The organism is Blastococcus sp. TML/C7B (assembly GCF_016612845.1).
Classification (GTDB): domain Bacteria; phylum Actinomycetota; class Actinomycetes; order Mycobacteriales; family Geodermatophilaceae; genus Blastococcus.
In genome coordinates, this window is sequence record NZ_JAEOAA010000001.1 from 1,923,196 (window position 1) to 1,980,139 (window position 56,944).

A 56,944-nucleotide genomic window follows, 5' to 3' on the forward strand; every position below is an offset into this window, starting at 1 on the left:
ACCGCCTACGACGTGCTCGACGCGCTGCACGCGGTCTCGGGCAAGCGGCTGCACGCGCCCAGCCCGGTCCTCAAGCAGATGCGCACCGCCGGCCTGCTCGGCCGGAAGTCCGGCCGCGGCTTCTACACCTACGCCGAGGCCGGCTCCGGCGAGGTCGTCGCCGACGCCGCCACCCCGACCCCCGGCGGGGCCGCCGAGGGCGCCCGCCCCGTGCAGACCGTCGGCGTCGTCGGCTCGGGCACGATGGCCACCGGCATCATCGAGGTCGTCGCCAAGGCCGGGTACGACGTCACCTTCATCGCGCGCTCGGACGAGAAGGTCGCCGGCGTCGAGAAGGCGCTGGCCAAGTCGGCTGGACAAGCAGGTCGAGCGCGGCCGCCTCGAGCAGTCCGTGCGCGACGAGGTGCTCGGCCGCGTCACCGGCGCCAGCTCGGTCGAGGCGCTGGGCGACGTCGACCTGGTCATCGAGGCGGTCATCGAGTCGCTGCCGGTCAAGGAGGCGCTCTTCGCCGACCTGGGCCGGATCGCCAAGCCGGGCGCGGTGCTCGCCACCACGACCTCCAGCCTGCCGGTCATCAAGTGCGCGCTGGCCAGCGGCCGCCCGGCCGACGTCGTCGGCATGCACTTCTTCAACCCCGCCACGGTCATGAAGCTGGTCGAGGTGGTCTCCACCGTCTCCACCGCTCCCGACGTCGCCGCCACGGTGCACGCGGTCACGGCGAAGCTCAAGAAGGTCGCCGTCTCCTGCAACGACCGGGCCGGCTTCATCGTGAACGCGCTGCTCTTCCCGTACCTGAACGACGCGGTGAGCATGCTGGCGGCGCACTACGCCTCGAAGACCGACATCGACACCGCGGTCAAGGCGGGTCTGGGCTACCCGATGGGGCCCTTCGAGCTCCTCGACGTCGTCGGCAACGACGTGTCGCTGGCCATCGAGCAGGAGCTGCACACCGAGTTCCGCGACCCGGCGCTCGCGCCGGCCCCGCTGCTCGAGCAGCTCGTGACCGCCGGCTACCTGGGCCGCAAGACCGGTCGTGGCTTCCACGACTACGCCCGCCGCTGACAGTTGCCCCGCAGGCGCCCACGGCCCGCCCCCCGGTCCTCGGACCGGGGGGCGGGCCGTCGCGCTGAGCCGGTCGAGGAGGCCGGCGACGGCGACTGGGTGGTCCGGCCCCTGACCGGGTCGAGCACCGGCAAGACCTACCGCTGCCCCAGCTGCGACCAGGAGATCCGCCCGGGGACGCCGCACGTGGTCACCTGGCCCGCCTACGCCCGCGACTCCGACCTGGAGCCGTGGGACACCGACTCGGCGGCGGACCTGCGGCGGCACTGGCACACCGCCTGCTGGCGGGCCCGCGACCGGCGCCGCTAGCCGACCAGCCGGGCGAACACCACCACGTTGTCGGCGTAGCTGCCCGTGGCGCGGTCGAACGCGCCGCCGCAGGTGATCAGCCGGAGCTCGGCGCCGGAGGTCGGCCCGTGGACGACGGCCGTCGGGAAGGCTTTCTTCGGCGCCCGGAGCACGCGGTCGACGGCGAACCGCGCGCTGGTGCCGTCGGCGCGGTCGACGACGACCTCGTCGCCGGGCGCGAGCCGGTGCAACCCCGCGAAGACGGCGGGCCGCCCGGCCCAGTCCACGTGCCCCGCGAGCACCGCCGGACCGGGGAGGCCCGGCGCGGGTCCCGCGGCGTACCAGCCGGCGAGGGCCGGGTCCGCCGGCACAGCGAGCGCGCCGGCGCGGTCCAGGCCGGTGCCGGCCACGGCGGCGTCGAGGCCGGCCGCGTCGGCCCGGATGCGCACCGGCGCGGCCGCCTGCGGCGCCGGTGGCGGGCGCGCCCGCCGCGAGCGCCGCGGGGAGCCGCGGCAGGCGGGCCGGCCAGCTGCCGGAGCCACCGGCCTCGACACCGCCGGTCGGCACCACCGCGGCGGCGGTCGCGTCGACGACCGGCCGGACGGCGAGCCCGCCGGCGGGGGTGTCGAGCACGAGCAGCGTCACCACCGTGCCCGGGACGACGTCGACCGGCACGCGGGTCTCCGTCCCGGCGGTGCGCAACCGCAGCGTGCCCGGGCCGCCGGGGACGCTCGTCCAGCCGGAGGCGGCGGGGAAGCGCAGCCCGACGGCGAGCTCCGGCCCGCCGTCCACCGCGACGTCCAGCTCCGGTGCCCCCGCGGCCGCCGTGACGACCCGCACGCGGGCCGCCCCGTTCCCGGGCGCGGCGAGGTCGTCGGTCAGCGGGGCCAGCGAGAGATCGGCGAACCGGCCCCAGAGCGCGAGCGTCGTGGCACCGCCGGCGGGCAGGTCGACGCGGGTGGAGAGCGCCGGTGGCGCGGTCGCCGGGGAGCCCGCGGCCCGCACGCTGACCGCGTAGCTGCCTGGCGGCAGGTCCGCGTAGCCGCCGACGTCGCCGTAGGTCAGGCCGCCGGCGACGTCCGTGCCGGGATCGACGGCGGGGCCTTCGCCGTCCACCGGCGTCAGGGCGACGTCGACGGCGGGCGAGTCGGGGGAGAGGTGCGCGATCCTCAGCCGGCCGTCGTCACCGGCCGCTCGGGCGTGCGGCGCCCCGGCGAGCAGCAGCACGGCCCCCAGCAGGCCGGCGAGCAGCGCCGCCGGCAGCCGCCCCGCAGCCGTCAGGGACGGCCCTGGGTGACGGGTGCGTCGATGGACTGCGTGGCCGGGGCGGCGGTGGCGCCGGACGGGCGCGGCGGCAGCGGCAGCTGACGGGTGGCCGGCTGCGGCGCGGCCTGCGCGGGCTGGGCCGGCGCGGTCTGCTCGGCGGCCGGGGCCGGCGTCGTCCGCGGGGTCGGCTGGGGGCGCGGGGCGGCCTGGGGGCGCTGCGCGTCCTGCGCCCGCGTGGCCTCCTCGGCCGGGGCCTGCTCGGCCGAGGTCTCGGGGGCGCCGGTCGCCGGGGTGTCGGTCTCCGTGACGTCGGTCTCCGCAGCAGCCGGAGCCGGCGCCTCGGCGCGCGCGGCCGCAGCAGCGGGAGCGGACGACGAGGGCGCCGCCGGCTGCTCGGGGCGGTCGCCGAGGTCGGGCAGGTTGTCCAGCAGCTTGCGGGCGTGGACCAGCCGGCTGGTGAGCTCGTCGCGGACGCCCCGGATGGACTCGGCCTTCGCCTCGGCGTCGGCGACCAGCGCGGCGGCGTGCTGCTCGGCCGCGGCGACCCGCTGGCGGGCGGCCTGGGTGGAGACGCGCTCGCGCTCCTCCTCGACCCGGGCGGCCTCGGCGCGACGGGCGCGCTGGGCGATGTCGAAGTCCTCCTCGACCTTCGCCCGGCGGGCCTGGGACTCGGCGTCGAGGCGGGCGACCCGCTCCTGGGCCTTGGCGACCAGCTCGTCGGCGCGCAGCTGGGCCTTCTGCATGATCTGCTCGGCGCCCTGGCGGGCCTCGGCGATCATCCGCTCGACCTCGGCCTGACCGGCGGCGTGCCGCTCGAGCAGCGCGCGCTCCTCGGCGTCGGTCTGCTCGCGGACGGCCTGCGCGTCGAGCTGGGCGGCCCGGCGGATCTCCCCGGCCTCCTCCTCGGCGAGCTGCAGCATGTGCTGGATGCGCTCGCTGATGTTCTCGAAGGTCGGCGCCGAGGCGGTGGCGGCCTTGCGGCGCAGCGCCTCGATCTCGTTGTGCATCGCCGCGAGCTGGCCGGCCATGTCCGTGGAGCGGGCGACGGCGGCGTCGCGGTCGGCGAGGGCGATCCGGAAGTCCGCCTCGAGGCGCTCGATGGTGTCGGCGACCTGGCGGCGGTCGTACCCCCGCATGACCAGGTCGAACGAGTGCTGCACCTCGTGCACGGGCAGATCGTGGCGGGGGTCGCTCATGTCGTCATCCTCGCAGACGGGGGGACGTCGGGTCACCGGTGTCGGGCGCACCGGTCGCAATCGACCCGGACGCACCTGCCGACACCGTAGGCCGGGTGGACGCGCCGAGGGCCCGGCCCCCTGGTGGGGGAGCCGGGCCCTCGGGCTGCGGGCAGGGATCAGACGCCGCGGAAGCGGTTGATCGCCTCGAGGTGCTTCTCGCGCTTCTCGGCGTCCTTGACGCCCAGGCCCTCCTCGGGGGCGAGGGTCAGCACGCCGACCTTGCCCTGGTGGGCGTTGCGGTGGACGTCGAGCGCGGCCTGGCCGACCTCGTCCATCGGGTACACCTTCGACAGGGTCGGGTGGATGAGGCCCTTGTCGATGAGGCGGTTGGCCTCCCACGCCTCCTTGTAGTTGGCGAAGTGGGAGCTCAGGATCTTCTTGAGGTTCATCCACAGGTAGCGGTTGTCGTACTCGTGCATGTAGCCGCTGGTGGAGGCGCAGGTGATGATCGTGCCGCCCTTCTTGGCGACGTAGACGCTGGCGCCGAAGGTCTCGCGGCCCGGGTGCTCGAAGACGATGTCGACGTCCTCGCCACCGGTCAGCTCACGGATCTTCTTGCCGAAGCGCTGCCACTCCTTGGGGTCCTGGGTGCGCTCGTCCTTCCAGAACTTGTAGCCCTCGGCGGAGCGGTCGATGACCAGCTCGGCACCCATCTTGCGGACGATCTCGGCCTTCTCGGGGCTCGAGACGACGCAGACCGGGATCGCGCCACCGTTGAGCGCCATCTGCGTGGCGTAGGAGCCCAGGCCGCCGGAGGCGCCCCAGATCAGGACGACGTCGCCCTGCTTCATGTTGGCGCCGTTCTTGCTGACCAGCTGCCGGTAGGCGGTGGAGTTCACCAGGCCGGGGCTGGCGGCCTCCTCCCACGAGAGGTGGGCGGGCTTGGGCATGAGCTGGTTGCTCTTGACCAGGGCCAGCTCGGCGAGACCGCCGAAGTTGGTCTCGAAGCCCCAGATCCGCTGCTGCGGGTCCATCATCGTGTCGTCGTGACCGGCCGGGTCCTCGAGCTCCACCGAGAGGCAGTGCGCGACGACCTCGTCGCCCGGCTTCCACTTGTTGACGCCGGGGCCCACGCGCAGCACGACGCCGGCGAGGTCGGAGCCCACCACGTGGTAGGGCAGGTCGTGGCGCTTGGTCAGCTCGGAGAGGCGGCCGTAGCGCTCGAGGAAGCCGAAGGTCGAGACGGGCTCGAAGATCGACGTCCACACGGTGTTGTAGTTCACCGAGGAGGCCATGACGGCGACGATCGCCTCGCCGGGGCCGAGCTCGGGCGTGGCGACCTCGTCGATGTGCAGGGACTTGCGGGGGTCCTTCTCCTTGGTCGGCACCCCCTCGAACATGTTCTGCTCGTCCTTGCGCACCACCACGGCGCGGTAGGACTCCGGCACGGCGAGGCCGCCCAGCGCGTCCAGCTGGCCGGCGAGGATGGCGTCCTTGATCTCGTTCACGCGTTCTCCTGGGTCGTGGTCGGCCGTCGTCGGCCAGGCTCGGAGGGCAGTGCGGTGGCGGGGGACGTTACCCAGGGGTAACGGCCCCGCCCTGACGGAGGTGCGCTCAGTGCGCGGCAGCGGCCGGCTGGACGAGCTCGACGAGCACGCCCCCGGCGTCCTTCGGGTGGATGAAGTTGACCCGGCTGTCGGACGTACCGCGCTTCGGGACGTCGTAGAGCAGGCGCAGGCCCCGCTCGCGCAGGGTGGCGCTGACCGCCTCGACGTCCTCGACCCGGAAGGCCAGCTGCTGCAGGCCCGGGCCGGAGCGGCCGATGAACTTGGCGATTGTCGACTCCGGGGTCAGCGGCGCCAGCAGCTGGATGCGGGTGTCGCCGTCGCCGACGGCGAGCATCGCCTCGCGGACGCCCTGCTCCTCGTTGGTCTCCTCGTGCACCGAGCGCACGCCGAAGGCCTGCGCGTAGAACGCGATGGCCTCGTCGAGGTCCGGCACGGCGATGCCCACGTGGTCGATGGTGGTGAACAGCCCCTCGGGCAGACCCGTGGCCGCGGCGTCGTTGGTCGTCACGCCCGGCATCCTGCCGCGCCCTGCCCTGACGCGACACTCCGGGGGCGGACGGGCAGCCCCGGTCGGGTGACGCGCGGGCCGGGAAGTGGGCCGGGACGTGGCCCAGGCCACGTCCGCCGGGGGTGGGGCTCTACCATCATGTGCAGCCCGACGCCGCGCGAACAGCGCGGTCCGCTCCGTCTTTTCACGGTCGCCCGCACCGGCGGCCCGGCACTGGAGGCCTCCCCATGAGTGAGAACACCCGAGCCCGCTCGGTCATCGTCAGCGGTGCCCGCACCCCGATGGGCCGGCTCCTCGGCGGGCTCAAGGACTTCTCGGCCGCCGACCTCGGAGGCGTCGCGATCAAGGCCGCCCTCGAGCGCGCCGGCATCAGCGGCGACCAGGTCGAGTACGTGATCATGGGCCAGGTCATCCAGGCCGGCGCCGGGCAGAACCCGGCCCGCCCCGCCGCGGTGAAGGCCGGCATCCCGATGTCGGTCCCCGCCCTCACCATCAACAAGGTCTGCCTCTCCGGCCTGAGCGCCATCGCGATGGCCGACCAGCTCATCCGCGCCGGCGAGTTCGACATCGTCGTGGCCGGCGGCCAGGAGTCGATGACCCAGGCGCCGCACCTCCTCGCCAACTCGCGCACCGGCACGAAGTACGGCGACACCAAGCTGATCGACTCCATGGCCCACGACGGCCTGTCCGACACCTTCGACCAGGTCGCCATGGGCGAGCTGACCGAGAAGGCCAACTCGCGCTACAACCTCACCCGCGAGGAGCAGGACGAGTTCGCCGCGGCCAGCCACCAGAAGGCGGCCCGCTCGCACAAGGACGGCGTCTTCGCCGAGGCGCTCACCCCGGTGCTCATCCCGCAGCGCAAGGGCGACCCCATCGAGTTCACCGAGGACGAGGGCATCCGCCCCGACACGACCGCGGAGAGCCTGAGCAAGCTGCGGCCGGCCTTCGCCAAGGACGGCACGATCACCGCCGGCACCGCCTCGCAGATCTCCGACGGCGCCTGCGCCGTGGTGGTCATGAGCGCGGCCAAGGCCAAGGAGCTCGGCCTCACCCCGATCGCCGAGATCGGCGCCCACGGCGTCGTCGCCGGTCCGGACGCCACGCTGCAGAGCCAGCCGTCGGCCGCGATCAAGAAGGCCTGCGCCCGCGAGGGCATCGACCCCAAGGACCTCGACGTCGTCGAGCTCAACGAGGCCTTCGCCGCCGTCGGCATCGTTTCCACCCGCGAGCTGGGCATCGACCCCGAGAAGGTCAACCCCAACGGCGGCGCCATCGCCCTGGGCCACCCGATCGGCATGAGCGGCGCGCGGCTGGTCCTCGACGTGGCGCTGGAGCTGCGCCGCCGGGGCGCCAAGGTCGGCGCTGCCGCGCTGTGCGGTGGCGGTGGCCAGGGCGACGCCCTGATCCTGCACGCGCCCAGCAACGCGTGACCGAGGTCCCTGCGGGGACCGCGGTCCAGACGTCCGCCCCTGCCGCCCCCGGGCGGCGGGGGCGGCGTGCTGTCGACGTCCCCGCGCTGGTCGAGCGGGCCCGCGAGGGCGACGCGCGCTCGGTGGCCCGGCTGATCTCGCTGGTCGAGGACGCCAGCCCGGCGCTGCGGGAGGTCGCGGCCGCGCTGGCGCCGCACACCGGCCACGCGCAGGTGCTCGGCCTCACCGGCTCGCCGGGCGTGGGCAAGTCGACGACGACGACGGCGCTGGTGCGGGCGCTGCGCCAGGCCGGCAAGCGGGTCGGGGTGCTGGCGGTCGACCCGTCGTCCCCGTTCTCCGGCGGCGCTCTGCTCGGCGACCGCGTGCGCATGCAGGACCACGCCGGTGACGGCGGGGTGTTCATCCGCTCGATGGCCTCGCGCGGGCACCTGGGCGGGCTGTCGTGGGCGACCCCGCAGGCGCTGCGGGTGCTCGACGCGGCCGGCTGCGACGTGGTGCTCATCGAGACCGTCGGCGTGGGGCAGTCCGAGCTCGAGATCGCCTCGCTCGCCGACACCACCCTCGTGCTGGTCGCGCCCGGCATGGGCGACGGCATCCAGGCCGCCAAGGCCGGCATCCTCGAGGTGGCGGACCTGTTCGTGGTCAACAAGGCCGACCGGGACGGCGCCCAGCAGGCGGTGCGCGACCTGCGCTACATGCAGTCCCTCGGCGGTCGGTACGCCGAGCCCGGTGGCTGGCGCCCGCCGATCTGCCGCACCGTCGCCGCCCGCGACACCGACAACGGCATCGACGAGGTCCTCGCGAAGGTCGAGGAGCACCGGCTGTGGCTGGAGTCCTCGGGCGAGGGCGAGCGGCGCCGGACCGAGCGGGCCGCCCGCGAGATCGAGGCGATCGCCCTGGCGGCCCTGCGCGCGCGGATCGGCGACCTGCGCGGCAGCGCGGCGCTGGGTGCGCTGGCCGGGCGCGTGGTGGCGGGGGAGACCGACCCCTACCGGGCCGCCGACGAGCTGGTCGCCCAGCTCTGAGCCGGCTGCCGCCCGGACCGGGCGGTCAGCCGCTCCCACGGGAGGATCGACAGGATCGCCACGCAGTGCGGCAGGAAGATGATCTGCACGCCGGCGTAGGTCATGACGTGGAAGCCGATGAGGAAGACCGTCAGCGCGATCCGCGCCCGGTCGGTGCGCACCAGCAGCACCAGCGGGGCGAGGAACTCGAGGACCAGCATCACCCACTGCGCGGCCGGCAGGAGCCCCGGGACGTCGACGGTCCAGTCCGACAGCGGGGTGCCGCGGCGCAGCACGGCGCGGGTGAGCGTGGAGCCGGTCGGCCAGTCCCAGCCGCCGAAGCGCACCTTGGCCCAGGCGGCGAGGAAGTAGGTGAGCATGACCGCGACGAGGACCGCGGCCATCGCCCAGCCCGCGGACTCCGACAGCCGGCGGTCGCGGAACCGCGCCCGGCCGACGGTCGGCAGCACGGCCAGCGCCACGAGGAACGCGATGCGGTCGTGGTCGACCTTGCCGTAGCTCATCGCGATGACCATCCACTCCGCGTACAGGAGGAAGACGGCGGCGCCGAGCAGCCGGGGGGCCCGCCCGGTGGCGGCGGCGACGGCGGCCAGCACGAGCGCCCACTGGACGACGAGCACGAGGGTGTGCGTCGGCGTGGGCAGGTGCAGCAGCCGGCCGACCAGCAGCGGGGCGTACCACTCGGTCGGGACGTCGGCGTGCGCCCGCACCCACGCGGTGGTGAGGAAGACGTCGACCGGGATGAACAGGTAGGCGATCGTCCGGAAGACCGCGATCCGCGCCAGCGGGACGGGGGAGAACCACCAGCGGCCCGTCATCGGGGCGGGGGTGGTCGGCGGGGTGCTCACGAGCCGTCGTCCTCCAGGTCGAGGTGGACGACGACGGTGTCGGTGTAGTCGCCGGTGGGCCGTCCGTCGGAGAGCCCGAACTTCCGGTGCACCACCTGGACCGCCACGAGCTCCGGTGCGTCCGGGTGGTCCTCGGTCCAGGCGTCGGCCAGCAGCCCCAGCAGCTCGGGGTGCGCGCGCAGCCGCTGGATCTGGCCCTCGAACTCGGCGCGGCGCAGCCCGACCTGGCCGCCGGAGAGCTTGATCTCCTCACCGGCCGCCGTCACGCCCACCGCCCGGGTGGAGATGACGGGTGCGTTCGGGTCGTTGCGCGTCGAGTACATGCGGAACGGTCCGAACGGGAACGCGTCGTCGTCCCCCCAGACGGTGCCGGCGAGCAGCAGGCCCAGGACGATCAGCACCGCGGAGAGCCGGCGCCGGCGGCCCGACGGGCTCAGCCGCAGCACCTCCGGTTCGGCCGCGGACGGCGGGAGGGGGGAGGACGGCACCGGCGCAGGCTAGATCCGGCGCGGGGTCGGCCGCCACGAGCGCGCGCCCGACGCGCCCCAGGCGTACGGGCCGACTCACGGGCCCCGGAACTTGCGGAGAACCGGCGCCGTCGTGAGGATCAGCGGGTGAGCGGGCGTGCTGGACGACCGGATGCCGTCGTCGTCGGGGCAGGGCCCAACGGGCTGGGCCGCGGCGCTGCGCCTGTCGGCCGCGGGGCTGCGGGTGCAGGTCGTCGAGGCGGCCGAGCGCCCCGGTGGCGGGATGCGCACCGAGGAGCTGATCCGCCCCGGCTTCCACCACGACGTCTGCTCGACCGTGCAGCCGATGGCCGCGGCGGCGCCGTTCTTCCGCGAGTTCGACCTGGAGAGCCGCGGCGTCCGGCTGGTGCACCCGGAGATCAACTTCGCACACCCGCTGGACGGCGGCCGGGCCGCGGTGTCGCTGACCTCGCTGGAGGAGACCGCCGCGCGGCTGGGTGCCGACGGCGACGCCTACCGCCGGCTGTTCGGCCCGCTGGTCGAGCACGGCACCGACGTCGTCGACTTCTTCCTGACCAGCCGGCTGCGGCGGCTGCCCACCCGCAGCCCGGCGCAGATCGCCCGCTTCGGGCTGCAGGGCCTGCCCAACGTGCGCTGGCTGGCGCGCCGGTACTTCGACACCGAGGGTGGTCAGGCCCTGCTGGCCGGTGCCGCCGCGCACGGGATGCTCGACCTGAGCCAGCCGCTCACCTCGGCGCTCGGGATGCTGCTGTCGATGCTGTCCCACCACGCGGGCTGGCCGCTGATCGAGGGCGGGTCGCAGAAGCTGGCCGATGCCATGGTCACCGCGCTCGAGGAGCAGGGCGGCGAGGTCGTCACCGGGCACGAGGTCACCGACCTGCGCGAGTTCGAGGGCGTGCCGGCGGTGCTGCTGGACACCACGCCCGAGGCGTTCGTGTCGATGGCCGGGGACCGGCTGAACGAGGGGTACCGCCGCTGGGTGCGCCGCTACAAGCACGGTGCCGGCGTGTTCAAGATCGACTGGATCCTCTCCGAGCCGGTGCCGTGGGCGAACCCGGACGTGCGCCGGGCCGGGACGATCCACGTCGCCGGGAACCTCGAGGAGACCCTCGCGGGGGAGCGCGCACCGAACCAGGGCCGGCTGACCGACAAGCCGTACGTGCTCGCCGTGCAGCCGACGGTGGCGGACCCGACCCGGGCGCCCGAGGGCGGGCACATCTTCTGGGCCTACGTGCACGTGCCGCACGGCGCCGACGTCGACATGACCGGGGCGATCGAGAACCAGGTCGAGCGGTTCGCCCCGGGCTTCAAGGACACGATCGTGGAGCGGCGCACGAAGACCGCCGTCCAGATGGAGCAGTGGAACATCAGCTACCTGGGCGGCGACATCTCCAACGGCCAGGCGACGCTCCGTCAGATGCTGGCCCGGCCGGTGCCGCGCTGGAACACCTACCGGACCCCGGTCGAGGGCGTCTACCTCGCCTCGGCGGCGACGCCGCCCGGTCCTGCCGTGCACGGCGCCTGCGGCGACAACGCGGCGCAGGTGGCGCTGCGGGACGTGTTCGGCGTCCGCAGCGTGCCGCCGCTGCGCCCGGCTCGGGGCTGAGCCGGGCGCAGCGGCCGCGGATCAGGCGATGCGGGTGGCGTAGTTGTAGCCGTCCATGCTGACCGTGGTGATCTCCACGCCGGTCGCCTCGGTGCCGGCGTGCACGATCTGCCCGTCGCCGATGTAGATGCCCACGTGGCTCACCGGCGAGTAGTAGAAGACGAGGTCGCCGGGCTGCAGGTCCAGCGGCGCGATCGGCACGCCGATCTGCGACTGGCCCTTGCTGGAGTGCGGCAGCGAGATGCCGGCGGCCGCGTAGGCGAACTGGGTCAGCCCGGAGCAGTCGAAGGAGTCCGGGCCGCCGCCGCCGTAGACGTAGGGCTTGCCGACCTGGGCCAGCGCGGTGTCGACGGCGACCTGCGCGGCCGACGGGGCGGGCGCCGGGGCCTCGGCGGCCGGCGCGGGAGCCGGCTCGGCGGCGACGGCGGTCGCGGGGGTGAGGAGGAGACCCAGCGAGGCGGCGGCCCCGGTGAGCAGGCCGGCGCCGGTGCGGCGGAGGGTGCGGTTCTGGAGGTTCGGGCGAGTGGTCACCATGCGGTGGCTCTCCTTCCGTTCGCCCGCCGCGAGCCGATCGCGGGCACGGCACGGCACACCGGAGGAACGGAGGAGGTGTGGATCGTGGCGGCTCGCGCTCCGGGGCGCGCCCTCGTCGGGGCGCACCGCACCGGGCTGCGGCGGTACCGGACCCGGGGCCACCTCGACGGGCGACGACCACCCGGCCGGCTCCTCCACCGTAGGAACGACGCACCCGGTCCTCAACCCGGGAGTCGACGAATCGCCAGGTCAGCGAGTCGACATGCCGCGTCATCACTGGGAATACGGGGGTGGACGTGGCCTCGGTCACCCGTGGCGCCCGCATGCTCAGACGTACCGGCGCGAGCCCAGGGCGGCCGCGATCCGGGCGATGAGCGCAACCGGGTCCCGCAGGTCCGCCGCGGTCGCGATCACGACGGTCCAGCCGGCCGCGGTCAGCTCGTTCAGCCGCCGCCGGTCGCGGGCCACCTGCTGCGGCGCCCCGTGCCAGACGCCCTCGTACTCGAGGGCGACCCTCGCGTCCGGCCAGGCGACCGGAGGAGGCAGCAGCGAGGCGTGCAGCACCAGCCGGAGCCGGGTCTCCTGCGGTGACCCCGCCAGGCCGTCCGCCAGCGCCGCGGCCCGTCGGGCGGAGCGGCAGCCGGGGCCGCTGAGCGCTACGGCCGCCGCGCGCACGTCGTCGAGCGTCGCGAGCCCGCCGGTGATGAGACGGTCGAGAGCGACGACGGCGTCCTCGAGCGGCTCGGCCCGCGCGATGTCGACGGCCGCGCGCACCGCGGTGGTCACGCGGACACCCCCGCGGACGACGACGGCGTCGGCCGGCAGATGCCGCCGCGAGACCCGGATGCCGCGGACCGCCCCGGCTCGGCAGCCGGGTGGCACGGTGAGCTCGACGTCGTCCCCGGGCTCGGCCAGCGGTGATCCCCAGAGCGTCGCCGCGCTCCGCCCGCTGACCACCGCCCCCGGGACGACGAGCGCGGCCGCAGCGCGGGCCCGGCGCGCGTGGTCGACGGGGAGCGAGGCGCAGGCGTAGACGTCGGGGAAGAGCCGCCGCCACGCGGAGCTGCGGAGCTGGTTCTTCGTCAGCACGCCGAGGCGCACCTGCTCGGAGCCGCGGAACATCCTCCCGCGCAACGGGGCCGGGCGGGTGGGCGCGGAAGGCATCCGCGCACTCTGCCGGGATCCGGGGGGCCGCTGCGGCGGCCGTCCACAGGCCTGGTCGCCCGCATACGCCCCGGCGTGGTCACCGGGCACGTGGAGACCACGCGCGTACGCACACGGGTGAGAAGCGGCTCGACCGGCCGACGTTCCAGCAGGTGGTGAGCTTCACCCACGACCGCGACCGCTGAGCGACCCGCGGCCGACACGCCCGGGCGAGCGGTGGGAGGATCGGGGTCATGCAGCCGACCCGCCCCGGACGCCCCGACCCGCGCGCGCAGGCCTCGATGGCCGCCACCATGGCCGGGGCCGTTGACCTCGCCGCCGTCAAGGCGCGGTCGGAGGCCGCCGCCCGCGCCGCGTCCGCCCCGCCGCCGAGTGCTGCGGCACCGGCCGGGGCACCCGGTAGCGCCGTCGTCGACGTCACCGAGGCCACGTTCCAGGCCGAGGTGCTCGACCGCTCCTTCCAGGTGCCGGTCGTGCTGGACCTGTGGGCCGAGTGGTGCGGGCCGTGCAAGCAGCTCTCCCCGGTGCTCGAGCGGCTGGCCGCCGAGGGCGGCGGCTCGTGGGTGCTGGCCAAGGTCGACGTCGACGCGAACCCGGCGCTCGCGCAGGGGCTGCGGGTGCAGGGCATCCCGGCGGTCAAGGCCGTCTGGCAGGGGCAGCTGATCGCCGAGTTCAACGGCGCCATCCCCGAGGAGCAGGCCCGCGAGTTCGTCGCCGAGCTGGTGCGCGCCACGACCGGTGGGGCGGTGCCGGGCGGCGGGGCGGAGGCGCCCGAGGTCGAGGACCCGCGCCTGGACGCCGCCGAGGACGCGCTCGAGCGCGGTGACCTCGCCGCCGCGGAGGCCGCCTACGAGGCGATCCTCGCCGAGGAGCCGAACCACCCGGACGCCGGCATCGCGCTCCAGCAGGTCCGGCTGTTCCGCCGCGCGGAGGAGGCCGGGCCTGACGCCCTGGCCGCGGCCGACGCCGCTCCGGACGACATCGCCGCGCAGACCCGGGCCGCGGACTTCCTGCTCGGCACCGGCGACGTCGAGGGCGCCTTCGAGCGGCTGCTGGCCGTCGTCCGCCGCACCGCGGGGGAGGAGCGCGACCAGGCCCGCAAGCACCTGGTCGAGCTGTTCACCGTCGTCGGCGACCAGGACCCCCGCGTCGGACCCGCCCGGCGGGCCCTCACCACCGCGCTCTTCTAGCCTTCCAGCCCGCAGGCGTCGAGGCCCTCGAAGAAGCCGCTGCGGAACAGGTCGACCAGCTGGAAGCCGGTGAGGTCGGCCCCCGGGACGACCTCCGGCTCGCCGCCGAAGGCCAGCAGGAACTGCACGCTCTCGTCGACGTCGCCGGGGGAGATGGAGTACTCCCCGCCGGCACCGGCGCGGACCTGCGCGGTGTAGAAGCCGCTCATGCAGACCGTCGAGCGGACGGCGTCCTCGCCCTCGGTGGAGAGCCCCAGCTGGTCGCGCACCGCCAGCCCGTAGGGCAGCGACACCGCGGTGGCGAGGGCGAAGTCGCCGAGCTCCTCGTACGCGGGCGCGGCGAGGTCGGTCTCGTCGAAGCCGACCAGGTTCTCATCCGCGCAGTACACGAGGTCGAGCTCGGCGTCGGGCGCGCAGCGCGGCGGGTCCTCGTCGAAGGCCTCGATCGCCGGCGGGTCGAAGTCCCTGCCCACCACCTGCTCCCAGACCGCGGGGAGGGTGGCGTCGATGATGGTGCGCAGCAGGCTGTAGGACGCGTTGCCACCGGTGGCGACGTCCTCGTCGCTGAGGAACGGCTGCTGGGTGAACACCCGCCCCCGCCCGAAGTTGTCCCGGCAGGCCTCGGCCCCGCTGTCGAAGCCTTCCTGGAAGGCGGCGACGCGGTCGAAGTACGAGCCGTGCGCCTGCTGCTCGCCCTGCCCGGTGCCGACCGGGTCGCGCAGCAGGAGGTACCCGCGCAGCAGGTCGTCGAGCTCGGGGGTGCGCAGCACCGAGTGCTGCGCCTCCCCGTCGGCGACCCAGCGGGTCCAGGTGCCGGCGAGGCAGTCGGCCTCGGTCTCGGCCGCGATGGAGGTGCTCGGCGCGCCCACCCGGGCCTGCACCGCGTGCCCGAACTCGTGCGCCATGACCAGCGCGGGGATGAACCGGCCGAACTCCGAGCCCAGCTCGGCGAGGAACGCGCGGTCGTAGCTGATCGAGTCGGAGTTGGGGGCGTCCGGGGCGACGCAGTAGAAGGCGTTGTTCTCGACGTCGCGCGGATCGCTCCCGCAGCCGATGCCGTTCGGGTACTCGGAGGGGTCGACGTTCTCCGGGTCGACGCTGAAGTAGCCGCCCTGCAGCGGCTCGAAGGGTGTGCCGAAGACCTCCGGGAACTGCTCGCCCCAGTAGACCTCCAGGTCGGTCAGCGCATTGCGTGCGCCAGGACGTCGACCTCCTCGCCGGTCGCACCCACGACGTCCGTGTCACCGGCGCCGACGTCGGTGACCGGCGGGCGGGCGGGGCTGCCCCGCCCCACCACGACCACCGAGCACCCGGTGAGGGCGACCAGGCCCGAGACGACGGCGGCGAGCAGTGCCCACCGCCGTCGTCCGCGCGCCGCGCTCACCGGGGACCGGTCAGGCCTCGTGCTGGAACCAGACGGTCCCGAGCGGGGGAGCGGAGATCGTGGCCGAGTACGGCTGCCCGTGCCACGGCTCCGCGACGGCCTCGACGCCGCCGTAGTTGCCGACCCCGGACCCGCCGTAGCCCTCGCCGTCGGTGTTGAGCACCTCGCGCCAGTACCCCGGCCGGGGCAGGCCGATCCGGTACTCGTGGTGCGGGGAGCCGGCGAAGTTGACGACGCAGGCCAGCGCGGAGCGGGTGTCGTCGTCGCCCTCAGCGGTGGTACCCGCCTCCTGCCCGTCCGCGGCGGGCACGGCCTTGCCGTACCGCAGGAACGACAGGGTGTTGCCCGACGCGTCGTTGGCGTCGATCCAGCTGAAGCCCGACGGGTCGACGTCGTGCGCCCACAGCGCGTCCAGCTCGCGGTAGCGCGCGTTGAGGTCGGTGACCAGCTGCAGGATCCCCCGGTGCGCCGGGTCATCCAGGTGCCACCAGTCCAGCGAGCGGCTCTCGGCCCACTCGGAGTCCTGCGCGAACTCCGAGCCCATGAACAGCAGCTGCTTGCCGGGGTGGGCCCACATGTAGGCGTAGTAGGCGCGCAGGTTGGCAAGCTGCTGCCAGCGGTCGCCGGGCATCTTCCGCAGCATCGAGCCCTTGCCGTACACGACCTCGTCGTGGCTGATCGGCAGCACGAAGTTCTCGGAGTAGGCGTAGTGCATCGAGAACGTGAGCTGCCCGTGGTGGTAGCTGCGGTGCACCGGCTCGCGCTCCACGTAGGCCAGCGAGTCGTGCATCCAGCCCATGTTCCACTTGAAGCCGAAGCCCAGGCCGCCCAGGTGGGTGGGGCGGGTGACGCCCGGCCAGGCGGTCGACTCCTCGGCGATCGTCACGACCCCCGGGACCTCGCGGTAGACGGTGGCGTTGAACTCCTGGAGGAAGGCCACCGCCTCGAGGTTCTCGCGGCCGCCGTACTTGTTCGGCAGCCACTCGGAGCGCGAGTAGTCGAGGTAGAGCATCGAGGCGACGGCGTCGACGCGGATGCCGTCGACGTGGAACTCCTTGCACCAGAACAGCGCGTTGGCGACGAGGAAGTTGCGGACCTCGGAGCGGCCGAAGTCGAAGACCAGCGTGCCCCAGTCCAGCTGCTCGCCGCGGCGCGGGTCGCCGTGCTCGTACAGCGGGGTGCCGTCGAAGCGGGTCAGCGCCCACTCGTCCTTCGGGAAGTGCGCCGGCACCCAGTCGACGATGACGCCGATGCCGGCCTGGTGGGCGCGGTCGATGAGGTAGCGCAGGTCGTCCGGGCTGCCGAACCGCGAGGTGGGCGCGTAGTAGGAGGTGACCTGGTAGCCCCACGAGCCGCCGAAGGGGTGCTCGGCCAGCGGCATGAACTCCAGGTGGGTGAAGCCGGCCGCGACGACGTACTCGACCAGCTCGTCGGCCATCTCCCGGTAGGACAGGCCCTGCCGCCAGGAGCCGGCGTGCACCTCGTAGACGCTCATCGGCTTCTCGTGCCAGCCGGCGGAGGCGCGCTCGGCCAGCCAGGCGTCGTCGTTCCACTCGTGGGTGCTCTCGGTGACCACCGAGGCGTTCAGCGGCGGCACCTCGGTGGCGAAGGCCAGCGGGTCGGACTTCTCCCGCCAGACGCCGTCGGCGCCCAGCACGTGGTACCGGTAGCGGCTGCCGACCGGGACGCCGGGCACGAAGATCTCCCACACGCCCGAGGAGCCCAGGGAGCGCATCGGGTAGGCCCGCGCCTCCCAGTAGTCGAAGTCGCCGGTCACCTTGACGCCGCGGGCGGCGGGCGCCCAGACGGCGAAGGAGACGCCCTCGACCGCACCGCGCGGGGTCTCGTAGCGCCGGACGTGCGCGCCCAGCACCTCCCACAGCCGCTCGTGCCGGCCCTCGCGGATCAGGTGCTCGTCCAGGGGGCCCAGGGTGGGCAGCCAGCGGTAGGGGTCGTCGACGGTGTGCCGCGAGGTGCCGCCCTGGCCGTCGGGGTACTCGACCTCGATCCGGTAGTCGCCGGGCTGCTGGGGGAGCGCGGCCTCGAAGATGCCGCCGTCGTGCAGGCGCTGCGCGTCGTAGCGGCCGCCGTCCTCGTCGAGCACGGCCACCGAGACCGCGTCGGGGCGCAGCGTGCGCACGACCCAGCCCGCACCGGACTCGTGCGCGCCGAGCACGCCGTGCGGGTCGTGCGACCAGCCCTCGACGATCGCCCGCAGGTGCTCCTCGGACACCTCGCCCACCGACTGCTCGCCGGGAGCCGCGGGCCCGCCCGCGGGTGAGTCGCCGTGCGCATCGGTGGGCGCGGCGTCCTCGGGCGCCTGCGGCGTGCTCGGCTCCGCCGGGTCCGGGTCGGGTGCCTCGGGCGGCCCGGCCGGGCTGCCGGCCGGGTCGCCGGGCTCGGCGATGGGGGCCGGCGCGACCACCGGCGGCACCGTGGTGGGGCCGCCCTCGGGCGCGGTCGAGGCGGTGCTCGGCCGCTCGTCGGTCGTCGTCTCCCCGGGGGGAGCGACGTTGCCGGTGGCGGCGGCCTTCTTCGCTGGGGCACGCTTGGTGGTCGTGCGGGCCGGGGTTTTCGTGGCCGCGGTGGCCTTCGACGGGGTCGCCTTCTTCGCGGGCGCCTTCTTGGCGGCGGCCTTGCGGGCGGGAGCCTTCTTCGCGGGGGCCTTCTTCGCCGGGGCGTTGATCACCGGCTCGCTGCCGGCGACCGCCTCGACCTCGGCGACCCGCTCCTCGACGGCACGCTGCAGGTCGTCCTTGCCGGCCACCGGGTCCTTCCGGTCATCGCTGCTCATCGTCGTGTTCCTCCGGTGCCGTGCTCGTAGATGTGATGGCCTCGGGTCCGTCGTGCCCGCGTCACGCGCGGGCGGTGAGCCGGGACAGGGAGTCGAGCGGGATCATCAGCCAGTGCGGTCGGTTGCGTGCCTCGTAGACGCACTCGTAAACCGCCTTGTCGGCCTCGAACGCCCGAAGGAGTGGTGACCCTCCGCACGGGTCGAGGCCGCTGGCCTCGGAGTAGCCGGCGCAGAACGCCGCCCGGTTCCGCTCGGCCCACTCCTGCGCGCGGTAGGCGCGCTGGGCGTCGTCGGGCTGCTCGACCAGCATGTGCCGCGCGGCGTAGTCGAAGCTGCGCAGCATCCCGGCGACGTCGCGCAGGGGGCTGTCGAGCTCGCGGCGCGAGGCCAGCGGGCGGGCCGGCTCGCCCTCGAAGTCCAGGACGATCCAGCCGGTCGCCGTCCGCAGCACCTGGCCGAGGTGCAGGTCGCCGTGCACCCGCTGGCGGACGACGGGCTCGGTGCTCTCGGCGACGGCGGCGTAGACCTGCCGCAGGCCGTCCACGTGCTCGGCGAGCTGGGGGACGATCTCGACGGCGGCGTCCAGCCGCTCGCCCATCTGCCGCGCCACGGCGGCGTACCAGTCGCGGTCGGCCGGCGCCGTGGGCAGCACGGCGGCCATGTCCCGGTGGACCGACGCCGTCGCCGCCCCCAGCCGCTCGCTGTCGGCGGCGAAGTCGCCGCCCACCTCGTCGGCGTGCAGGTCGCCCTCGGCGTAGAGGTCGCGCACGCTCGCGGTGGCCAGCCGCCAGCCGTCGCTGGCGTTGGGGACGAAGGTCTGCAGCATCGCGACCGTCGCCGGCTCGACGGCCGGGTCGGGGTCGTCGATCTGGATGTGCCCGAGCAGCGGGGCGATGTGCGGGTTCTCGGCACGGCGCAGCGCGTCGTGCACCTCGACGTCCGGGTTGAGCCCGGGCTCCAACCGCCGGAAGAGCTTGAAGATCGCCTCCGACCCGTAGACCAGCGAGGTGTTGCTCTGCTCGGTGGAGACGATGTCGCCGGGCAGACCCTCGGGGATGTAGGCCACGCCCGCGGGGTGGAAGTGCATCGGCCCGACGGTCGAGGCGTTGACCAGGTGGATCAGCCACGGGGTGGTGGCGTCCCGGTCGCGCATCGCGTCGTAGGCGTGCGACTCCCGGCCGTCCGAGCTCACCGCGCCGATGTAGGCGGTGCTCAGCTCCTCGACCTCGGAGTCGCGCCAGGAGATCGGCACGAGGTAGGTGTCCGCGCCGCCGTCGGCGTAGGTCACCCGCACCCGGTGCACCGAGAGCACCGGCTCGCTGCGGTCGAGGAAGAACCCGTCCTCGGTGATCCCGGCCCACTCGCGGCCCTTGCTCCCGAACCAGCGCTGGGTGGGCATCCACTCGCGGAGCAGGTCGGCCAGGGCGCTCATCGGGTGCCTCCAGCGGCGTCGTCGGGAGCGGGGAGGTTGTCGCCGGGCGTCTCCTCCGCGGCGCTGACCACCCCGGCGGCGAGCAGGGAGTCGGCGATCGCGCTGCTGCCGGTGGTCTCCCAGTCCTCGGTCTCGTCCGGAGCGGGCTCGGCCGGCTTGGACAGCTCGAACCAGTAGAAGCCGTGCCCGGCGAGCGTGAGCATGTAGGGGAGGACGCCGATCTGCGGGAACTCCACCCGCCCGGTGAGCTCGACGGGGGTGTAGCCCTCGAACTCGCGCAGGTCGAGCTCCACCGGCTGCGGGAACCGGGACAGGTTGTTCACGCACAGCACGACGTCGTCGCCGAACCGGCGGACGAAGGAGAGCACCGTGGGGTTGCGCGAGCCGATCTCCTCGAACGTGCCCAGGCCGAAGGTCGGGTGCTGGGCGCGGACCTGGAGCATCCGGCGCAGCCACTGCAGCAGCGAGTTGGTGTTGCGCAGCTGGGACTCGACGTTGGTGACCTGGTAGCCGTAGACCGGGTCGGCGTTGAGCGGCAGGTACATCCGCTGCGGGTCCGCGGTGGAGAACCCGCCGTTGCGGTCCGGCGTCCACTGCATCGGGGTGCGGACGCCGTCGCGGTCACCGAGCCAGATGTTGTCGCCCATGCCGATCTCGTCCCCGTAGTAGAGGACCGGCGAGCCCGGCAGCGAGAGCAGCAGGGCGTTGAACAGCTCGAGGGTGTTGGCGTCGTTGTCCAGCAGCGGCGCCAGCCGCCGGCGGATGCCGATGTTGGCCTTCATGCGGGGGTCCTTGGCGTACTCGTCCCACATGTAGTCGCGTTCCTCGTCGGAGACCATCTCGAGGGTCAGCTCGTCGTGGTTCCGCAGGAAGACGCCCCACTGGCAGTTGTCGGGGATGTCCGGCGTCTGCGCCATGATCTCCGAGATCGGGAAGCGCTGCTCCCGCCGCACCGCCATGAACAGGCGCGGCATGACGGGGAAGTGGAAGGCCATCTGGCACTCGTCGCCGTTCTCGCCGAAGTACTCGACGACGTCGGCCGGCCACTGGTTGGCCTCGCAGAGCAGCACCACGTCGGGGTAGTTCGCGTCGACGACCTTGCGCACCTGCTTGAGGAACTCGTGGGTGCGCGGCAGGTTCTCGCAGTTGGTGCCCTCCTCCTCGAACAGGTAGGGCACGGCGTCGAGCCGGAAGCCGTCGATGCCGAGGTCGAGCCAGAAGCGCAGGGCGTCGATGATCGCCTCCTGCACCTTCGGGTTCTCGAAGTTGAGGTCCGGCTGGTGGGAGAAGAAGCGGTGCCAGAAGTACTGCTTGCGCACCGGGTCGAACGTCCAGTTCGAGCTCTCGGTGTCGACGAAGATGATCCGGGCGTCGGCGTACCCGGTGTCGTCGTCGGCCCAGACGTAGAAGTCGCCGTAGGGGCCGTCCGGGTCGTTCCGGCTGGCCTGGAACCAGGGGTGCTGGTCCGAGGTGTGGTTCATGACGAAGTCGATGATCACGCGCATGCCGCGCGAGTGGGCGGCGTCGAGGAACTCCTTGAAGTCCTCGATGTCGCCGAACTCGGGCAGGACGGCGGTGTAGTCGGCGACGTCGTACCCGCCGTCGCGCAGCGGGGAGGCGAAGAACGGCGGCAGCCACAGGCAGTCGACGCCGAGCCACTGGAGGTAGTCCAGCTTGTCGATCATGCCGCGGAGGTCGCCGACGCCGTCGGCGTTGCTGTCGGCGAAGCCGCGGACCAGCACCTCGTAGAAGACGGCGCGCTTGTACCACTCGGGGTCGGTGCCGGGAGGGGGCAGTGCGGAGTGCTTGGGGGCGGACTCGGGCACGGGAACGGTCATCGCTGGTGAGCCCTCGGGAAGTCGCGGGTGGTCGGTCGGACGGCCCCGGTCAGGAGACCGGGGGCGGGAACTGCACGGGGCGCGGGAAGGTGACCGCGAAGACGTGCGCGGGCTCCCGGAAGGGGTCGAGCTCCACGTAGTTGAACTGGCCCCAGTCGTACCGGGCGCCGCTGAGCTCGTCGGTGACCGCGAAGCGCTCGTGCCAGTCCAGGCCGAGGGCGGACATGTCCAGCGCCGTCGTCCCGATCTGGGTGTCGCGGCTGGACAGGTTCACCACCACGATCACGGCGTCGGCCGAGCCGGGGTCGGTCTTGGAGAAGCACAGCAGATTCGGGTTGTCGACCGGGTGGAAGCGCAGCGTGCGCAGCTGCTGCAGCGCCGGGTGCGCGCGCCGGGCCTCGTTGAGCCGCTTCAGGTAGGGCGCCAGGCTGCGGCCGGCCGCCTCGGCACCGGCCCAGTCGCGCGGCCGCAGGGAGTACTTCTCGCTGTCCAGGTACTCCTCGCTGCCGGGCTTGACGGCCACGTGCTCGAAGAGCTCGAACCCCGAGTAGACGCCCCAGGTCGGGCTCATCATCGCCGCGAGCACGGCCCGGATCTTGAACATCGGCGGGCCGCCGAACTGCAGCGACTCGTGGAGGATGTCCGGGGTGTTCACGAAGAAGTTCGGCCGCATGTAGTGCGCGTTGGACGCGAGCTCGCGGCCGTACTCCTCGAGCTCGCCGCGCTCGGTCCGCCAGGTGAAGTACGTGTAGGACTGGGTGAAACCGATCCGCGCCAGCTGGTGCATCATCGGCGGCCGCGTGAACGCCTCGGCCAGGAAGAGCACGTCGGGGTGGCTCTGCTTGACGTCCCAGATCAGCCAGTGCCAGAAGTTCAGCGGCTTGGTGTGCGGGTTGTCGACGCGGAAGATCTTGACGCCGGCGTCGATCCACACCTGGATCACCCGGCGGCACTCGGCGTAGATGCCGTCGGGGTCGTTGTCGAAGTTGATCGGGTAGATGTCCTGGTACTTCTTCGGCGGGTTCTCCGCGTAGGCGATGGTCCCGTCGGGCTTGGTGGTGAACCACTCGGGGTGCTCGGCCACCCACGGGTGGTCGGGCGCGGCCTGCAGCGCGAAGTCGAGGGCGATCTCCATGCCGAGCTCGCCGGCGCGCGCGACGAAGGCCCTGAAGTCCTCCATCGTGCCCAGCTGCGGGTGCACCGCGTCGTGGCCGCCCTCGGCGCTGCCGATCGCCCACGGGGAGCCGACGTCGTCCGGCGCGATCTCGTGCGGGTTGCCGCCGGGGAACTGGGCGGTGTTCGGGCCCTTGCGGTTCACCGTGCCGATCGGGTGGATCGGCGGCAGGTAGACGACGTCGAAGCCCATGTCGGCGACCGCCGGGAGCCGGTCGGCGGCGGTGGTGAAGGTGCCGTGCGTCGGGGTGCCGCCGACGACGGGGCCCTCCGAGCGCGGGAAGAACTCGTACCAGGAGCCGTAGAGGGCGCGCGGCCGGTCGACGAACACCTCGTAGGGCTCGGTGGTGGTGACCAGCTCGCGGACCGGGTGCTCGTGCAGGTAGCGCTGCAGGCCCGAGGCCAGCGCCGGGGCGACGCGGACGGTGAGCTCCTGCGAGGAGTCGCGCAGCGCCGCGGCCGCGGCGGTGACCCGGTCGCGCCAGTCGCCCTCGGCCCCGGCGGCGACGCGGTCGAGCAGCCGGGCACCTTCCTCGAGGTCGTTGGCCAGCTCGTCGGCGCCCTGGCCGGCCTCGATCTTCACCTCGACGGCGTGCCGCCAGGTGGCCAGCGGGTCGCTCCAGGCCTCGACGCGGAACGTCCAGGCGCCCGCGCGGTCGGGGACGACGGTCGCCAGCCAGCGGTCGGGCTCCTCGCCGAAGCGGGCCATGCGGGTCAGCGGGCCCGGGGTGCCGTCGGGGCCGGTCCACACGACGTTGGCGGCGACGGCGTCGTGCCCCTCGCGGAACACGGTCGCGGTGATCGGGAGGTGTTCTCCCACCACCGCGCGGGCGGAGAAGGACCCGCAGGAGACGACGGGGGCGACATCGGTGATGCCGAGGCGGAGGTCAGCGCGGCCATTCATCCCCGTCACGCTATCGAGGTAGCGGGGTCCGGGCACTTCGGCGAGCACTCGTCCGGGTGGAGGGCAGGAGACGGCGGGGCGTGGGGCGGGTGGGGCAGGAGGTGCTGCCGATGTCGCCGGACCCCTGGCGGTGGCGTGCTCGCTGGCTACCCTCGTCCGGGTGAGAGCCCCTCCGCCGTTTCACCGTCCGCGCCGCCCTCCCGGAGCCGCTGCTCCCGCTCTCCCAGCTGGTGATGAACCTCCGCTGGTCGTGGCACCCCGAGACGCGGGACCTGTTCGAGGCGCTCGACCCGGCGCTGTGGCAGCGCTGCGGGGGTGACCCCGTCAAGGCGCTCGGGGAGGTCTCGGCCGAGCGGCTGGCCGCCCTGGCCGCCGACCGCAGGTTCGTGCGCCGGCTGCAGGACGCCGTCGACGACCTGGAGGAGTACCTGGCGACCCCGCGCTGGTACCAGTCCCTGGGGGCCGAGGCGCCGGCGAGCATCGCCTACTTCTCCGCGGAGTTCGGCATCACCGAGGTGCTGCCGCAGTACTCCGGTGGCCTGGGCATCCTGGCCGGCGACCACCTGAAGGCCGCCTCCGACCTCGGCGTCCCGCTGATCGGGGTCGGGCTGCTCTACCGGGCCGGCTATTTCGAGCAGGGGTTGTCGGCCGACGGCTGGCAGCTCGAGCACTACCCGTCCCTCGACCCGCACGGCCTGCCGGTCAAGCTGCTGCGCGAGCCCGACGGGTCCGCCGTCGTCATCTCCGTGCCGCTGCCCGAGGGGCGCACGCTCTACGCGCACGTCTGGCGGGCCCAGGTCGGCCGCGTCTCGCTGCTGCTGCTCGACAGCGACATCGAGGAGAACGCGCCGGCCGAGCGCGGCGTCACCGACCGCCTGTACGGCGGCGACGAGGACCACCGCCTGCGGCAGGAGATGCTCCTCGGCATCGGTGGCGTGCGGGCGCTGCGCGCCTACTGCCAGCGCACCGGCACCCCGCTGCCCGAGGTGTTCCACGCCAACGAGGGCCACGCCGGCTTCCAGGGCCTCGAGCGCATCCGCGAGCTCATCGAGTCGCACGGGCTGACCTTCGCCGAGGCGCTGCAGGCGGTGCGGGCGGGCACGGTGTTCACCACGCACACCCCGGTGCCGGCCGGCATCGACCGCTTCCCGAAGGCGCTCATCGAGCGGTACTTCGCCGGGTTCGGCGTCCCGCTGCACGACCTGCTCGCGCTGGGCGCCGAGGAGGACCCGTCGAAGTACAACATGGCGCACATGGGCCTGCGGCTGGGCCAGCGCGCCAACGGTGTGAGCGAGCTGCACGGCCACGTCAGCCGCGGGATGTTCAGCAACCTGTGGCCGGGTTTCGACGAGGGCGACGTGCCGATCGGCTCGATCACCAACGGCGTGCACGCCCCCACGTGGACCGCGCGCGAGCTGGTCGAGATGGGCACCCAGAGCTCGAGCCAGGGCGACCCGGTCGAGGTCCAGGGGGCGGCGCACTTCGACGGCGTCGACCGCATCCCCGCCGGTGACCTGTGGGCGGTCCGCCGCACGCTGCGCGGCCGCCTGGTGGAGGAGGTGCGCCGCCGCCTGCGCGAGACCGCGCTCTCCCGCGGCGCCACCGAGGCCGAGGTGGGCTGGACCGACACCGCCTTCGACCCCGACGTCCTCACCATCGGGTTCGCCCGCCGCGTGCCCAGCTACAAGCGCCTGACGCTGATGCTGCGCGACCCGGCCAAGCTCAAGGCGATGCTGCTGGACCCGGAGCGGCCCCTGCAGCTGGTCATCGCCGGCAAGAGCCACCCGGCCGACGACGGCGGCAAGAAGCTGATCCAGCAGATGGTCGAGTTCGCCGACGACCCGGAGATCCGGCACCGGATCGCGTTCCTGCCCGGCTATGACATCGGCATGGCCCGCTACCTGTACTGGGGCTGCGACGTCTGGCTGAACAACCCGCTGCGGCCGCTGGAGGCCTGCGGCACCTCGGGCATGAAGTCCGCGCTCAACGGCGGGCTGAACCTCTCCATCCGCGACGGCTGGTGGGACGAGTGGTTCGACGGCCAGAACGGCTGGGCGATCCCGACCGCCGACGGCGTCGCCGACGCCGACCGCCGCGACGAGGTGGAGGCGCGGGCGATCTACGACCTGCTCGGCACCCAGGTGCTGCCGCGGTTCTACGAGCGCGACCGCGAGGGCGTGCCGGCGCGCTGGGTCGAGATGGTGCGGCACACGCTCCGCGAGACCGGCCCGAAGGTGTTGGCCACCCGCATGGTGCGCGACTACGTGCAGGCGCTCTACGTGCCGGCCGCGCAGTCCTCCCGCGTCATGGCGGCGGAGGGGTACGCCCCGGCGCGCGCCGAGTCGCAGTGGCGGGCGCACCTGCTGCACAACTGGTCCACCGTGCGGGTCGCGCACGTCGAGGCCACCGGTGCCGGGGACACCCCGGAGATCGGCTCGACGCTGGCGCTGCGGGCCGAGGTGGAGCTGCCCGGGCTCGAGCCCGGCGACGTCGAGGTGCAGGCGGCCTACGGGCGTGTGGACGACGCCGACGGGCTGCACGAGGTCACCGCGGTGCCGATGGCGCACGAGCAGACCGAGGGCTCCCGGCACTGGTTCACCGCCACCGTCCCGCTGGAGCGCACCGGCGCCTTCGGCTACACCGTGCGGGTCCTGCCGCACTCCGAGCACCTGGCCGATCCGGCCGAGCTCGGGGTCGTCACGACCGCCTGAGTGACCCGTCGCGACGCTCCCGTCACGCTCGTCCCACCCGTTGGGCGTGACGTGGAGCGGTCACGGCGTGGCGGGGGCGGCCGGGCGCCGAACCCCGGACGGCATCACTAGGCTGGCCGCCATGCCCGACCGCTGTGAAGTCCTCCCCGGAGACGCCGTCGTCGCCCGCCGCGACGGCGGGCTGCTGTGGGTCGACGCCCCCGGTTCCCCCGCCCTCGTGGCTGCCCTGCACGCGTGCCTCGGGGTCTCCGGCCCCGGCGCCGAGCAGGTGCTGACCGCCGTCGCCGCGCAGGCCGGGTCGCTCGGCTCCGGCAGCGCCTCCTTCGCGCTCGTGCTGACCGACGCCGGCGCCGGCACGGGCACCGCGCTCTGGTCCGGCAAGGGCCAGCTCTCCGTGGACGGGGTGCCGGTCTCCGGCTCCTCGGTCGACGGCGGCACCGTGGCCAGCGGGTTCGCGCTGGGCCGCACGCTCTACGTCGGCCCCGGCTCCGCCGCCGCGCAGGCCGCCTCCGGCGTCGCCTTCGATCTGGTCGAGGGCACCGTGCCCGGCTCCGGCGCCACGCTGCACGTGACCGCCCCGGCTGCCGCGCCCGCGGCCGCCGGCCCGTCGTCGCAGCCGGCCGCCTCGTCGTTCCTCGCGGGGTCCGACGCCGGTTTCGGCGCGGGGGCCGCCAGCGGCTCCAGCCGGGCCGCGGCGCCCGCCGCCGAGTCCGGTGAGCAGACCGCGTTCTGGCGGCCGGACTCCGACTCCGACGCCCCCGCTGCCGGTGTGCCGCTGCTGCGGTTCGACGACGGCCTGGTCGTCACCGTCGACGAGGACCTCGTGCTGGGGCGGCGTCCCGACAACCACGAGATGGTGACCGCCGGCACTGCCCGCCCGGTCCCGATCGCCGACACCCAGAACGTGCTCTCCTCGGCCCACGCGGCCCTGACCCGCTCGGGCACCGAGGTCTCGCTGGTCGACCTCGGCTCGCTCAACGGCACGCACGTCGCCGGCCCCGAGGCCACCGAGTGGACCCAGCTCGAGCCCGGTCAGCCGCACCCGCTCTCCGACGGCGACCGCCTGCTCCTCGGCTGGACCGTCATCACCTTCGAGCAGCCCGAGTAACCCACCCGCTGAACGCCAGAGGCCCAGAACCGACCAGGTTCTGGGCCTCTCGCGTTCGCGGGCCGGCGCCGGCGCGCCGATCTGGCGCGCGGATGCGTCATCTCGGAGCCCGCGATGACGCATCGGTGCGCCCGGTCGGCCGATGCGGCGGGCTCACCCAGCCTGCAGCGAGCCGATCTCGGCGACGTCGTGGTAGGTCTCTCCCGAGCAGTACCACCAGCCGGTGCACGAGCCCATGACCTGCCGGTGCTCGGGACACACCGGCCAGTGCAGGCCCAGGTCGGTCAGCGCCTCGGACACCTCGTAGGCGACGACTTCGTCCGCGTCCGCATCCAGATCGGCCTCGAGATCACGCGGCTCGACGGGCGGAGCGACGAAGGCCTCCTCCACCTCGTGCTCCAGCTCCACGCGCCGCGTCAGGACGCCGTCGGTGACCGTGAGGGCGAAGTCTTCGACCGAGCAGGTCCACGGCCGGCCCGTCGTCCGCCGCAGGTCCGCCTCGACCCGGACCGCGGCGGCCGTCAGCCGATCGGCATCCCTCTGCATCGCGGCAGGTTATGCCGGTCAACCTTCAGGGGCGACGGACATACCGGGGGCGCGATGCTCACAGATCGGGGCGGGCGGGTCCCGCGGGCTCACGGCTCCGATGGCGGGAGCGCCCCGGCCCAGTCGAGCAGCCAGTCGGTGAACCCGCGCGTGTCCTGCGGGCGGTGGCCAGCGCCCTCGATGCGTACGTGGCTAGCGCCGGTCGACTCCGCGAGCGCGGCACCCACGGTCTCGTACAGCGGGCTCCACGCACCCGTGACGACCGCGAGCGGAACCCCGAGGTCGTGGAGCGACTCGTGCGTCAGCGTGGACTCCCACGGCGGGCGGTGCCGGCGGAGGAGCTCCAGCGCCCGCCCGTCGTCCGCCGTCCGCGGGACGGGCAGGTCGAAGCCCATCCCGGCTGAGAAGCGACGGCGGAACTCCTCGCGAGACAGGTCGGGCTCGAACGCGGGGGAGACGGCCCGGACGTGCTCGCGGACCACGGCGTCATCGGGTGCTGCGACCGCGGCCATCGGCTCGATGAGGACCACCCCGCGCACCGCGGGCGCCCGCACCGCTGCCGCGAGGGCCGCGACGGCGGACCACGAGTGCCCGACGAGCACGGTGGCCGGCGTCAGCCCGGGGACGAGCCAGGAGGCCTCGCCGTCCACGGTGTACTCCCGGAGGAGGTCGCCGCCGTCGAAGCCGCGCCGCGTCACGAACCGCCCACCCGGGACGCCGGCCTGCCCCGGCCACGCGTCGGATCCGGCACGCGGACCGATGGCGTGCACGAACAGCAGTCCGACCACGGCGTCGACTCCTCCGATCCGGGTGAACAGTGTGCGCTGATGCGCCGCTCCAGGGCCCGGAACTGCGCACCAGCGCACACTGTCGGGTCCCGCGGGCCGGCTCAGGGGCGGCGGAGCACCTTGAGCACCCACACGCTGCGGCCGGGCAGCTCGACCGGGCCGGGCGCGATCATCGCGGCCGCGGGCGGCGCGCCGGTGGCGTACTCGGTGGAGACGACCAACTCGTAGCCGTCCGCCCAGGGCGCGGCGGGCAGCTGCACGGTCAGCGGCTCGGCGCCGGCGTGCAGCCAGAGCAGGTACGAGTCGCCGACGACGGGGCGCCCGAGGGCGTCGCGGGCGCGGATGCCGCGGCCGTCGAGGTACATGCCGAGGGTCTGCAGGTCGGCGTCGAACCAGTCCGCGGTGGTGAGCTGGCCGCCGTCGGGGGCGAACCAGGCGAGGTCGCGGGTGCCGCCGGTGCCGGGCAGCTCGTGGCCCTCGAAGAACGCCTCCTGCCGGAGCACCGGCGCCGACCGCCGCAGCGCCAGCACGTGCGCGACGAAGGCCCGCAGCTCGTCGTCGACCTGCGTCCAGTCCAGCCAGGAGAGCTCGCCGTCCTGGCAGTAGGCGTTGTTGTTGCCGTGCTGGGTGCGGCCCAGCTCGTCGCCGGCGGTGAGCATCGGCACCCCGGTGGACAGCAGCAGCGTGGCCAGCAGGTTGCGCACCTGCCGCCGGCGCAGCGCGGTCACCTGCGGGTCGTCGGTCTCGCCCTCGACCCCGCAGTTCCAGCCGCGGTTGTGGCTCTCGCCGTCCCGGTTCTCCTCGCCGTTGGCCTCGTTGCGCTTGTGCTCGTAGGTGACCAGGTCGCGCAGGGTGAACCCGTCGTGCGCGGTCACGAAGTTGACCGACGCGAACGGGCGGCGGCCGTCGGAGCGGTACAGGTCCGAGGAGCCGGTCAGCCGGTAGGCCAGGTCGCGGACGCCGACGTGTCCGCCGGCCCACACGTCGCGCACGGTGTCCCGGTAGGCCGCGTTCCACTCCGCCCACGGCGGCGGGAAGTTGCCCACCTGGTACCCGCCGGGGCCGACGTCCCACGGCTCGGCGATCAGCTTCACCTGGCTGACCACCGGGTCCTGGTGGACGACGTCGAAGAAGCCCGAGAACCGGTCGAAGTCCTCGGTGCCGCGGGCCAGGGCCGGGGCCAGGTCGAACCGGAAGCCGTCGACGTGCATCTCGGTGACCCAGTAGCGCAGCGAGTCCATGAGCAGGGCCAGTACCGGCGACCGGCGCACGTCGAGGGTGTTCCCGCACCCGGTGACGTCGGTGTAGCGGGCGGGGTCCGCGCCGTCGAGGCGGTAGTAGCCGGCGTTGTCGATGCCCTTGAACGCCAGCGTCGGGCCGGTGTGGTCACCCTCGGCGGTGTGGTTGTAGACGACGTCGAGGATCACCTCGATGCCGGCGGCGTGCAGCGCCTTGACCATCGTCTTGAACTCGGTGACCTGGCCGCCGTCGCTCCCCGACGCGCTGTACCCGGCGTGCGGGGCGAAGAAGCCGAGGGTGTTGTAGCCCCAGTAGTTGGTCAGCCCGCGGCGCAGCAGGTGCGGCTCGCTGACGAAGGCGTGCACCGGCAGCAGCTCGACGGCGGTCACGCCGAGGGTCTGCAGGTGCTCGACGAACGCCGGGTGCGCGAGCCCGGCGTAGGTGCCGCGCAGGTGGGCGGGGACGCCGGGGTGCCGCATGGTGGCGCCCCTGACGTGCACCTCGTAGACGACGGTGTCCGACCACGACGTGCGCGGCGCGCGGTCGCCGTCCCACGGGAAGGTGTCGTGGACGACGACGCCGCGCGGCACGAACGGCGCCGAGTCCTGCCCGTCGGGCTCGTGGCCGTCCACCGCGTCGCCCGGGTGGCCGAACACCGCCGGGTGCAGCGTGAGGCCGCCGTCGACGGCACGGGCGTAGGGGTCCAGCAGCAGTTTCGCCGGGTTGAAGCGGTGCCCGCTGGAGGGCTCGTAGGGCCCGTGCACCCGGTAGCCGTAGCGCTGACCGGGCCCGATGCCGCCGACCCGGCCGTGCCAGACCTGGTGGGTGCTCTCGGTGAGCGGGTACCGGTGCTCCCTGCCGTCGGGGTCGAACAGGCACAGCTCCACCGCGTGCGCCCCGGCCGACCGCAGGGCGAAGTTCGTGCCCGTGCCGTCCCAGTGCGCGCCGAGCGGCGCGGGGGAGCCGGGCAGGACCTCGACGGCGGGGGATGCGGTCACCGGGCGATCGTGCCAAGTGCGGCGGGGTGTGCGTGTGCAGGTGGTGCGCGCCGGGTTGGTTGGATGGGCAGCGTGTCGACATCGGACGCCTCGGACGGGGCCGTCGTGCGGATGACCGGGGTCGGGGTCGTGCGCGGGGAGAACACCCTGCTGCGCGATGTCGACTGGCGCGTGGAAGCCGATCACCGCTGGGTGGTGCTCGGGCCCAACGGGGCGGGGAAGACGACGCTGCTCCAGCTGGCCGGGGCGCTGCTGCAGCCGAGCCGCGGCGAGGTGCGGCTGCTGGGGGAGACCCTCGGCGCGGTGGACGTCTTCGAGCTGCGGCCGCGGATCGGGCTGACCAGCGCGGCGCTCACCCAACGCATCGGGGCGGCGGAGAGGACCGGCGACGTCGTCGTCTCCGCCGGGTACGCCGTCGTCGGCCGCTGGCGGGAGCGCTACGACGTCCACGACCTCACCCGCGCCGGGATGCTCATGGAGCAGTGGGGCGTGGCACAGTTCGCGCACCGGCCGTTCGGGACGCTCAGCGAGGGCGAGCGCAAGCGCGCGCAGATCGCCCGCGCGCTCATGCCCGACCCCGAGCTGCTGCTGCTCGACGAGCCCGGCGCAGGCCTGGACCTGGGCGGCCGCGAGGACCTCGTCTCCCGGCTCTCGGACCTCGCGCGCTACCTGTACGCCCCCGCGCAGGTGCTGGTCACCCACCACGTCGAGGAGATCCCGCCCGGCTACACGCACGCCCTGCTGCTGCGCGGCGGCGAGGTCGTGGCGGCCGGTGCGGTGGACGACGTCCTGACCGCCGGCGCCCTGTCGGACACCTTCGGGCTGCCGCTGGAGCTCACCCGCACCGAGGGGCGGTTCGCCGCCCGCCGCGCTCGCTAGGGTTCGGTCCATGGCGCAGACCCCGGAGTTCGTGACCCTGCAGGTGGAGGACGGGGTGGGCACGATCCGCCTCGACCGCCCGAAGATGAACGCCATCGACGAGCAGCTGCACCACGAGGTGCGGGCCGCCGCGATGGAGGCGGAGGAGCGCGACGACGTGCGCGCCGTCGTGATCTACGGCGGCGAGCGGGTGTTCGCGGCCGGCGCCGACATCAAGGCCATGTCCCAGCTCGACGGCCGGGGCATGGTCGCCTGGGGCCGCGAGCTGCAGAACTCCTTCCGGACGGTGGCGCGGCTGCCCAAGCCGGTCATCGCCGCGGTCACCGGCTACGCCCTGGGCGGCGGCTACGAGCTGGCGCTGTGCGCCGACTTCCGCGTGCTGGGCAGCCGGGCGAAGATCGGCCAGCCCGAGATCCAGCTCGGCGTCATCCCCGGCGCCGGCGGCACGCAGCGGCTGGCCCGCCTGGTCGGCCCGGCCAAGGCCAAGGACCTGATCTTCACCGGCCGGCACGTCGGTGCGGAGGAGGCCCTCGAGATCGGCCTGGCCGACGCCGTCGTCCCCGACGCCGAGGTGTACGAGACCGCCCTGGCCATGGCCCGCAAGTTCGCCGCCGGGCCGCCGCTGGCCCTCGCCGCCGCCAAGCGCGCGATCGACGAGGGGCTCGAGCTGCCCCTCGACGAGGGCCTGGCGCTGGAGAGCCGGCTGTTCGCCGAGCTGTTCGACACCGAGGACCAGGCGGCCGGCATGCGCTCCTTCCTGGAGAGCGGCCCGGGCAAGGCCACCTTCACCGGACGCTGAACCCGCCGGTCCGCCGCCCGGAGCTCACCGGATCGCCACCCGACCGCACCGGGCGCGGCCATGTCCGGTCGGTCACAATGCGCGAGGTCGATCACCGGCGTCATCCGGCTCCGGGCGCGACCCCACACCAGGAGGACACGTGCGACGAAGCACCCTGCGGACCGCCGTCGCGGTCGTGACGGCGGGACTCACCCTGACCGCCTGCGGCTCGGACGACGGCGACTCGGGTGGCGGCAGCGGCTCGGACTGGGCCACCGCCACCTCCGTCGAGGACGGCGGCGGCATGGACGCCCTCGTCGAGGCCGCGCAGGCCGAGGGCGAGCTCAACGTCATCGCCCTCCCACCGGACTGGGCGAACTACGGCGAGATGCTCGACACCTTCAGCGAGAAGTACGACATCGAGATCAACAGCGCCAGCCCCGACGGCTCCAGCCAGGACGAGCTGAACGCGGTCACCAGCCAGCGCGGCCAGGACCGGGCCCCCGACGTCCTCGACCTCGGGCTGTCCTTCGCCCGCCAGGCCAAGGCGCAGGACCTCACCGCCCCCTACAAGGTCCAGACCTGGGACGACATCCCCGAGGACCAGAGGGACCCCGACGGCCACTGGTACAACGACTACGGCGGCTACCTGTCGATCGGCTGCAACGCCACGATCGTCGGCGTCTGCCCGACCACGCTGGCCGAGCTCGCCGACCCGCGGTACGCCGGGCAGGTCGCGCTCAACGGCAACCCGACGCAGGCGCAGGCCGCCTTCGCCGGCGTGTGGGCCGCGGCGCTGGCCAACGGCGGCGACCTCGACGACATCGGCCCGGGGATCGACTTCTTCGTCGACCTCAAGGCCAGCGGCAACTTCAACCCCGTCGAGTCGACGCCGGCCACGGTGCTGTCGGGCGAGACCCCCATCTCGCTGGACTGGGACTACGTGAACGCTGCGCAGACCGAGCCGATGGCGGCCGCCGGGTCGACGTGGGAGGTCAACGTGCCGACCGACGGCCTGATGGGCGGCTACTACAGCCAGGCGATCAGCAAGTTCGCCCCGCACCCGGCCGCGGCCCGGCTCTGGCAGGAGTTCCTCTACAGCGACGAGGGCCAGAACATCTGGCTGAAGGGCGGGGCGCGCCCGGTCCGCCTCCCGGTGATGGAGGACGCCGGCACCGCCGACGAGGAGGCGCGCAGCGCACTCCCCGAGATCGAGGGCTCCGCGGAGTTCCCGACCGAGGAGCAGGAGGCCGCCGCCAAGCAGGTCGTCACGACCCGCTGGAACGAGGAGATGTCCGGCTGAGCACGTCAGCTCCGGTCGCGGTCGCGCCGGCCCCCCGTCGCGGGGGCCGGCGCGGCCGCGTGCTGACGGCGCTGGGGACGGTGCCGTTCTTCCTCTACGTCGCGGTGTTCCTGCTGCTCCCCATCGCGGTGCTGGCGGTCGAGGCGTTCCGCGCCACCGACCCGGTCACCTACGAGGAGACCTGGTCCACCGGCTCGATCACCACCATCACCGAGGGCGTCTACCGCCGCGCCTACCTGGGCAGCCTGCAGCTCTCGCTGATCACCGCCGTGCTCGCCGCCGTCCTCGGGCTGGCCTTGGCCGTCGCCATCCTGCGCGCCCGCCGCGGGCAGCTGCTGCGCCGGATGGTGCTCACCGCCTCGGGTGTCCTCGCCAACTTCGGCGGCATCCCGCTGGCCTTCGCGTTCATCGCCACCATCGGCAACCAGGGCGTGGTCACCGCGCTGCTCCAGGACACCCTCGGCATCGGCCTGGGCGGGTTCTCGCTGTACTCGATGACCGGCCTGGCGCTGGTCTACCTCTACTTCCTCGTGCCGCTGATGGTGCTCACGATCATCCCGGCGCTGGAGGCGCTCCGGCCGCAATGGCGGGAGGCCGCCGACAACCTCGGCGCGACGGGCTGGCAGTACTGGCGCTATGTGGGCGGGCCGGTGCTCGCCCCGCCGGTGCTCGGCGCCACCATGCTGCTGTTCGCCTCCGCGTTCGCCGCCTACGCGACCGCCAAGGCGCTGGTCGGCAGCAGCGTCCCGCTGGTCACGCTGCAGATCGCCGACGCGCTGTCGAGCAACGTCGTCGTCGGCGCGGAGAACCTCGGCAAGGCGCTGGCGCTCGGCATGGTCGTCGTCGTCGGCCTGGTCATGGCGTTCTACGCCTGGGTGCAGCGCCGCACGCAGCGGTGGCTGGCATGACCGCGCTGGCGGAGGGCGTCGCGGGCGCCGGGGGAGTCGCCCCGGACACCCCGGTCCGGTCCGGACGGCGTGGCGGCGGGGCCTGGCGGTTCGCCGTCCTCGGCCTGCTCGGGCTGTACTTCCTCATCCCGATCGCGGCCTCGTTCTGGTTCACCGTGCGCGACCGCCGGGACGGCGGGGTGACCGCCGAGTTCTACACCGGCATCCCCGGTGCCGACGGGTTCGCCGAGGCCTTCACCCGCTCACTGATCCTGGCCGCGCTCACCGTGCTCCTCGCGCTGGCGCTGATGATCCCGACCGTCGTCCTCGTGGACCTGCGGCTGCCCCGGCTGCGGACGGCGGTGGAGCTGCTCACCCTCATGCCGCTGGTCGTCCCGCCGATCGCGCTGGTCGTCGGCGTCCGCAGCGTGCTGTCGTGGGCACCGGACTACTTCCTGGGCACCCCGCTGGCGGATGCGTTCTTCGCGATCCAGGAACCGGACCTGCCCTGGATCCTGGTGTTCGCCTACGTCGTCCTGGCGCTGCCGTTCGTCTACCGCGCGCTGGACGCCGGCGTGCACGGGGCCGACCTGCGCACGCTCACCGAGGCCGCCCGCAACCTGGGCGCGTCCTGGCCGCGGGTGCTGGTCTCGGTGGTGCTGCCGGTGCTGCGCACCTCGGTGCTCAACGCCGCGTTCCTCACCCTCGCCCTCGTGCTGGGCGAGTTCACCTTCGCCAACATCCTCGGGTTCGAGACCTTCCCGACCTGGATCCTGCGGATCTCGGGCTCGGCGCCGCAGCTGTCGGTCGCCGTCTCCGTGCTCTCGCTGCTGGTCACCTGGCTGCTGCTGCTGATGATCTCCGCGCTGGACCGCCGGCGCGGCACGGAGGAGACCGCATGACCGCCGCCTCGCCCCGCACCGCGGCCGCGGCCCCGGACACCCGCCCCGGCGTGCCCATCCGGATCGAGGGGCTGACCCGGCGCTACGGCTCCGTCGTCGCCCTCGACGGGCTGGACCTGGACATCGCCGGCGGCGAGTTCCTCGCGCTGCTCGGCCCGTCGGGCTGCGGCAAGACGACGGCGCTGCGGGCGATCGCCGGGTTCGACCGGCCCGACGCCGGCCGGGTGCTGCTCGGCGACCGGGACGTCACCGGGGTGCCGGCGAACAAGCGGGACGCCGGCATGGTGTTCCAGGCCTACAGCCTGTTCCCGAACCTGACGGTCGCCGAGAACGTCGCCTTCGGGCTGCGGGTGCGGCGGCGGGACCGCGCCGAGCAGCGCACGCGGGCGGCCGAACTGCTCGAGCTGGTGGGCCTCGCCGACCGCGGCGACCGCTACCCGCACCAGCTCTCCGGCGGCCAGCAGCAGCGGGTCGCCCTGGCGCGGGCGCTGGCGGTGGCGCCGAAGGTGCTGCTGCTGGACGAGCCGCTGTCGGCCCTCGACGCCCAGGTGCGGGTGCAGCTGCGCGAGGAGATCCGGCGGATCCAGCTCGAGCTCGGCATCACCACCGTCTTCGTCACCCACGACCAGGCCGAGGCGCTGTCGGTGGCCGACCGGGTCGGCGTCATGCGGGCCGGGCGGCTCGAGCAGGTGGCCGGCCCGGACGAGCTCTACGAGCGCCCGGCGACGGCGTTCGTCGCGGAGTTCGTCGGCACGATGAACCGGCTGCCCGCCACGCTGTCGGCCGGCGCCGTCGAGCTGCTCGGCGTCCGCCGCCCGGTCGCGGGCTCCGCGCCCGCCGGTGCGGTGGAGGCGCTGGTCCGGCCGGAGGCCCTCGTGGTGACCGCCGGCGGGCCCGCGCACGTCGTCACCCGCACGTTCTCCGGTGCGGTCACCCGCCTGCTGGTCGCGCTGCCCGACGGCACCGAGGTGCGCGCGGACCTGGCCAGCGCCGACAGCCAGCACCTCACCGCGGGGACGGCGGTGTCGGTGGTGCCGGCCGAGCGGCCGGTGCTCGTCGTCCCGGCCGAGCCGGCATGACCTCCGTCGACCGCTCCGACCCCGGCGGCCGGGCCTGGGTGGACCGGGCGGTCGCGCTGGTGGAGGCCGATGCCCGGCGCAGCGCCGACACCCACCTGCTGGTCTACCCGCTGCCGCCGGAGTGGGGCATCGACCTCTACCTCAAGGACGAGTCGACCCACCCGACCGGCAGCCTCAAGCACCGGCTGGCCCGGTCGCTGTTCCTGTACGGCCTGTGCTCCGGCCAGATCACCGAGGGCAGCACCGTGGTGGAGGCCTCCAGCGGGTCGACGGCGGTGAGCGAGGCGTACTTCGCGCGGATGCTCGGGCTGCCGTTCGTGGCGGTCATGCCGCGCTCGACCAGCCCCGAGAAGATCGCGCTGATCGAGTTCCACGGCGGCCGATGCCACTTCGTGGACCGCGCCGCGGAGATGTACGGGGAGGCCCGGCGGCTGGCCGCCGAGTGCGGCGGGCACTACCTGGACCAGTTCACCTACGCCGAGCGGGCCACCGACTGGCGGGGCAACAACAACATCGCCGAGTCGATCTTCGACCAGCTCTCCGCCGAGCGGCACCCGGTGCCCGCGTGGGTGGTCGTGGGCGCCGGCACGGGCGGGACCAGCGCCACCATCGGCCGCTACCTGCGCTACCGGCGGCACCCCACCCGGCTGGCCGTCGTCGACCCGGAGAACTCCGCGTTCTTCCCGGGCTGGGCCGCCGGCGACCCGGAGGCGACCACCGGCGGGCGCTCGCGCATCGAGGGGATCGGCCGCCCGCGGGTGGAGCCCTCGTTCGTGCCGACCATCGTCGACCGGATGATCCGGGTGCCCGACGCCGCCTCGCTGGCCGCCATGCGCCACCTGGCCGAGGTCACCGGCCGGCGGGCGGGCGGCTCCACCGGCACCAACCTGTGGGGCGCCTTCTCGCTGGTGGCCGAGCTGCGCGCCAGCGGCCGCACCGGCAGCGTCGTCACCCTGCTGTGCGACGGCGGCGAGCGGTACGCGCACACCTACTACTCCGACGAGTGGGTCGCCGGGCAGGGGCTGGACCTGGCGCCGCACGCCGCCACGCTGCGCCGATTCGCCGAGACCGGCGACTGGCCGACCACGGCGTGACGTGGCTCACCAGGCCCTCGTCCCGCAGTGCCGAAACGGGGAAGTAACCTCCGAAGTCGGAGTTGGTCGGGCGTTCGCCCGCACCCCCTGACGCGTCGCGGAGGTATGTCTGGCGATGAACATCGTCGTTCTGGTCAAGCAGGTCCCGGATTCCGGCAGCGAGCGCAAGATGGATCCGGCGGACAACACCGTCGCCCGCGCCGCCGCTGACAACGTCGTCAACGAGATCGACGAGTACGCCATCGAAGAGGCGCTCGTGGTCAAGGAGGCCCAGGGCGGTGAGGTCACCGTCCTGACCGTCGGCCCCGACAGCGCCACCGACGCCATCCGCAAGGCGCTCTCCATGGGTGCCGACAAGGCGGTCCACGTCTCCGACGAGGCCATCAAGGGCTCCGACGCCGTCCAGATCAGCGCCGTCCTGGCCGCTGCCCTGGGTCAGCTGGAGTACGACCTCATCATCTGCGGCGCCGAGGCGACCGACAGCCAGATGAGCGTCATGCCGGCCCTGCTGGCCGAGCGCCTGGGCCTGCCGCAGCTCTCCGGTGCCCGCAAGCTCACCGTCGACGGCGGCGTCGCCAAGATCGAGCGGCAGACCGACGGCGGCTACTGGGCCGTCGAGGCCCCGCTGCCCGCGATCGTGTCCACCTGGGACACCATCAACGAGCCGCGCTACCCGTCGTTCAAGGGGATCATGGCCGCCAAGAAGAAGCCGGTCGAGACCAAGACCCTGGCCGACCTCGGCGTCGACGCCTCGGTCGTCGGGCTGGCCAACGCCACCACCCAGGTCCTCGACTTCGCCGGTCGCCCGCCCAAGGGCGAGGGCGTCAAGGTGACGGACGAGGGCGACGGCGCGCAGAAGTTCGTCGACTTCCTCGCCGGCCAGAAGATCGTCTGAGCCCGGCCCGGATCGAAGGAAGAGGAGAAGCTACTCATGGCAGAGGTCCTGGTCCTGGCCGAGCTCAACCCGGCCGGTGGAGGAGTCCGCAAGACGACCCTCGAGGCGCTGACCGCGGCGCGTGCGCTCGGTGAGCCGTCCGCCGTCGTCATCGCCGCCCCCGGCACCGCCGCGGGCGTGAAGGACGCGCTGGCCGAGTACGGCGCGGCCACCGTCTACGTCGCCGAGGCCCCCGAGGTCGACGAGTTCCTCGTCGCCCCCAAGGCCGAGGTGCTGGCCCAGCTGGTCGGCGAGAAGTCGCCGGCCGCGGTCGTCATCCCCTCCTCGCCCGAGGGCAAGGAGGTGGCCGCGCGCCTGGCCGTCAAGGTCGGCAGCGGTTTCCTGACCGACGTCACCGAGATCGCCGCCGACGGCACCGCGACCCAGGTCGCGTTCGCCGGCCAGGTGATCGTGCACTCGAAGGTCACCGCCGGCACCCCGATCTACACGCTGCGCGGCAACTCGGTCACCCCCGAGCCGGCCCCCGCCGCCGGTGCCGAGCAGGCCGTGACGGTGTCGGTCTCCGACGCCGCCAAGGGCGCGAAGGTCACCGACCGCGTGATCGAGCAGAAGAGCAGCCGCCCCGAGCTCACCGAGGCCTCGATCGTGGTCTCCGGTGGTCGCGGTGTGGCCAGCGCCGAGAACTTCTCGATCATCGAGGGCCTGGCCGACTCGCTCGGTGCCGCCGTCGGCGCCTCGCGCGCCGCGGTCGACTCCGGCTTCTACCCGCACAGCTTCCAGGTCGGGCAGACCGGCAAGACCGTCTCGCCGCAGCTCTACGTGGCCGTCGGCATCTCCGGTGCCATCCAGCACCGCGCCGGCATGCAGACGTCGAAGACGATCGTCGCCATCAACAAGGACCCGGAGGCGCCGATCTTCGAGCTCGCCGACTTCGGTGTCATCGGCGACCTCAACACCGTCGTCCCGACGGCGACCGAGCTGATCACCGCTCGCAAGTAGGACCTCGCACCGACGCCCGGGCGTCGCTCCCTCCGGGGAGCGGCGCCCGGACGCGTTCCCGGACCCGGGAAGGTCCGGGGCGCCCGCGGGGTTGGGTCGCTGCGTGGAGGAGTCACGCGCGTCGATCTGGGACGCCGGCCACCGGCTGACGACGATCGGGCTGCTCACCCTCGTCACCCTGATCGCCTTCGAGGCGATGGCGGTCGGGACGGCGATGCCGACGGCGGTCGACGAGCTCGACGGCGTCGCCTGGTACGCCTGGCCCTTCAGCGCGTTCCTCGTCACGTCGATCGTCGGCATGGTCGTCGGCGGCGAGGTGGGGGACCGGCGCTCGCCCCGGCCCGGCGTCCTCGCGGGCGTGCTGGTGTTCGCCGCGGGGCTGCTCGTCGCCGGCCTCGCCCAGCACATGGCGGTGCTGGTCCTCGGCCGCGCGGTGCAGGGCCTGGGCGCCGGCGTGGTCATCGTGCTGCTCTACGTCATCGCCGGGCAGGCGTACTCCGCGGAGCTGCGCCCGCGGCTGTTCGGCGCCTTCGCCGCCGGCTGGGTGCTGCCGGCCCTGGTGGGGCCGCTCGCCGCCGGGCTGGTCACCACGCACGTCGGCTGGCGCGGAGTGTTCCTGGGCCTGCTGCCGCTGGTCGGGGCCGGCCTGGCCCTGCTCCTGAGCGCGGCGCCCGATGTCGCGCCCGAGGGGGTCGACGGCGACCGGCGCAGCAACGCGTTCTGGGCGCTGCTGGCCGGCGCGGGGATCGCCACGCTGCAGTACGCCGCGCAGCGCCTGGACGTCGTCTCCCCCGGGCTGGCCCTGGTCGGTGCCGCCGCGCTCGCCGCCGGCCTGCGCCGGTTGCTGCCGCGCGGCACGGTCCGCGCCCGGCCGGGCATCCCCGCGGTCGTGGCCTGCCGCGGCCTGGCCGCCGGCGCCTTCTTCGGCATGGACGCGCTGCTGCCCTTCGTGCTCACCCAGCAGCACGGGTGGAGCGCCGCGACCGCCGGGCTGCCGCTGACGGCCGGCGCGGTCGGCTGGGTGGTCGCCGCGCAGCTGCAGGGCCGCCGGCCCGACGTGCCCCGGCGACGGGTGCTGCGCGCCGGGTTCCTGCTGCTCGCGCTCGGGCTGGTCGCCTCCGCCGCCACCGCGGTGCCGGCGCTCGGCGGCTGGCCGGCCTACCTGACCTGGGGCGTCGCGGGTGTGGGCATGGGGCTGGCGATGCCCAGCGTCGGCGTGCTGCTGCTCGACCAGTCGCCGGAGGCCGAGCGCGGCGCGAACTCCGCGGCGCTGCAGATCTCCGACGTCACCGGCTCGGCGCTGTGCGTCGGGCTCTCCGGCCTGCTGGTCGCCGGGGCGGCCGACGGCGGGGGCGACCTCGCACCGGCGGTGCTGCTCGCGGTGGCCGTGCTGTCGATCCCCGCGATCGTGGGTGCCCGCGTGGCCGGGCGCACCGTCCCGCCGGGCCAGGAGGCTCCGGCGGCCGCGACTACCCTGGCGGCGACATGACGTATCTGGACCACGCGGCGACGACGCCGATGCTGCCCGAGGTGCTCGCGGCGATGACCGAGCAGCTGGGCCGGGTCGGCAACGCCTCGTCGCTGCACGCCAGCGGCCGGGCCGCCCGCCGGGTGGCGGAGCAGTCGCGCGAGCGGCTGGCCGAGGCGCTGGGCGCCCGCCCGTCGGAGGTGCTCTTCACCGGCGGCGGGACCGAGAGCGACAACCTGGCCATCAAGGGCATGTTCTGGGCGCGCCGCGGGTCCGACGCGCAGCGCCGACGGCTGGTGGTCAGCCCGGCCGAGCACCACGCCGTCCTGGACAGCGTCGAGTGGCTGGTCAAGCACGACGGCGCCGAGGTGACCTGGCTGCCCGTCGAGCCCAGCGGGCGGATCCGGCCCGAGGCGCTCGCCGAGGCGCTGGGCGACGGCCGCGACGTGGCGCTGGTCAGCGTCATGTGGGCGAACAACGAGATCGGCACGGTCAACGACATCGCCGCGCTGACCGCCGTCGCGCACGCCGTGGGGGTGCCGGTGCACACCGACGCCGTCCAGGCCGTCGGGCAGGTGCCGGTCGACTTCGGCGCCAGCGGCGTCGACGCGCTCACGATGACCGGGCACAAGCTGGGCGGGCCGATGGGCGCGGGCGCGCTGCTCCTGCGCCGCGACGCGGACTGCACGCCGCTGCTGCACGGCGGCGGGCAGGAGCGCGACGTCCGCTCGGGGACGCTCGACGTCGCCGCGATCGTCGGGCTCGGCGTCGCCACGGTCACCGCCGTCGGCAGCCGGGGGGAGCGGGCCGCCCGGGTGGGCGAGCTGCGCGACCGGCTGGTGCGCGAGGTCGCCGCGCAGGTGCCCGACGCGCAGCTCAACGGCGCCCCGCTGGACGACGTCGTCGCCGGCGGACCCGGGCGGCTGCCCGGCAACGCGCACCTGTCCTTCCCCGGCGCCGAGGGCGACGCGCTGCTCATGCTGCTCGACGCCCGCGGCATCGAGTGCTCGACCGGGTCGGCGTGCAGCGCCGGCGTCGCGCGGCCCAGCCACGTGCTGCTGGCGGTGGGCGCCGACGGCGAGCGGGCCCGCAGCTCGCTCCGGTTCAGCCTCGGTCACACCTCGACCGACGCCGATGTCGACGCCGTCGTCGAGGTGATCGGGCCGGTCGTGGAGCGGGCTCGGCGGGCGGGGCTGGGTCGACGATGAGGTGGCGCCGATGAGGGTGCTCGCCGCCATGAGCGGGGGAGTGGACTCGGCCGTCGCCGCCGCCCTGGCCGTCGAGGCCGGGCACGACGTCACCGGGGTGCACCTGGCGCTGTCGCAGAACCGGCAGACGCTGCGCAGCGGCTCCCGCGGGTGCTGCAGCGTCGAGGACTCGCACGACGCGCGCCGGGTCGCCGACGAGCTGGGCATCCCGTTCTACGTGTGGGACCTCGCCGACCGGTTCACCGAGGACGTCGTCGACGACTTCGTGGCCGAGTACGCCGCGGGGCGCACGCCCAACCCGTGCCTGCGCTGCAACGAGAAGATCAAGTTCTCGGCGGTGCTCGACCGCGCGCTGTCGCTCGGGTTCGACGCCGTCGTCACCGGGCACCACGCGCGGCTCGCCGACGGTGCGCTGCGGCGATCGGTCGACGCGGCGAAGGACCAGTCCTACGTGCTGGGTGTGCTCACCGCCGAGCAGCTGGCCGCCGCCTGGTTCCCGCTCGGGGGCATGACCAAGGAGCGGGTGCGCGAGATCGCCGCCGAGCGCGGGTTCGCCGTCGCCACCAAGCCGGACTCGCACGACATCTGCTTCATCCCCGACGGCGACACCCGCGGCTTCCTGGCCCGCCGGCTCGGCAGCCGCCCCGGGCCGGTGGTGGACGCCACGACCGGCGAGACCGTCGGCCAGCACGACGGCACCTACGGCTTCACCGTCGGCCAGCGCCGCGGCCTGGGGGTCGCCGCCGGGGACGCGCGGCCGCGGTACGTGCTCGGCATCGAGCCGGTCAGCCGCACGGTCACGATCGGCACGGCGGAGCTGGCGTCGGTCGACGAGGTGCGCACCGGTGCGCCGACCTGGACCGGTGCCGCGCCGGTGCTGCCGGGCCGCTTCGAGGTGCAGCTCCGGGCGCACGGCAGCCCGGTGCCCTGCGAGGTCAGTGCCGACGACGACGGCCTGCGCATCGAGCCGGCGGTCCCGCAGCGCGGGGTCGCGCCGGGCCAGTCCGCCGTCCTCTACGAGCCGGACGCGGAGCGCGGCGACCGGGTGGTGGGCCAGGCGGCCGTGCGGCTCGCCCGGTGACCGCACCCTGGGGGCCGGTCACCGGCGTCGGGTCGCTGCCCGGCACGGACACGGCCGAGGCCGTCCGCACCGTGCTCGGCGAGCTGCCGGGCATGCCGCACCTGCCCGAGCTGCCGGGCCGCGGGGCCGGCGCCGACATGATCGGGCGGACGGCGGCGCTGCTGGTCGGGCTGGCCGTCGACATCACGCCGGCCGGCTGGCGGCTGGTGCCGCGCTCGGGCATCGAGCAGCGGCGGGCCGAGGAGTTCCTGGCGCGCGACCTCGACGCGCTGCACGAGCAGGCCGACGGGTTCACCGGGACGCTGAAGCTGCAGGCCGCCGGGCCGTGGACGCTGGCCGCCTCCCTGGAGCGCACCCGCGGTGAGCGGGCGGTCGTGGACGCCGGGGCGCGCCGCGACCTGGCGCAGTCGCTCACCGAGGGGTTCGCGGCGCACGCCGCCGCCGTCGCGGCGCGGGTGCCCGGAGCGCGCCTGGTGCTGCAGCTCGACGAGCCGAGCGTGCCCGCGGTGCTGCAGGGCGCGCTGCCCACGGCGAGCGGATTCGGTCGGCTGCCGGCCGTGCCCGCCGAGGTCGTCGAGCAGGAGCTGCGGGCCGTGGTCACCGGCCTGCCCGCGCCGGTGGTCGTGCACTGCTGCGCGCCCCGCATGCCCCTGGGGCTGTTCCGCGCCGCGGGTGCGGCCGGGCTGTCGTTCGACCTGGGGGTGGTGCAGGACCTCGACGCGGTGGGTGAGGCCGTCGACGCCGGCGTCCACCTGCTGGCCGGGGTGGTGCCGGGCACCGACGCGGCGCTGCCCTCTCCGAAGGCGACCGCCTCGCGGGTGCGGGGCTGGTGGCGCGAGCTGGGCTTCTCCGCCGAGGCGCTGCCGGACGCCGTCACCCTGACGCCGTCCTGCGGGCTGGCCGGGGCGAGCCCCGCGTACGCCCGGGCGGCGATGACCCACCTGCGCGAGGCGGCGGAGCAGCTCCAGCCGGAGTAGGCCCTCGCGGCCCCTTCAGCGCAGCTCGCCCACCCGGCAGACGGTGGTGCCCGACCGGGGGCAGGCCCAGGTGACGTCGTCCCCGGCGCGCCGGACGACGAGCGGGTGGCTGTCCGGGTGCTCGGGGCAGGGCGGCCAGCTCGTCCTCGCGGTGCCCCACAGCTCCTCGACCGCCCAGTCGTGCACCTGGTCCGCGACGTGGGCGAGCTGCTCCGGCAACGGGGCGCCCAGGACGACCGACACGCCGGTTCCGCTGCCGTCGGCGGACCACAGCCAGGCGGAGGCGACGCCCTCCTCATCAGCCGGGTCCTGATCGCCGATCCGGTGCGGCTGCGGCCCGCCGGCCCGGAGGTCGTGGAGCACCGGTTCGAGGGCGCGGGCGAGCTCGGGGTGCACACCGGCATCGTGGCAGGCCGGCCGGTACCGGCGGTCCTCACTGCCCCGGGTGACGTCCGGTTGGCTGTCGTACCGGCCGGATAACGTTCCCGCGTGAGCACCGATCCCGCTGCGCTGGACGAGCCCGCCGTCGAGGCGGCGACCGACCGCGAGGACGTCACCGAGGTCCCCGACGACGCGCGCACCCGCCACCGCGACCTCTCCGAGGAACTGGACCGGTACGCCTTCGCCTACTACGTCCGCGACGAGCCGCTGGTCAGCGACGGCCAGTACGACGAGCTCATGGGCGAGCTCAAGGCGCTCGAGGCCGCCCACCCGGCGCTGCTCACGCCCGACTCGCCGAGCCAGAAGGTCAACGGCGGGTTCACCGCGACGTTCGCGCCGGTGCAGCACCTGGAGCGGATGCAGAGCCTGGACAACGCGTTCAGCAGCGACGAGCTCTCCGCCTGGGCGGCGCGGGCGGAGCGCGAGGGCGCGGCCGGTGCCGCCTACCTGTGCGAGCTCAAGGTCGACGGGGTCGCGGTCGCGATCGTCTACGAGAACGGCCGGATGGTCCGCGCGGCCACCCGGGGCGACGGGACGACGGGGGAGGACGTGACCGCCAACGTCCGCACCATGGCGGGCGTGCCGCAGCAGCTCTCCGGGGACGACGTCCCCGAGCTGCTCGAGGTGCGGGGCGAGATCTACTTCCCGGTCGCCGCGTTCGCCGACGTCAACGCCGGCATGGTCGAGGCGGGCAAGGCGCCGTTCGCCAACCCGCGGAACGCCGCCGCGGGGTCGCTGCGGCAGAAGGACCCGCGGGTCACCGCCTCCCGGCCGCTGCGGCTGGTCGTGCACGGGGTCGGGGCGCATCGCGGCTTCGACGTCGACCGGCAGTCGGCCGCCTACGAGCGGCTGCGTTCGCTGGGCCTGCCGGTGAGCGACCGGTCGCGCGTGGTCGAGGACCTCGAGGCGGTGTGGGCGTTCATCGAGCAGACCAAGGAGCAGCGGCACTCGGTCGAGCACGAGATCGACGGCGTCGTCGTCAAGGTCGACCAGTACGCGCTGCAGCGGCGGCTGGGGTCGACGTCGCGGGCCCCGCGCTGGGCGATCGCGTTCAAGTACCCGCCGGAGGAGGCGACGACGAAGCTGCTCGACATCCGGGTGAACGTCGGCCGCACCGGGCGGGTCACGCCGTTCGCGTACATGGAGCCGGTGAAGGTGGCCGGGTCGACGGTGCAGCTGGCCACGCTGCACAACGCCTCCGAGGTCGTGCGCAAGGGCGTGCTGATCGGCGACACGGTCGTCATCCGGAAGGCCGGGGACGTCATCCCCGAGGTGCTCGGCCCGGTGGTCGCGGCGCGGACCGGGGACGAGCGGGCGTTCGAGATGCCGTCGCACTGCCCCGAGTGCGGCACCGAGCTGCGGCCGGAGAAGGAGGGCGACGCCGACATCCGCTGCCCGAACTCCCGGTCGTGCCCGGCGCAGCTGCGGGAGCGGGTGTTCCACGTCGCCGGCCGCGGGGCGTTCGACATCGAGAACCTGGGCTACGAGGCGGCGATCGCGCTGCTGGAGGGCGGCCTGCTGCAGGACGAGGGCGACATCTTCTTCCTCGACGAGGAGAAGCTCCGCCGCACCACGTTCTTCACGAAGAAGAAGGACGCAGCCTTGTCGGCCAACGGGCAGAAGCTGCTCACCAACCTGCAGAGCCGCAAGGACGTGCCGCTGTGGCGGGTGCTGGTCGCGCTCTCCATCCGGCACGTCGGGCCGACCGCGGCGCAGGCGCTGGCCCGCGACTTCCGCTCGCTGGACCGGATCGCGGAGGCGTCCGAGGAGGAGCTCGCCGCCGCCGACGGCGTGGGGCCCACGATCGCGACGTCGATCCGCGACTGGTTCGCCGTCGACTGGCACCGCGAGGTGGTGGAGAAGTGGCGTCGCGCCGGGGTGCGCATGGTCGACGAGGGCAGCGACGCCGGCCCGGGGCCGCTGACCGGTGTGACCGTGGTGGTCACCGGGTCGCTGCGGGACTACAGCCGCGACCAGGCGACCGCCGCCATCCAGGAGCGCGGCGGCAAGGTGACCGGGTCGGTGTCGAAGAAGACCGGGTTCGTCGTCGTCGGTGCCGACCCGGGGAGCAAGTACGACAAGGCGGTGCAGGTGAAGGCGCCGGTCCTCGACGACGACGGGTTCCAGGTGCTGCTTGACCAGGGGCCGGACGCCGCCCGCGAGGTCGCGACGATCGGCGACGGGAGCGAGCCGCCGGCGGAGTGACGCCGCTGGTCTCGGGTAGGGGCCGGGTCCACTGCTCCGGAAGGACCCCTGCGTGGCCGTGCCCGCTGCTCTCCCCGACGCCCTGCTCGACCTGCTCCGCCGGGCGAGCCCCTGCTTCCTCTCGACCCTCATGCCGGACGGCTCGCCCCAGCTGACGCAGACCTGGGTGGACACCGACGGGCACGACGTCCTGATCAACACCGTCCGCGGGCACCAGAAGGTGCGGAACGTCGAGCGCGACCCGCGAGTGGCGCTCAACGTGGCCGACCCCGACGATCCGAGCCGCTACTTCGAGGTGCGGGGCCGTGTCACCGAGGTGACCGAGGACGGAGCGCGGGAGCACATCGACGCGCTCTCCCAGCGCTACATCGGTCGCCCCTACCCCTGGTTCGGCGGCCGGGACCAGGTGCGGCTGCTGGTGCGGATCACCCCGGAGAAGGTCACCTCGCCGCGCGGCTGACCGTGGCCCGCCCTCTGCCCGGCGCTCCAGTGACGAGGCGACCCAGCAACCAGGCGGCGAGGCGACCAGGCGACCGCAGGACCCCGCGATCAGGCGCCCGGCGCCCCGGTGATGCGGCGTCCGGTCAGAACGGGGGAGGCGTGGTGGTCGCGACCAGACCGCTCGGCGTGACGACCGTGAGCGTGCCGTCCTCCGACAGGTGGTGCTGCCAGCCCGGCGCCTGGTGCTTCCCGCGGTGGTGCCCGGTGCAGTAGCCGGCGAGGTTGCCGGCGCTCGTCGGCCCGTCGGGCCACGGCCGGTCGTGGTCGAGCTCGCCGCCCAGCGGCACCCGCCGGCGGCACCCGGGCTGCCGGCAGCGCCGGTCGCGCGCGCGGAGGAAGCGGTCGAGCTTCGCCCCGGGTCGGTAGCCGGAGCTCGGTGGCGGTGGACCGAGGCCCGGGCGGTCGCCGAGGTCGTGATCGCACCGGGCCGGGTCGCGGCGGCAGGAGTCGTCGCCGCAGGTGGCCAACGCGCACAACTCGGTGCTGTCGGTCAGTGCCAGGAGCGCTCCGCTGAGGTCGTCCACGATCGCGATGCGGGGCCGGTCGAGCAGCCCGCCGCCCGCGGTGCGCTCCAGCAGTGCGGCCAGCGCCTCGCGCTGCCCGGCGGTGGCCGCCACGAGCGCGTCGATCGCCCCGCGGGCCCGCGTCATCCGCCCGGCCGGGCCGTCCTCCCACGCCGCGTCGTCGTCCGCCGCGGCACGTCCGGCCGCCGCGACCGCCCGATCGGCCCGACCCACCGCGCGTTGCAGCTCCAGCAGGGCCGCGCTCGCCTCGTCGACCGCTCGATCGGCACGCGCCCACCCTGGGGACGCATCGGCCCCGTCGGGCGGTGACGTCGGAGTGCCCGGTGGTGCCGCGTCCACCGGCGACGCCGCGTCGGCCGATGGCGTCGCGTCCACATCTGACGCCGGGTCGGCTGGGGGTGTCGGCGGGCGGGAGTCGGTCGCCTCGGTGGGTGGTTCCGCATCGGGTGGCGTCCAGTCGTCGTCCGGCGGGGTGGGGCCACTGCGGCGGGCCTGCTCGGCCCACCAGCGCTCGAGCACCTCGAGCGGCGGGTCCTCCTCGCCGCCCCACTCACCCCGCAGCGCCCGCGCCTCCACCTCGGTCCACCAGCGCTCGTCCGCGGCGCGCATCGCGTCGTTCCACGCCTCGACCGGGGGCTCGTCGAACAGCCACCCCGCGGCCGGAGGCGCACCGCCCGGGTCCGGCGCCGCAGCGGGCCCGCCAGGGTCGGGGGCCGCGTCGGGCAGCAGTCCCAGGGCACGGGCGAGGGCACGCACCACCTCCGCCGGCACCGGCTCGCCGCCGATCTCGCCGGGCTGGTCCCCGCCCAGCAGCGTGGCGATGCCCGCGACCACGGTGAGCCGCGCCCGCACCGGAGGTCCGTCGTGCTCGCCCGGCCGGAGCACGAGGTCGAGCAGGCAGTCGGCCATCTTCTGGCCGCGCGTCCGGGGATCGTCCGGGTCGTCGATGGCGTCCGCGTACTGACCGAGCACGTCCAGCAGGGCCTGGGCCTCGGGCACGGTGATCAGGGCGTCGAACACGGCCATGCCCTCGCGGCGGTCCGCCCGCACCGACACCCCGCGCTCGCGGAGCGCCCGCGCCAGCCGCTGGGCCGCGGCGGCCGCGTCGTGCCGCAGCACCGAGCGCCGCACCTTCGCACCCAGCTGCGGCGGCGTCGTGACCGACCGGCCGGCCACCCACTCGAGCACCTCCCGCTCCACCCGGGCGCGGATCGCCGCGTCGCGGATGGGCGCCACCTTCTCCAGCAGCGACCAGAGGTGCCCCTCGTGGATCAACCCGGACTCGAGTGCCGCCAGGACGCGGGGCAGCCGGTGCACCAGCGTGAGCGACCGCTCCAGCAGGTTCTCGGCCGCGACCGGGCTGATCGACAGCGCCACCACGAGCTCCTGCGCCGCCCACTCGCTGACGTCGGCCAGCACCTCGGGACGGGCGGCCCGCCGTTCCGCGCTCATGGCGCCCGGCGTGCCGGCGGGGCGGTCGGCCGACGTGGGCCGGGTCGCGGCGAAGGCGGCCACCGCCCGGGCACGGCGGGCGAGCTGCCGGCCGGCCTCGCGCTGGGCGGCCTGCACGACCCCCAGCGGCCCCGAGGCCCAGCCGACCGACGGCGCCTCGGGCGCGGCCGGACCGGCCGTCGTCCCCGTCGCAGCGCCGCTCATGCGTTCGATCATACGTTCGAACGACCATGCCGACAAGGTGCCTGTGGACGGAGAAAACGCAGGTGGACCGGGGGAGCAGTATGCCGGGGCGAGCCGCCCGGCAGAGGGAGCTCAGGCCGGCGGCAGGTGCACCACGGTCGAGGCGATGCCGACGAGGTGCACCAGCCGGAGCAGCTCCGACCGGCGGAACGCCGGCCCACCCGAGCGCCCGAGCACCACCGCGCACGCGTCCCCGCCGTACGGGGCCGCCATCATCTCGATCGCCATCTCCCGCCAGCGCTCGGGCAGCCACTCGTCCTCGCTGGGCAGCAGCCGGGGAGCGGTCAGCGGCATCCACGGCAGCTCCAGCCCGTCGAACGCCGGCGCCGCGTCGGACGCCGCACGCACCTCCCACGAGCCGGGGCCGCAGTCGAGGACCACCGCCCACCCGCAGTGGAAGACCCGCGGCAGCTCCGCGGCGAGCAGCGTCTCCGCGGTCCCCTCGCCGGCGCGGGCGAGACCGTCCAGCAGCTCCAGCTCGCGGTGGGTGTCGAGCGGCCCCGCGAACGGGCGCAGCGACTCGACCACCACGTCGGGCACGCTCTGCGCGACGGTGATCAGGCCGTCGGGCAGCCGGTCCGGCGGCAGGTCGACGACCAGGTCGTCGACGGCCACGCCGCTGCCCCGCTCGAGCACGTCGAGCGACACGATGTCGATGCCGGCGCTGCCCAGCGCGGTCGCGACCGCGCCCAGGATGCCGGGCCGGTCGGGCATGACCAGGCGCAGGAGATAGGACACGGTTCCTCCGGGACGTCCTCGGGCGTGGGCCGATCTCCGTTGATCGCAGGCGGGAGCACCCTCTCACGGTGACGAGGCGCGCAGACCCCCCACGTACAGTGGGACGGTCAGGCGCCGGTCCCCGGAGGGGTGTCGACGCCGGCCAGCCGCCCCTCGAAGTGGAGTTCCGCCCCGCATGAGCACGCCGTCCCGCAAGGACCGACTCACCCGTGACGAGGTGGCGCACCTCGCCCACCTCGCGCGGCTGGCCGTCACCGACGAGGAGCTGGACCTCTTCGCCGGGCAGCTGGGCGCCGTCCTGGACGCCGTCGCCCAGGTGGGCGGTGCCGATGTCGCCGACGTCCCGCCGACGACGCACGCGGTGCCGATGACCAACGTCTTCCGCGAGGACGTCGCCCGGCCCAGCCTGCCCCGCGAGGCGGTGCTGGCCGGCGCGCCCGCCGCCGAGGACGGCCGGATCCGCGTGCCGCGCATCCTGGGGGAGGAAGCGTGAGCGACCTGACGACCACCGACGCCGCGGAGCTCGGCCGGCTGCTCTCCGGCGGTGAGGTCAGCGCGGTCGAGGTGACCCGCTCCTACCTGGACCGCATCGAGGCCGAGGACGACGCGATCGGCGCCTACCTGCACGTCGACGGCGAGGCCGCGCTGCGCACCGCGGAGCGGGTCGACGCCGCCCGCGCCGGCGGCACCGCGACCGGTCCGCTCGCCGGCATCCCGCTGGCGCTGAAGGACGTCGTCGTCACCGAGGGCGTGCCCACCACCAGCGGCTCGAAGATCCTCGAGGGCTGGCGGCCGCCGTACGACGCGACGCTGGCCGCCCGGCTGAAGAACGCCGGCACCGTCCTGCTGGGCAAGACCAACATGGACGAGTTCGCGATGGGCTCCTCCACCGAGAACTCCGCCTACCGCGTCACCCGCAACCCGTGGGACCACGACCGGATCCCCGGCGGCTCGTCCGGTGGTTCGTCGGCGGCGGTCGCCGGTGGCCTCGCCCCGTGGGCGATCGGCACCGACACCGGCGGCTCGATCCGCCAGCCCGCGGCCGTCACCGGCCTGGTCGGGCACAAGCCGACCTACGGCTCGGTGTCGCGCTACGGCCTCATCGCCTTCTCCTCCAGCCTCGACCAGGCCGGCCCGATGACCCGCACGGTCCTCGACGCGGCCCTGCTGCACGAGGCCATCGCCGGTCACGACCCGCTGGACTCCACCTCCATCGCCTCCCCGGTGCCGGTGCTCGCCGAGGCCGCCCGCCGCGGCGCCGAGGGCGGCCTGTCCGGCCTGCGGGTCGGCGTCGTCACCGAGCTCGGCGGCGAGGGCCACACCGACGGCTACGACGAGGGCGTGCTCGCCCGCGTCGCCGAGGCGGTCGCGCTGCTGGAGAGCCTGGGCGCGGAGGTCCGCCACGTCTCCTGCCCGGCGTTCGACCTCGCGCTGCCGGCCTACTACCTGATCGCGCCCAGCGAGGCGTCGTCCAACCTGGCCCGCTTCGACGGCGTCCGGTACGGCCTGCGGGTCGGCGACGACGGCGACCGGGACCTCGACGAGGTCATGGCGCTCACCCGCGAGCAGGGCTTCGGTCCCGAGGTCAAGCGCCGGATCATCCTCGGCACCTACGCGCTGTCCAGCGGCTACTACGACGCCTACTACGGGCAGGCGCAGAAGGTGCGCACCCTTATCACCCGCGACTTCACCAGCGCCTGGGACGACGTGGACGTGCTGGTCAGCCCGACCAGCCCGACCGTCGCCTGGCCGGTCGGCGCCCGCGTGGACGACCCGATCGCCATGTACGCCGCCGACCTCTGCACGCTGCCGGCGAGCCTCGCCGGCGTGCCCGCGATCTCGGTGCCCTGCGGGCTCTCCGAGGGCCTGCCGGTCGGCTTCCAGATCATGGCGCCGGCCCTGGCCGACGACCGCTGCTACAAGGTCGCCGCCGCGCTCGAGGCAGCTCAGGACGCCGCCCGCGGCTCCCGGTTCCTCGACCAGCTCACCGCCCGCCCGGCCGGGAGCGCGGCGTGAGCGGCGCGCTGAAGGCCGCCTGGGGCCTGACCGCCTTTGTCATCGTCGGCGGCCTCGTCGGCTGGATCGCCTCCGGGCGCCCCGTCTTCGCCGTCTTCCTCGTCCTGGGCGTGCTCACCGCCGTCGGCGCCGTGGTCACCGGCCGCGCCGAGCGAGCCGCAGGCCGGCCCCCCGCACCCAAGGAAGGCCCCACCCCGTGAGCAGCACCACCGACCGGCTCGTCGACTTCGACGAGGTCCTCACCCGCTACGAGCCGGTGTTCGGCCTGGAGACCCACGTCGAGCTGGGCACCGCCTCCAAGATGTTCTGCGGCTGCGCCACGACCTTCGGCGCGGAGCCCAACACGCAGACCTGCCCGACCTGCCTGGGGCTGCCCGGTTCGCTGCCGGTGGCCAATGCCGCCGCGATCGAGTCGACGATCCGCATCGGCCTGGCGCTGGGCTGCCGGATCGCCACGTGGGCGCGGTTCTCCCGGAAGAACTACTTCTACCCGGACATCCCCAAGGGCTTCCAGACGACGCAGTACGACGAGCCGATGTGCACCGCCGGGCATCTGGACGTCGAGGTGGACGGCGAGACGTACCGGGTCGAGATCGAGCGCGTGCACCTCGAGGAGGACACCGGCAAGAACCTGCACGTCGGTGGCTCGACCGGGCGGATTCACGGCGCCGACCACTCGCTGATCGACTACAACCGCGCGGGCATCCCGCTGGTCGAGATCGTCACCCGGCCCATCCCGGGTGCCGGCGCCAAGGCCCCCGAGGTGGCCAAGGCCTACGTCACCGAGCTGCGCGAGATCCTCGTCGCGCTCGGTGTGTCCGAGGTGCGCATGGAGCAGGGCAACCTGCGCTGCGACGTCAACACCTCCCTGGCGCCGATCGGCAGCCTGGAGTGGGGCACCCGCACCGAGACCAAGAACGTGAACTCGCTGCGCTCGGTCGAGCGCGCCGTGCGCTTCGAGATGCGCCGCCAGGCCGCGGTCCTCGATGCCGGCGGCACGATCACGCAGGAGACCCGGCACTTCCACGAGGACACCGGCAGCACCTCGCCCGGCCGCAGCAAGGAGGAGGCGACCGACTACCGGTACTTCCCCGAGCCCGACCTGGTGCCGGTCGCTCCCGACGAGGAGTGGGTCGCCTCGCTGCAGGCCGCCCTGCCCGAGCTGCCCGCCGCCCGGCGCACCCGGCTCTCCGACGAGTGGGGCATCTCGCCGACCGAGATGGCCTGGCTGGTCAACGCCGGTGCCGTCGAGCTGGTCAGCGACACCGTCGCCGCGGGCGCCTCGCCCGCCGACGCCCGCAAGTGGTGGCTGGGTGACCTCGCCCGCCGTGCCAACGACACCGGTGTCGAGCTGGGCGAGCTCGCCGTCACGCCGAAGCAGGTCGCCGAGCTGATCGGGCTGATCTCCGCCGGCACGATCAACGACCAGCTGGCCCGGCAGGCGCTCGACGGCGTGCTCGCCGGCGAGGGTGACCCGGCGGCCGTGGTCGAGGCGCGCGGGCTGGCCGTCATGGGCGACTCCGACGAGCTGGTCAGCGCCGTCGAGGCGGCCATCGAGGGCAACCCCGACGTCGCGGAGAAGGTGCGCGGCGGCAAGGTGCAGGCCATCGGCGCGCTCGTGGGCGCGGTCATGAAGACCACCCGCGGCAAGGCCGACGCCGCCACCGTCAAGCGGATGCTCGAGGAGCGGCTCTCCTAGAGCGGACTTCCGCCCGCGGACGACGGCGGGTTGATGCGCAGCACCTTGTCGTCGTCCTCGGCCGGGGCGCCGATGCCGTCGCGGTTCGACGTCGTGATCCACAGCGCGCCCTGGGGGTCGGCGACGACGGTGCGCAGCCGCCCGTAGCGGCCGCCGAGGAACTCCTCGAGGTCGCCGGCGACCGCGCCCGCGTCGTCCACCGGGACGGCGTGCACCCGTTGGCCGTCGAGCGCGCCCAGGAACACCGCGCTGCCGGCGACGGCGCAGCCGCCGAGGCCGTCGTCGCCGGGCGGGATCTCGACGACGGGGCCGGTCACGGCGTAGTCGCGGCCCTCGGTCAGCGCGTCCAGCTCGTCGGGGCCGTCGAGGGCGGCGTCGACGGCGAACAGCCGGTCCTCCTCGCCGACGTCACACGGCGGTGACGTCGCGGTGCCCGCTGGTGAAGGCCGGCCCGGCGCCCACCGGCCCCCCGAAGACGTCGATCCGCAGCACCTTGCCGCCGAGGGAGAGCGGGTCGGTGCCCAGCGCCGGGTTGCCCGTGTCGCCGGTGCCGACGTAGAGGCTGCCGTCGGCGCCGAACACCAACCCGCCGCCGTTGTGCACCTCGCCGCGCGGGAGACCGGTGAGCACCGCGTTCGGAGTCCCCCCGATCGGGAAGCGCACCACCCGGTTGTCGGTCCCGGTGGAGAGGTAGGCGTAGAGCAACCCGTCCTCGAGGTACGTGGGCGAGACGGCCAGGCCGAGCAGCCCGCCGTCACCGGCCGGGTCCACGCCCGGCACGACCATCAGCTCGCGGGCGGGGGAGCGGTCGGGGAAGACCTGCAGGATGCGGCCGGTGTCCCGCTCGCCGACGACGGCGGTGCCGTCGGGCAGCAGCGCCAGCCCGGTGGGCACGGCGAGGCCGGAGGCGACGACGTTGGGGTCGCCGTCGGACTCCTCCGCGCCGGGCTCGGCCGGGCGGTCGGGGTCCGGCGCGGACGACGACGGCGGCGGCCCGACCCGGGGTGGGGCGCCCTCGGGCAGCGGGCGGAAGGGCCCGGACGGCTCGTAGCCGTCGCTGCCGCACCCGGCGAGGAGGACGGCGCTCAGCAGCAGCGCACCCGCCGAGACCCGCCGCATGCCCCCACAGTACGTGCGCACCGCGGGGCCGGACGGAGGTTGCGCCTAGTCTCGGCGCTCGTGAGCGAACCGCTGATCGGCCCCGACGAGGTGCTCGACGTCCTGGTCCCTTCCCGCGCCCTGGCGGCTGCCGTCGAGGCGGTCTCGCCGCGGGTGCGCGCGCACCGCTGGTCGGTGCTCGACGGCCCGCCCAGCGGCGACGCCGTCCGCTCCCGGGTGTGGGTCCCGCGCTCCGGTGGCGCCGACGTGCCCGACGGGGAGTTCTTCGCCGCGCTGCCCGACCTGCGCGTGGTGCAGCTGCTCAGCGCCGGCGCCGAGCGCTTCGCCGGGCGGCTCCCCGAGGGCGTCACCCTGTGCAACGCCCGCGGTGCGCACACGCCCTCGACCGCGGAGTGGGCGGTGACCGCCACCCTGGCCGCCCAGCGCGGGATGCCGTTCTTCGTCCGCGAGCAGGACGCCGGCCGCTGGACCCCGCGCACCCACCACTCCCTGGTCGGCGCGAAGGTGCTCGTCGTCGGCGCCGGCGACATCGGCCGCACGATCGGCCGGATGATGGCCGGCTTCGACGTCGAGCTGACCTTCGTCGCGCGCACCGCCCGCGACGGCGTGCACGCCACCAGCGAGCTGCCCGAGCTGCTGCCGCAGGCCGACGTCGTCGTCGTGATCGTGCCGGTGACCGACGAGACGACCGGCCTGGTGGACGCCGCGTTCCTCGCCGCGATGAAGGACGACGCCCTGCTGGTCAACGCCGCCCGCGGCGTGGTCGTCGACACCGACGCCCTGCTCGCCGAGCTGACGTCGGGCCGGCTGCGCGCCGCCCTCGACGTCACCGAGCCCGAGCCGCTGCCCGAGGGGCACCCGCTCTGGTCGGCGCCCAACCTGCTGCTCACCCCACACGTCGGCGGCGACGTGCCGGGCACGAACCTCCGCGCCGCGGCGGCGGTCACCGACCAGCTGCGCCGGATCCTCGACGGCCGGCCGCTGGAGAACGTGGTCGACCGCTACTGAGCCGCAGGCGCTACCGGTCCGCCGGCGGCGCGGGGGAGGGGATGCGGCCGCCCGAGGCGTGCGCGATCGCGGGCAGGTCGCGGGCGCGCACCGCGGGCAGCCGCACCTCGGTGCCTCCGGTGGTGACCAGCCAGAGGTCGGCCCGCTCGCCGACGCGCACGCCGGCGAGCTCCGCCCACGGCACCCGGCGGCTGCCGGCCAGCGTGCGCACGGTGATCGCCTCGTCGTCGACGTCGAAGCCGGTGCGCACCACCCAGAGGGCGACCACCGCGGGGATGACCAGCAGCAGCAGCGCCCAGAGCGAGGCGGCGGCCAGCGCGGTCAGGCAGATGGCGAACACCAGCACCGGCAGCAGCGAGGTGCGGTTCATGCGG

General features: G+C 74.4%; 51 protein-coding genes and 2 pseudogenes (2 of these 53 running past the window's edge). 29 read left to right on the top strand and 24 right to left on the bottom strand.

The window, feature by feature from the left end; translation table 11 throughout:
• The 3 genes and pseudogenes from JKP76_RS09385 to JKP76_RS20750 form a co-directional block, all read left to right on the top strand.
• Positions 1-276 (top strand): annotated as a pseudogene (locus tag JKP76_RS09385) (3-hydroxyacyl-CoA dehydrogenase family protein); its annotated part reaches 666 nt to the left of the window's first position; the annotation flags it as partial.
• A gap of 115 nt (positions 277-391) precedes the next feature.
• Complete coding sequence (locus JKP76_RS22320; protein ID WP_309232898.1) at positions 392-1,063, top strand: 3-hydroxyacyl-CoA dehydrogenase NAD-binding domain-containing protein; 672 nt, start codon at positions 392-394, stop codon at positions 1,061-1,063.
• 99 nt (positions 1,064-1,162) lie between these two features.
• Positions 1,163-1,372: a hypothetical protein gene (locus JKP76_RS20750; protein WP_309229857.1), complete on the top strand. Its 210-nt coding sequence runs from the start codon at positions 1,163-1,165 to the stop codon at positions 1,370-1,372.
• Here the strand turns inward: JKP76_RS20750 and JKP76_RS09395 are convergent.
• The 5 genes and pseudogenes from JKP76_RS09395 to mce all read right to left on the bottom strand — a co-directional run bounded on the left by JKP76_RS09395 (position 1,369) and on the right by mce (position 5,871).
• On the bottom strand, positions 1,369-1,800 hold the full coding sequence (locus JKP76_RS09395; protein WP_375335630.1) for a class F sortase: 432 nt from the start codon (positions 1,798-1,800) through the stop codon (positions 1,369-1,371). The genes JKP76_RS20750 and JKP76_RS09395 overlap by 4 nt on opposite strands.
• Positions 1,801-1,984: 184 nt before the next feature.
• A pseudogene (locus JKP76_RS24000) lies at positions 1,985-2,578 on the bottom strand (DUF4397 domain-containing protein); the annotation flags it as partial.
• 50 nt (positions 2,579-2,628) lie between these two features.
• Positions 2,629-3,813, bottom strand: a complete 1,185-nt coding sequence (locus JKP76_RS09405) for a hypothetical protein (protein ID WP_200490611.1) — start codon at positions 3,811-3,813, stop codon at positions 2,629-2,631.
• 158 nt (positions 3,814-3,971) lie between these two features.
• Positions 3,972-5,303 (bottom strand): crotonyl-CoA carboxylase/reductase, encoded by a 1,332-nt coding sequence (gene ccrA, locus JKP76_RS09410; RefSeq protein WP_200490612.1) that lies wholly within the window; start codon positions 5,301-5,303, stop codon positions 3,972-3,974.
• 106 nt (positions 5,304-5,409) lie between these two features.
• On the bottom strand, positions 5,410-5,871 hold the full coding sequence (gene mce / locus JKP76_RS09415) for a methylmalonyl-CoA epimerase (protein ID WP_200490613.1): 462 nt from the start codon (positions 5,869-5,871) through the stop codon (positions 5,410-5,412).
• Positions 5,872-6,098: 227 nt separating this feature from the next.
• Here mce and JKP76_RS09420 point away from each other — a divergent pair, with 227 nt between their 5' ends.
• The gene (locus JKP76_RS09420) at positions 6,099-7,304 is read left to right on the top strand and encodes an acetyl-CoA C-acetyltransferase (protein ID WP_200490614.1); all 1,206 of its coding nucleotides are present in this window, start codon (positions 6,099-6,101) and stop codon (positions 7,302-7,304) included.
• Complete coding sequence (gene meaB, locus JKP76_RS09425) at positions 7,301-8,329, top strand: methylmalonyl Co-A mutase-associated GTPase MeaB (protein WP_200490615.1); 1,029 nt, start codon at positions 7,301-7,303, stop codon at positions 8,327-8,329. The genes JKP76_RS09420 and meaB overlap by 4 nt, the downstream gene beginning before the upstream one ends.
• Here meaB and JKP76_RS09430 read toward each other — a convergent pair.
• On the bottom strand, positions 8,293-9,177 hold the full coding sequence (locus JKP76_RS09430; protein ID WP_309229856.1) for an MFS transporter permease: 885 nt from the start codon (positions 9,175-9,177) through the stop codon (positions 8,293-8,295). The two genes, meaB and JKP76_RS09430, sit on opposite strands and share 37 nt — an antisense overlap.
• Complete coding sequence (locus tag JKP76_RS09435) at positions 9,174-9,665, bottom strand: hypothetical protein (RefSeq protein ID WP_200490616.1); 492 nt, start codon at positions 9,663-9,665, stop codon at positions 9,174-9,176. Before JKP76_RS09435 ends, JKP76_RS09430 begins: the two co-directional genes overlap by 4 nt.
• Before the next feature lie 136 nt (positions 9,666-9,801).
• Here JKP76_RS09435 and JKP76_RS09440 point away from each other — a divergent pair, with 136 nt between their 5' ends.
• Positions 9,802-11,271 (top strand): NAD(P)/FAD-dependent oxidoreductase, encoded by a 1,470-nt coding sequence (locus JKP76_RS09440; protein ID WP_309232899.1) that lies wholly within the window; start codon positions 9,802-9,804, stop codon positions 11,269-11,271.
• Positions 11,272-11,292: 21 nt separating this feature from the next.
• Here the strand turns inward: JKP76_RS09440 and JKP76_RS09445 are convergent, their stop codons facing one another.
• Positions 11,293-11,805 carry a C40 family peptidase gene (locus tag JKP76_RS09445; protein ID WP_200490617.1) on the bottom strand — a complete coding sequence of 171 codons (513 nt, stop codon included), beginning with the start codon at positions 11,803-11,805 and terminating at the stop codon, positions 11,293-11,295.
• A 327-nt stretch (positions 11,806-12,132) separates the two neighbouring features.
• Entirely contained in the window at positions 12,133-12,969 is an 837-nt protein-coding gene (locus tag JKP76_RS09450) for a hypothetical protein (protein WP_200490618.1), read from the bottom strand.
• A 233-nt stretch (positions 12,970-13,202) separates the two neighbouring features.
• Between JKP76_RS09450 and JKP76_RS09455 the strand changes: the two genes are divergently transcribed.
• Positions 13,203-14,159 carry a tetratricopeptide repeat protein gene (locus tag JKP76_RS09455; RefSeq protein ID WP_200490619.1) on the top strand — a complete coding sequence of 319 codons (957 nt, stop codon included), beginning with the start codon at positions 13,203-13,205 and terminating at the stop codon, positions 14,157-14,159.
• Here the strand turns inward: JKP76_RS09455 and JKP76_RS09460 are convergent.
• From JKP76_RS09460 to JKP76_RS09480, 6 genes are all read right to left on the bottom strand, one after another.
• On the bottom strand, positions 14,156-15,343 hold the full coding sequence (locus JKP76_RS09460; RefSeq protein ID WP_309232967.1) for a neutral zinc metallopeptidase: 1,188 nt from the start codon (positions 15,341-15,343) through the stop codon (positions 14,156-14,158). The two genes, JKP76_RS09455 and JKP76_RS09460, sit on opposite strands and share 4 nt — an antisense overlap.
• The gene (locus tag JKP76_RS20760) at positions 15,340-15,543 is read right to left on the bottom strand and encodes a hypothetical protein (RefSeq protein WP_242471244.1); all 204 of its coding nucleotides are present in this window, start codon (positions 15,541-15,543) and stop codon (positions 15,340-15,342) included. Before JKP76_RS20760 ends, JKP76_RS09460 begins: the two co-directional genes overlap by 4 nt.
• A gap of 10 nt (positions 15,544-15,553) precedes the next feature.
• The gene (glgB, locus tag JKP76_RS09465) at positions 15,554-18,337 is read right to left on the bottom strand and encodes a 1,4-alpha-glucan branching protein GlgB (protein ID WP_200490620.1); all 2,784 of its coding nucleotides are present in this window, start codon (positions 18,335-18,337) and stop codon (positions 15,554-15,556) included.
• 61 nt (positions 18,338-18,398) lie between these two features.
• On the bottom strand, positions 18,399-19,769 hold the full coding sequence (locus JKP76_RS09470; RefSeq protein ID WP_200490621.1) for a hypothetical protein: 1,371 nt from the start codon (positions 19,767-19,769) through the stop codon (positions 18,399-18,401).
• A complete protein-coding gene (gene treS / locus JKP76_RS09475) occupies positions 19,766-21,607 on the bottom strand; it encodes a maltose alpha-D-glucosyltransferase (protein ID WP_200490622.1) in 1,842 nt (613 codons plus the stop codon). The genes JKP76_RS09470 and treS overlap by 4 nt, the downstream gene beginning before the upstream one ends.
• Positions 21,608-21,656: 49 nt before the next feature.
• Positions 21,657-23,684, bottom strand: a complete 2,028-nt coding sequence (locus JKP76_RS09480) for an alpha-1,4-glucan--maltose-1-phosphate maltosyltransferase (protein WP_200490623.1) — start codon at positions 23,682-23,684, stop codon at positions 21,657-21,659.
• A gap of 209 nt (positions 23,685-23,893) precedes the next feature.
• On the opposite strand from JKP76_RS09480, the gene glgP reads away from it, so the two are divergent.
• Both glgP and JKP76_RS09490 read left to right on the top strand, forming a co-directional pair.
• On the top strand, positions 23,894-26,395 hold the full coding sequence (gene glgP, locus JKP76_RS09485) for an alpha-glucan family phosphorylase (protein ID WP_200491361.1): 2,502 nt from the start codon (positions 23,894-23,896) through the stop codon (positions 26,393-26,395).
• 121 nt (positions 26,396-26,516) lie between these two features.
• Complete coding sequence (locus JKP76_RS09490) at positions 26,517-27,503, top strand: FHA domain-containing protein (protein WP_200490624.1); 987 nt, start codon at positions 26,517-26,519, stop codon at positions 27,501-27,503.
• Between the two features lie 153 nt (positions 27,504-27,656).
• Here the strand turns inward: JKP76_RS09490 and JKP76_RS09495 are convergent, their stop codons facing one another.
• The 3 genes from JKP76_RS09495 to glgX form a co-directional block, all read right to left on the bottom strand.
• Complete coding sequence (locus JKP76_RS09495) at positions 27,657-28,049, bottom strand: hypothetical protein (RefSeq protein WP_200490625.1); 393 nt, start codon at positions 28,047-28,049, stop codon at positions 27,657-27,659.
• Positions 28,050-28,138: 89 nt separating this feature from the next.
• Positions 28,139-28,837 carry an alpha/beta fold hydrolase gene (locus JKP76_RS09500; protein ID WP_200490626.1) on the bottom strand — a complete coding sequence of 233 codons (699 nt, stop codon included), beginning with the start codon at positions 28,835-28,837 and terminating at the stop codon, positions 28,139-28,141.
• Between the two features lie 101 nt (positions 28,838-28,938).
• Positions 28,939-31,074 carry a glycogen debranching protein GlgX gene (glgX, locus tag JKP76_RS09505; RefSeq protein ID WP_200490627.1) on the bottom strand — a complete coding sequence of 712 codons (2,136 nt, stop codon included), beginning with the start codon at positions 31,072-31,074 and terminating at the stop codon, positions 28,939-28,941.
• A 63-nt stretch (positions 31,075-31,137) separates the two neighbouring features.
• On the opposite strand from glgX, the gene JKP76_RS09510 reads away from it, so the two are divergent.
• The 13 genes from JKP76_RS09510 to JKP76_RS09570 all read left to right on the top strand — a co-directional run bounded on the left by JKP76_RS09510 (position 31,138) and on the right by JKP76_RS09570 (position 44,624).
• Positions 31,138-31,953, top strand: a complete 816-nt coding sequence (locus JKP76_RS09510) for an ABC transporter ATP-binding protein (protein ID WP_200490628.1) — start codon at positions 31,138-31,140, stop codon at positions 31,951-31,953.
• A gap of 10 nt (positions 31,954-31,963) precedes the next feature.
• Positions 31,964-32,752, top strand: a complete 789-nt coding sequence (locus JKP76_RS09515) for an enoyl-CoA hydratase/isomerase family protein (RefSeq protein ID WP_200490629.1) — start codon at positions 31,964-31,966, stop codon at positions 32,750-32,752.
• A 139-nt stretch (positions 32,753-32,891) separates the two neighbouring features.
• Entirely contained in the window at positions 32,892-34,034 is a 1,143-nt protein-coding gene (locus JKP76_RS09520) for an extracellular solute-binding protein (protein WP_200490630.1), read from the top strand.
• Between the two features lie 59 nt (positions 34,035-34,093).
• Positions 34,094-34,942, top strand: a complete 849-nt coding sequence (locus JKP76_RS09525; protein WP_309229854.1) for an ABC transporter permease subunit — start codon at positions 34,094-34,096, stop codon at positions 34,940-34,942.
• On the top strand, positions 34,939-35,823 hold the full coding sequence (locus tag JKP76_RS09530) for an ABC transporter permease subunit (RefSeq protein WP_200490631.1): 885 nt from the start codon (positions 34,939-34,941) through the stop codon (positions 35,821-35,823). Before JKP76_RS09525 ends, JKP76_RS09530 begins: the two co-directional genes overlap by 4 nt.
• Positions 35,820-36,902: an ABC transporter ATP-binding protein gene (locus JKP76_RS09535; RefSeq protein WP_200490632.1), complete on the top strand. Its 1,083-nt coding sequence runs from the start codon at positions 35,820-35,822 to the stop codon at positions 36,900-36,902. The genes JKP76_RS09530 and JKP76_RS09535 overlap by 4 nt, the downstream gene beginning before the upstream one ends.
• Positions 36,899-37,996: a PLP-dependent cysteine synthase family protein gene (locus JKP76_RS09540; RefSeq protein WP_200490633.1), complete on the top strand. Its 1,098-nt coding sequence runs from the start codon at positions 36,899-36,901 to the stop codon at positions 37,994-37,996. Before JKP76_RS09535 ends, JKP76_RS09540 begins: the two co-directional genes overlap by 4 nt.
• Positions 37,997-38,111: 115 nt before the next feature.
• The gene (locus JKP76_RS09545; RefSeq protein WP_200490634.1) at positions 38,112-38,891 is read left to right on the top strand and encodes an electron transfer flavoprotein subunit beta/FixA family protein; all 780 of its coding nucleotides are present in this window, start codon (positions 38,112-38,114) and stop codon (positions 38,889-38,891) included.
• 36 nt (positions 38,892-38,927) lie between these two features.
• Positions 38,928-39,890 carry an electron transfer flavoprotein subunit alpha/FixB family protein gene (locus JKP76_RS09550; RefSeq protein WP_200490635.1) on the top strand — a complete coding sequence of 321 codons (963 nt, stop codon included), beginning with the start codon at positions 38,928-38,930 and terminating at the stop codon, positions 39,888-39,890.
• Between the two features lie 103 nt (positions 39,891-39,993).
• The gene (locus JKP76_RS09555; RefSeq protein WP_309229853.1) at positions 39,994-41,379 is read left to right on the top strand and encodes an MFS transporter; all 1,386 of its coding nucleotides are present in this window, start codon (positions 39,994-39,996) and stop codon (positions 41,377-41,379) included.
• On the top strand, positions 41,376-42,566 hold the full coding sequence (locus tag JKP76_RS09560; protein WP_200490636.1) for a cysteine desulfurase family protein: 1,191 nt from the start codon (positions 41,376-41,378) through the stop codon (positions 42,564-42,566). Before JKP76_RS09555 ends, JKP76_RS09560 begins: the two co-directional genes overlap by 4 nt.
• Before the next feature lie 10 nt (positions 42,567-42,576).
• A complete protein-coding gene (gene mnmA / locus JKP76_RS09565; RefSeq protein ID WP_200490637.1) occupies positions 42,577-43,647 on the top strand; it encodes a tRNA 2-thiouridine(34) synthase MnmA in 1,071 nt (356 codons plus the stop codon).
• Positions 43,644-44,624: a methionine synthase gene (locus JKP76_RS09570; RefSeq protein ID WP_200490638.1), complete on the top strand. Its 981-nt coding sequence runs from the start codon at positions 43,644-43,646 to the stop codon at positions 44,622-44,624. Before mnmA ends, JKP76_RS09570 begins: the two co-directional genes overlap by 4 nt.
• Before the next feature lie 15 nt (positions 44,625-44,639).
• Here the strand turns inward: JKP76_RS09570 and JKP76_RS09575 are convergent, their stop codons facing one another.
• Positions 44,640-45,020, bottom strand: a complete 381-nt coding sequence (locus tag JKP76_RS09575; RefSeq protein ID WP_200490639.1) for a hypothetical protein — start codon at positions 45,018-45,020, stop codon at positions 44,640-44,642.
• 93 nt (positions 45,021-45,113) lie between these two features.
• Here JKP76_RS09575 and ligA point away from each other — a divergent pair, with 93 nt between their 5' ends.
• Together ligA and JKP76_RS09585 are read left to right on the top strand one after the other, a co-directional pair.
• Positions 45,114-47,270 (top strand): NAD-dependent DNA ligase LigA, encoded by a 2,157-nt coding sequence (ligA, locus tag JKP76_RS09580; protein ID WP_200490640.1) that lies wholly within the window; start codon positions 45,114-45,116, stop codon positions 47,268-47,270.
• A 52-nt stretch (positions 47,271-47,322) separates the two neighbouring features.
• On the top strand, positions 47,323-47,730 hold the full coding sequence (locus tag JKP76_RS09585; protein ID WP_309229852.1) for a PPOX class F420-dependent oxidoreductase: 408 nt from the start codon (positions 47,323-47,325) through the stop codon (positions 47,728-47,730).
• Positions 47,731-47,854: 124 nt separating this feature from the next.
• Here the strand turns inward: JKP76_RS09585 and JKP76_RS09590 are convergent, their stop codons facing one another.
• Together JKP76_RS09590 and JKP76_RS09595 are read right to left on the bottom strand one after the other, a co-directional pair.
• A complete protein-coding gene (locus JKP76_RS09590; RefSeq protein WP_200490641.1) occupies positions 47,855-49,951 on the bottom strand; it encodes an HNH endonuclease in 2,097 nt (698 codons plus the stop codon).
• A gap of 111 nt (positions 49,952-50,062) precedes the next feature.
• Positions 50,063-50,728: an ACT domain-containing protein gene (locus JKP76_RS09595; RefSeq protein ID WP_200490642.1), complete on the bottom strand. Its 666-nt coding sequence runs from the start codon at positions 50,726-50,728 to the stop codon at positions 50,063-50,065.
• 175 nt (positions 50,729-50,903) lie between these two features.
• Between JKP76_RS09595 and gatC the strand changes: the two genes are divergently transcribed.
• Genes gatC through gatB form a run of 4 tightly spaced genes read left to right on the top strand, consistent with a single transcriptional unit; the run spans position 50,904 to position 54,443 of the window.
• Positions 50,904-51,221 carry an Asp-tRNA(Asn)/Glu-tRNA(Gln) amidotransferase subunit GatC gene (gatC, locus tag JKP76_RS09600; RefSeq protein WP_200490643.1) on the top strand — a complete coding sequence of 106 codons (318 nt, stop codon included), beginning with the start codon at positions 50,904-50,906 and terminating at the stop codon, positions 51,219-51,221.
• Complete coding sequence (gatA, locus tag JKP76_RS09605; RefSeq protein ID WP_200490644.1) at positions 51,218-52,744, top strand: Asp-tRNA(Asn)/Glu-tRNA(Gln) amidotransferase subunit GatA; 1,527 nt, start codon at positions 51,218-51,220, stop codon at positions 52,742-52,744. Before gatC ends, gatA begins: the two co-directional genes overlap by 4 nt.
• Positions 52,741-52,944, top strand: a complete 204-nt coding sequence (locus JKP76_RS09610) for a hypothetical protein (RefSeq protein WP_200490645.1) — start codon at positions 52,741-52,743, stop codon at positions 52,942-52,944. Before gatA ends, JKP76_RS09610 begins: the two co-directional genes overlap by 4 nt.
• Positions 52,941-54,443 (top strand): Asp-tRNA(Asn)/Glu-tRNA(Gln) amidotransferase subunit GatB, encoded by a 1,503-nt coding sequence (gene gatB, locus JKP76_RS09615; protein ID WP_200490646.1) that lies wholly within the window; start codon positions 52,941-52,943, stop codon positions 54,441-54,443. Before JKP76_RS09610 ends, gatB begins: the two co-directional genes overlap by 4 nt.
• On the opposite strand, the gene JKP76_RS20765 is transcribed toward gatB, so the two are convergent.
• Complete coding sequence (locus tag JKP76_RS20765) at positions 54,440-54,760, bottom strand: PQQ-dependent sugar dehydrogenase (RefSeq protein WP_309232900.1); 321 nt, start codon at positions 54,758-54,760, stop codon at positions 54,440-54,442. The two genes, gatB and JKP76_RS20765, sit on opposite strands and share 4 nt — an antisense overlap.
• Positions 54,761-54,851: 91 nt before the next feature.
• A complete protein-coding gene (locus JKP76_RS20770) occupies positions 54,852-55,562 on the bottom strand; it encodes a sorbosone dehydrogenase family protein (protein ID WP_242471247.1) in 711 nt (236 codons plus the stop codon).
• Positions 55,563-55,622: 60 nt separating this feature from the next.
• On the opposite strand from JKP76_RS20770, the gene JKP76_RS09625 reads away from it, so the two are divergent.
• Positions 55,623-56,570 (top strand): 2-hydroxyacid dehydrogenase, encoded by a 948-nt coding sequence (locus JKP76_RS09625; RefSeq protein ID WP_200490647.1) that lies wholly within the window; start codon positions 55,623-55,625, stop codon positions 56,568-56,570.
• 10 nt (positions 56,571-56,580) lie between these two features.
• Here the strand turns inward: JKP76_RS09625 and JKP76_RS09630 are convergent, their stop codons facing one another.
• Positions 56,581-56,944, bottom strand: partial view of a PH domain-containing protein gene (locus tag JKP76_RS09630; protein WP_309229850.1) — the 3' portion only. It continues 20 nt past the right edge of the window; the window shows 364 of its 384 coding nt (coding positions 21-384); its start codon lies off the right edge, out of view; the stop codon is at positions 56,581-56,583.

What these genes read in the sequence shown, in the direction of transcription:
- JKP76_RS09405 (WP_200490611.1), bottom strand. Translation starts at nt 3,813, where the DNA reads ATGAGCGACCCCCGCCACGATCTGCCCGTGCACGAGGTGCAGCACTCG.
- JKP76_RS09420 (WP_200490614.1), top strand. Translation starts at nt 6,099, where the DNA reads ATGAGTGAGAACACCCGAGCCCGCTCGGTCATCGTCAGCGGTGCCCGC.
- JKP76_RS09445 (WP_200490617.1), bottom strand. Translation starts at nt 11,805, where the DNA reads ATGGTGACCACTCGCCCGAACCTCCAGAACCGCACCCTCCGCCGCACC.
- JKP76_RS09450 (WP_200490618.1), bottom strand. Translation starts at nt 12,969, where the DNA reads ATGCCTTCCGCGCCCACCCGCCCGGCCCCGTTGCGCGGGAGGATGTTC.
- JKP76_RS09455 (WP_200490619.1), top strand. Translation starts at nt 13,203, where the DNA reads ATGCAGCCGACCCGCCCCGGACGCCCCGACCCGCGCGCGCAGGCCTCG.
- glgB (WP_200490620.1), bottom strand. Translation starts at nt 18,337, where the DNA reads ATGAGCAGCGATGACCGGAAGGACCCGGTGGCCGGCAAGGACGACCTG.
- JKP76_RS09470 (WP_200490621.1), bottom strand. Translation starts at nt 19,769, where the DNA reads ATGAGCGCCCTGGCCGACCTGCTCCGCGAGTGGATGCCCACCCAGCGC.
- treS (WP_200490622.1), bottom strand. Translation starts at nt 21,607, where the DNA reads ATGACCGTTCCCGTGCCCGAGTCCGCCCCCAAGCACTCCGCACTGCCC.
- JKP76_RS09480 (WP_200490623.1), bottom strand. Translation starts at nt 23,684, where the DNA reads ATGAATGGCCGCGCTGACCTCCGCCTCGGCATCACCGATGTCGCCCCC.
- JKP76_RS09490 (WP_200490624.1), top strand. Translation starts at nt 26,517, where the DNA reads ATGCCCGACCGCTGTGAAGTCCTCCCCGGAGACGCCGTCGTCGCCCGC.
- JKP76_RS09495 (WP_200490625.1), bottom strand. Translation starts at nt 28,049, where the DNA reads ATGCAGAGGGATGCCGATCGGCTGACGGCCGCCGCGGTCCGGGTCGAG.
- JKP76_RS09510 (WP_200490628.1), top strand. Translation starts at nt 31,138, where the DNA reads ATGGGCAGCGTGTCGACATCGGACGCCTCGGACGGGGCCGTCGTGCGG.
- JKP76_RS09515 (WP_200490629.1), top strand. Translation starts at nt 31,964, where the DNA reads ATGGCGCAGACCCCGGAGTTCGTGACCCTGCAGGTGGAGGACGGGGTG.
- JKP76_RS09530 (WP_200490631.1), top strand. Translation starts at nt 34,939, where the DNA reads ATGACCGCGCTGGCGGAGGGCGTCGCGGGCGCCGGGGGAGTCGCCCCG.
- JKP76_RS09535 (WP_200490632.1), top strand. Translation starts at nt 35,820, where the DNA reads ATGACCGCCGCCTCGCCCCGCACCGCGGCCGCGGCCCCGGACACCCGC.
- JKP76_RS09540 (WP_200490633.1), top strand. Translation starts at nt 36,899, where the DNA reads ATGACCTCCGTCGACCGCTCCGACCCCGGCGGCCGGGCCTGGGTGGAC.
- JKP76_RS09545 (WP_200490634.1), top strand. Translation starts at nt 38,112, where the DNA reads ATGAACATCGTCGTTCTGGTCAAGCAGGTCCCGGATTCCGGCAGCGAG.
- JKP76_RS09550 (WP_200490635.1), top strand. Translation starts at nt 38,928, where the DNA reads ATGGCAGAGGTCCTGGTCCTGGCCGAGCTCAACCCGGCCGGTGGAGGA.
- JKP76_RS09560 (WP_200490636.1), top strand. Translation starts at nt 41,376, where the DNA reads ATGACGTATCTGGACCACGCGGCGACGACGCCGATGCTGCCCGAGGTG.
- mnmA (WP_200490637.1), top strand. Translation starts at nt 42,577, where the DNA reads ATGAGGGTGCTCGCCGCCATGAGCGGGGGAGTGGACTCGGCCGTCGCC.
- JKP76_RS09590 (WP_200490641.1), bottom strand. Translation starts at nt 49,951, where the DNA reads ATGAGCGGCGCTGCGACGGGGACGACGGCCGGTCCGGCCGCGCCCGAG.
- gatC (WP_200490643.1), top strand. Translation starts at nt 50,904, where the DNA reads ATGAGCACGCCGTCCCGCAAGGACCGACTCACCCGTGACGAGGTGGCG.
- JKP76_RS20770 (WP_242471247.1), bottom strand. Translation starts at nt 55,562, where the DNA reads ATGCGGCGGGTCTCGGCGGGTGCGCTGCTGCTGAGCGCCGTCCTCCTC.